The organism is Kitasatospora sp. NPDC101157 (assembly GCF_044768255.1).
GTDB lineage: Bacteria > Actinomycetota > Actinomycetes > Streptomycetales > Streptomycetaceae > Kitasatospora.
In genome coordinates, this window is record NZ_JBIWPL010000024.1 from 1 (window position 1) to 57,671 (window position 57,671).

The 57,671-nt window shown below is 69.9% G+C and carries 42 protein-coding genes and 3 pseudogenes; 30 read left to right on the forward strand and 15 right to left on the reverse strand.

Features of this window, described 5'->3' with window-relative positions; translation table 11 throughout:
* Positions 1-230 precede the first annotated feature (230 nt).
* A complete protein-coding gene (locus ACIRVF_RS33350; protein ID WP_402826334.1) occupies positions 231-737 on the forward strand; it encodes a hypothetical protein in 507 nt (168 codons plus the stop codon).
* A gap of 56 nt (positions 738-793) precedes the next feature.
* Here the strand turns inward: ACIRVF_RS33350 and ACIRVF_RS33355 are convergent, their stop codons facing one another.
* The gene (locus ACIRVF_RS33355) at positions 794-1,531 is read right to left on the reverse strand and encodes an NB-ARC domain-containing protein (RefSeq protein WP_402826337.1); all 738 of its coding nucleotides are present in this window, start codon (positions 1,529-1,531) and stop codon (positions 794-796) included.
* A gap of 15 nt (positions 1,532-1,546) precedes the next feature.
* Here ACIRVF_RS33355 and ACIRVF_RS33360 point away from each other — a divergent pair, with 15 nt between their 5' ends.
* The gene (locus ACIRVF_RS33360) at positions 1,547-4,015 is read left to right on the forward strand and encodes an amino acid adenylation domain-containing protein (protein WP_402826340.1); all 2,469 of its coding nucleotides are present in this window, start codon (positions 1,547-1,549) and stop codon (positions 4,013-4,015) included.
* Between the two features lie 292 nt (positions 4,016-4,307).
* On the opposite strand, the pseudogene ACIRVF_RS33365 reads toward ACIRVF_RS33360, so the two are convergent.
* A pseudogene (locus ACIRVF_RS33365) lies at positions 4,308-5,228 on the reverse strand (recombinase family protein); the annotation flags it as partial.
* Between the two features lie 921 nt (positions 5,229-6,149).
* Here ACIRVF_RS33365 and ACIRVF_RS33370 point away from each other — a divergent pair.
* The gene (locus ACIRVF_RS33370) at positions 6,150-6,326 is read left to right on the forward strand and encodes a hypothetical protein (RefSeq protein WP_402826343.1); all 177 of its coding nucleotides are present in this window, start codon (positions 6,150-6,152) and stop codon (positions 6,324-6,326) included.
* 585 nt (positions 6,327-6,911) lie between these two features.
* Here ACIRVF_RS33370 and ACIRVF_RS33375 read toward each other — a convergent pair.
* Positions 6,912-7,316, reverse strand: coding sequence for a hypothetical protein (locus tag ACIRVF_RS33375; protein WP_402826346.1), 405 nt, complete (start codon positions 7,314-7,316; stop codon positions 6,912-6,914).
* Positions 7,316-14,593, reverse strand: coding sequence for an RHS repeat-associated core domain-containing protein (locus tag ACIRVF_RS33380; protein WP_402826349.1), 7,278 nt, complete (start codon positions 14,591-14,593; stop codon positions 7,316-7,318). The genes ACIRVF_RS33375 and ACIRVF_RS33380 overlap by 1 nt, the downstream gene beginning before the upstream one ends.
* Before the next feature lie 634 nt (positions 14,594-15,227).
* Here ACIRVF_RS33380 and ACIRVF_RS33385 point away from each other — a divergent pair.
* On the forward strand, positions 15,228-18,749 hold the full coding sequence (locus ACIRVF_RS33385) for a ricin-type beta-trefoil lectin domain protein (protein ID WP_402826352.1): 3,522 nt from the start codon (positions 15,228-15,230) through the stop codon (positions 18,747-18,749).
* A gap of 413 nt (positions 18,750-19,162) precedes the next feature.
* Positions 19,163-22,120 (forward strand): AAA domain-containing protein, encoded by a 2,958-nt coding sequence (locus tag ACIRVF_RS33390; protein ID WP_402826355.1) that lies wholly within the window; start codon positions 19,163-19,165, stop codon positions 22,118-22,120.
* A 27-nt stretch (positions 22,121-22,147) separates the two neighbouring features.
* Here ACIRVF_RS33390 and ACIRVF_RS33395 read toward each other — a convergent pair whose 3' ends face one another.
* The 4 genes from ACIRVF_RS33395 to ACIRVF_RS33410 all read right to left on the reverse strand — a co-directional run bounded on the left by ACIRVF_RS33395 (position 22,148) and on the right by ACIRVF_RS33410 (position 24,321).
* A complete protein-coding gene (locus ACIRVF_RS33395; RefSeq protein WP_402826357.1) occupies positions 22,148-22,582 on the reverse strand; it encodes a hypothetical protein in 435 nt (144 codons plus the stop codon).
* Between the two features lie 257 nt (positions 22,583-22,839).
* Positions 22,840-23,250 (reverse strand): hypothetical protein, encoded by a 411-nt coding sequence (locus tag ACIRVF_RS33400; protein WP_402826360.1) that lies wholly within the window; start codon positions 23,248-23,250, stop codon positions 22,840-22,842.
* 220 nt (positions 23,251-23,470) lie between these two features.
* Positions 23,471-23,596, reverse strand: a complete 126-nt coding sequence (locus ACIRVF_RS33405; protein ID WP_402826363.1) for a hypothetical protein — start codon at positions 23,594-23,596, stop codon at positions 23,471-23,473.
* The gene (locus ACIRVF_RS33410; protein ID WP_402826366.1) at positions 23,554-24,321 is read right to left on the reverse strand and encodes an ISAs1 family transposase; all 768 of its coding nucleotides are present in this window, start codon (positions 24,319-24,321) and stop codon (positions 23,554-23,556) included. The genes ACIRVF_RS33405 and ACIRVF_RS33410 overlap by 43 nt, the downstream gene beginning before the upstream one ends.
* A gap of 526 nt (positions 24,322-24,847) precedes the next feature.
* On the opposite strand from ACIRVF_RS33410, the gene ACIRVF_RS33415 reads away from it, so the two are divergent.
* The 3 genes from ACIRVF_RS33415 to ACIRVF_RS33425 are packed head-to-tail and all read left to right on the forward strand — an operon-like array spanning position 24,848 to position 27,308.
* Complete coding sequence (locus ACIRVF_RS33415; RefSeq protein WP_402826369.1) at positions 24,848-25,651, forward strand: alpha/beta fold hydrolase; 804 nt, start codon at positions 24,848-24,850, stop codon at positions 25,649-25,651.
* A complete protein-coding gene (locus ACIRVF_RS33420; RefSeq protein WP_402826372.1) occupies positions 25,651-26,982 on the forward strand; it encodes a PP2C family protein-serine/threonine phosphatase in 1,332 nt (443 codons plus the stop codon). Before ACIRVF_RS33415 ends, ACIRVF_RS33420 begins: the two co-directional genes overlap by 1 nt.
* The gene (locus tag ACIRVF_RS33425) at positions 26,979-27,308 is read left to right on the forward strand and encodes an STAS domain-containing protein (protein ID WP_402826375.1); all 330 of its coding nucleotides are present in this window, start codon (positions 26,979-26,981) and stop codon (positions 27,306-27,308) included. Before ACIRVF_RS33420 ends, ACIRVF_RS33425 begins: the two co-directional genes overlap by 4 nt.
* A 674-nt stretch (positions 27,309-27,982) precedes the next feature.
* Here ACIRVF_RS33425 and ACIRVF_RS33430 read toward each other — a convergent pair.
* On the reverse strand, positions 27,983-28,246 hold the full coding sequence (locus ACIRVF_RS33430; protein WP_402826378.1) for a hypothetical protein: 264 nt from the start codon (positions 28,244-28,246) through the stop codon (positions 27,983-27,985).
* Positions 28,247-28,270: 24 nt separating this feature from the next.
* On the opposite strand from ACIRVF_RS33430, the gene ACIRVF_RS33435 reads away from it, so the two are divergent.
* The gene (locus ACIRVF_RS33435) at positions 28,271-28,624 is read left to right on the forward strand and encodes a hypothetical protein (RefSeq protein WP_402826381.1); all 354 of its coding nucleotides are present in this window, start codon (positions 28,271-28,273) and stop codon (positions 28,622-28,624) included.
* 604 nt (positions 28,625-29,228) lie between these two features.
* Here the strand turns inward: ACIRVF_RS33435 and ACIRVF_RS33440 are convergent.
* Positions 29,229-29,507, reverse strand: a complete 279-nt coding sequence (locus ACIRVF_RS33440) for a 4-oxalocrotonate tautomerase family protein (RefSeq protein WP_402826640.1) — start codon at positions 29,505-29,507, stop codon at positions 29,229-29,231.
* Between the two features lie 108 nt (positions 29,508-29,615).
* Here ACIRVF_RS33440 and ACIRVF_RS33445 point away from each other — a divergent pair, with 108 nt between their 5' ends.
* The 3 genes from ACIRVF_RS33445 to ACIRVF_RS33455 all read left to right on the forward strand — a co-directional run bounded on the left by ACIRVF_RS33445 (position 29,616) and on the right by ACIRVF_RS33455 (position 32,020).
* Entirely contained in the window at positions 29,616-30,593 is a 978-nt protein-coding gene (locus ACIRVF_RS33445; RefSeq protein ID WP_402826384.1) for a LysR family transcriptional regulator, read from the forward strand.
* 427 nt (positions 30,594-31,020) lie between these two features.
* A complete protein-coding gene (locus tag ACIRVF_RS33450; protein WP_402826387.1) occupies positions 31,021-31,191 on the forward strand; it encodes a hydrophobic protein in 171 nt (56 codons plus the stop codon).
* A gap of 97 nt (positions 31,192-31,288) precedes the next feature.
* Positions 31,289-32,020 (forward strand): hypothetical protein, encoded by a 732-nt coding sequence (locus ACIRVF_RS33455; RefSeq protein ID WP_402826390.1) that lies wholly within the window; start codon positions 31,289-31,291, stop codon positions 32,018-32,020.
* Here ACIRVF_RS33455 and ACIRVF_RS33460 read toward each other — a convergent pair.
* Positions 31,979-32,251: a hypothetical protein gene (locus ACIRVF_RS33460; RefSeq protein ID WP_402826393.1), complete on the reverse strand. Its 273-nt coding sequence runs from the start codon at positions 32,249-32,251 to the stop codon at positions 31,979-31,981. The genes ACIRVF_RS33455 and ACIRVF_RS33460 overlap by 42 nt on opposite strands.
* A 312-nt stretch (positions 32,252-32,563) precedes the next feature.
* On the opposite strand from ACIRVF_RS33460, the gene ACIRVF_RS33465 reads away from it, so the two are divergent.
* Both ACIRVF_RS33465 and ACIRVF_RS33470 read left to right on the forward strand, forming a co-directional pair.
* A complete protein-coding gene (locus ACIRVF_RS33465) occupies positions 32,564-33,484 on the forward strand; it encodes a hypothetical protein (RefSeq protein ID WP_402826396.1) in 921 nt (306 codons plus the stop codon).
* 360 nt (positions 33,485-33,844) lie between these two features.
* On the forward strand, positions 33,845-34,006 hold the full coding sequence (locus tag ACIRVF_RS33470; RefSeq protein ID WP_402826399.1) for a hypothetical protein: 162 nt from the start codon (positions 33,845-33,847) through the stop codon (positions 34,004-34,006).
* 253 nt (positions 34,007-34,259) lie between these two features.
* Here the strand turns inward: ACIRVF_RS33470 and ACIRVF_RS33475 are convergent, their stop codons facing one another.
* The 3 genes from ACIRVF_RS33475 to ACIRVF_RS33485 all read right to left on the reverse strand — a co-directional run bounded on the left by ACIRVF_RS33475 (position 34,260) and on the right by ACIRVF_RS33485 (position 36,443).
* Positions 34,260-34,430, reverse strand: a complete 171-nt coding sequence (locus ACIRVF_RS33475; protein WP_402826402.1) for a type IV toxin-antitoxin system AbiEi family antitoxin domain-containing protein — start codon at positions 34,428-34,430, stop codon at positions 34,260-34,262.
* Between the two features lie 146 nt (positions 34,431-34,576).
* Complete coding sequence (locus tag ACIRVF_RS33480; RefSeq protein ID WP_402826405.1) at positions 34,577-35,494, reverse strand: alpha/beta fold hydrolase; 918 nt, start codon at positions 35,492-35,494, stop codon at positions 34,577-34,579.
* 703 nt (positions 35,495-36,197) lie between these two features.
* Positions 36,198-36,443 carry a DUF4230 domain-containing protein gene (locus ACIRVF_RS33485; RefSeq protein ID WP_402826407.1) on the reverse strand — a complete coding sequence of 82 codons (246 nt, stop codon included), beginning with the start codon at positions 36,441-36,443 and terminating at the stop codon, positions 36,198-36,200.
* Between the two features lie 280 nt (positions 36,444-36,723).
* Here ACIRVF_RS33485 and ACIRVF_RS33490 point away from each other — a divergent pair, with 280 nt between their 5' ends.
* From ACIRVF_RS33490 to ACIRVF_RS33530, 9 genes and pseudogenes are all read left to right on the forward strand, one after another.
* Positions 36,724-37,323 carry a hypothetical protein gene (locus ACIRVF_RS33490; protein WP_402826409.1) on the forward strand — a complete coding sequence of 200 codons (600 nt, stop codon included), beginning with the start codon at positions 36,724-36,726 and terminating at the stop codon, positions 37,321-37,323.
* Positions 37,324-37,351: 28 nt separating this feature from the next.
* Positions 37,352-37,975 (forward strand): hypothetical protein, encoded by a 624-nt coding sequence (locus tag ACIRVF_RS33495; protein ID WP_402826412.1) that lies wholly within the window; start codon positions 37,352-37,354, stop codon positions 37,973-37,975.
* A gap of 144 nt (positions 37,976-38,119) precedes the next feature.
* Positions 38,120-38,302 (forward strand): annotated as a pseudogene (locus ACIRVF_RS33500) (transposase); the annotation flags it as partial.
* Positions 38,303-38,471: 169 nt separating this feature from the next.
* Positions 38,472-39,341, forward strand: coding sequence for an SDR family NAD(P)-dependent oxidoreductase (locus ACIRVF_RS33505; RefSeq protein ID WP_402826415.1), 870 nt, complete (start codon positions 38,472-38,474; stop codon positions 39,339-39,341).
* Between the two features lie 161 nt (positions 39,342-39,502).
* Complete coding sequence (locus tag ACIRVF_RS33510; protein WP_402826418.1) at positions 39,503-39,685, forward strand: hypothetical protein; 183 nt, start codon at positions 39,503-39,505, stop codon at positions 39,683-39,685.
* Positions 39,686-40,647: 962 nt separating this feature from the next.
* Complete coding sequence (locus tag ACIRVF_RS33515; protein WP_402826421.1) at positions 40,648-42,141, forward strand: hypothetical protein; 1,494 nt, start codon at positions 40,648-40,650, stop codon at positions 42,139-42,141.
* A 1,326-nt stretch (positions 42,142-43,467) separates the two neighbouring features.
* Positions 43,468-43,611: a LapA family protein gene (locus ACIRVF_RS33520; protein ID WP_402826424.1), complete on the forward strand. Its 144-nt coding sequence runs from the start codon at positions 43,468-43,470 to the stop codon at positions 43,609-43,611.
* A 62-nt stretch (positions 43,612-43,673) separates the two neighbouring features.
* Positions 43,674-45,569, forward strand: a complete 1,896-nt coding sequence (locus ACIRVF_RS33525; RefSeq protein WP_402826427.1) for an alkyl/aryl-sulfatase — start codon at positions 43,674-43,676, stop codon at positions 45,567-45,569.
* A 318-nt stretch (positions 45,570-45,887) separates the two neighbouring features.
* On the forward strand, positions 45,888-47,531 hold the full coding sequence (locus ACIRVF_RS33530) for a SulP family inorganic anion transporter (RefSeq protein ID WP_402826430.1): 1,644 nt from the start codon (positions 45,888-45,890) through the stop codon (positions 47,529-47,531).
* Between the two features lie 353 nt (positions 47,532-47,884).
* On the opposite strand, the gene ACIRVF_RS33535 is transcribed toward ACIRVF_RS33530, so the two are convergent.
* Positions 47,885-48,463 (reverse strand): TetR/AcrR family transcriptional regulator, encoded by a 579-nt coding sequence (locus tag ACIRVF_RS33535; protein ID WP_402826433.1) that lies wholly within the window; start codon positions 48,461-48,463, stop codon positions 47,885-47,887.
* A gap of 65 nt (positions 48,464-48,528) precedes the next feature.
* On the opposite strand from ACIRVF_RS33535, the gene ACIRVF_RS33540 reads away from it, so the two are divergent.
* The 7 genes and pseudogenes from ACIRVF_RS33540 (at position 48,529) to ACIRVF_RS33570 (ending at position 57,628) form a co-directional block, all read left to right on the forward strand.
* Positions 48,529-49,599 carry an epoxide hydrolase family protein gene (locus ACIRVF_RS33540; RefSeq protein WP_402826435.1) on the forward strand — a complete coding sequence of 357 codons (1,071 nt, stop codon included), beginning with the start codon at positions 48,529-48,531 and terminating at the stop codon, positions 49,597-49,599.
* Positions 49,600-50,114: 515 nt separating this feature from the next.
* Positions 50,115-50,480, forward strand: a pseudogene (locus ACIRVF_RS33545) (carboxylesterase family protein); the annotation flags it as partial.
* Positions 50,481-51,795: 1,315 nt separating this feature from the next.
* Positions 51,796-52,518 (forward strand): two-component system response regulator CseB, encoded by a 723-nt coding sequence (cseB, locus tag ACIRVF_RS33550; RefSeq protein WP_402826437.1) that lies wholly within the window; start codon positions 51,796-51,798, stop codon positions 52,516-52,518.
* A 2-nt stretch (positions 52,519-52,520) separates the two neighbouring features.
* Complete coding sequence (locus ACIRVF_RS33555) at positions 52,521-53,756, forward strand: sensor histidine kinase (RefSeq protein ID WP_402826440.1); 1,236 nt, start codon at positions 52,521-52,523, stop codon at positions 53,754-53,756.
* 127 nt (positions 53,757-53,883) lie between these two features.
* Positions 53,884-54,042 carry a hypothetical protein gene (locus tag ACIRVF_RS33560; protein WP_402826443.1) on the forward strand — a complete coding sequence of 53 codons (159 nt, stop codon included), beginning with the start codon at positions 53,884-53,886 and terminating at the stop codon, positions 54,040-54,042.
* Between the two features lie 277 nt (positions 54,043-54,319).
* Complete coding sequence (locus ACIRVF_RS33565; RefSeq protein ID WP_402826445.1) at positions 54,320-55,078, forward strand: ABC transporter ATP-binding protein; 759 nt, start codon at positions 54,320-54,322, stop codon at positions 55,076-55,078.
* 33 nt (positions 55,079-55,111) lie between these two features.
* Positions 55,112-57,628 (forward strand): ABC transporter permease, encoded by a 2,517-nt coding sequence (locus ACIRVF_RS33570; protein ID WP_402826448.1) that lies wholly within the window; start codon positions 55,112-55,114, stop codon positions 57,626-57,628.
* Positions 57,629-57,671 lie beyond the last annotated feature (43 nt).

Genomic DNA, 57,671 nt, shown 5'->3' on the forward strand with positions numbered 1-57,671 from the left:
CGTTGAACGCCTTCGAGATCGCCTTCGACGGCCGTCTCTCCGCTGGCCGTCGTTAACTCAACCCAACCGAGTTACACCGTTCGCTGGACAGACCCCTGACCGGTTGCACGGCGGGTGACCGCCACTCCGACACCCTGTCCTACGACGCGAGTGGCCCGGCGAACTCGCTGCGGGTCAAGAACCTCGGCGGCAGCATCGAGGTCGTCGCCGGCGAGGGAAGCACCATCAAGGTGACCGAGACCTACACCTACACGGACGGCAAGCCCAAGACCTCGCATTCCCTGCAGAACAACGAGTTGAAGCTCGAATCGACCGGCTGCGGGTCCGTCGGCATGGGCGGGAAGTGCGACGTGGCGTACAAGGTAGAGGTCCCCCGCAGCACCACGACCCACCTGGAGGGCGACGGCGGATCCATCTCCGTCACCGGCCTGTCCGGCGCCACCTACGCCCACATTGGTGGTGGCAGCGTCGAGGTGAAGAACTCCACGGCCAAGGACGTCAACGCACACTCCGGGGGCGGCAGCGTGGAGGTGCAGTTCAGTGAGGTGCCGGACAACGTCGAGGCGACCAACGGCGGCGGTTCGGTGACCGTCACGGTGCCCAAGGGCTCCTACGCGGTGGACACCGGGGACGCCAGCGGCCGGCTGCGCGACGTCACGGTGAACGTCGACGCCAACTCGCCCCACAAGATCAAAGCTACGACCGGCGGCGGCCCGATCTCGGTGGAGGCCGGCTGACGCTCCGCCGAGATCGGGCCGCCGATCCGTTCCGTTGACGGTGATGCGCACCGGTGTCAGGCCACCACGGGGTGGATCACCTGGACGTCCGGCCGCTCCTCCCTGCCCTGCTCCCAAGCCACCGCCCAGGTCAGCCGGTGGAACTGATAGCGGTCCGGCGCGTTCTCGGCCAAGGCCAACAGGTGGGCGTCGATCAGGATGTCGACCAGGTCCAGCGCCGCGTCGTCCGAGGTCTTGAACAGCATCGCCGCGTTGCGCAGCGAGAAGGGCCCGGGCCCGAGCTGAGCGAGCAGTTCCAGCGCCCGGCGTTGGCGGTTGGGGAGCTGGTTGTGGCTCACGGCCAATCTCCGGCGAACGCTGAGGTCGCCCAGCTCCAGTTCGTCGAGCAGGCTCCCGCTATCGGCGAGCCGCATGGCCAAGCGCCCCAAGGACCAGTGCGGGCGGCGCGCCAGCCTGGCGCCGCTGATCCGCACCGCGAGCGGCAGGTAGCCTCCGAGCGCGACGATCCGCGCAGCAGCCTGCGGCTCGTTCGCCACCCGCTCCGTGCCGATCAGGTGCGAGAGCAGTCGGACGGCCTCCTCAGAACTGAACGCCTCCAGCTGGACCTGGCGGGCCCCTTCCAGCGCTGCGAGGCTGCGTCGGCTGGTGATCAGCACGCCGGACTTGGCGCTGGCGGGCAACAACGGCCTGATCTGCTGCTCGTCCCTGGCGTCGTCGAGCAGGATGAGCAGTCGGCGCTCGGCTACCTGGCTACGGTAGATCCGGACCAACTCGGACAGCCGGACCCGCAGCACGCTCCGGGCACCGAGGTGACCCCGGACAACGCCGCGTACGTGATGTATACCTCCGGATCGACCGGGCGCCCCAAGGGCGTCGTGATCAGCCACACCGGCATCGCCAACATCACCCGCCGCACCGCCGAGGTGCACCGGATCACCACCGGTGACCGGGTACTGCAGAAGACCACGCTCACCTTCGACGCCTCCGCCCTGGAACTGTTCGCCCCGCTGATCGGTGGCGCAACCGTGGTGATGGCACCTCCCGGGGTGGAGCGGGACCCGGCCGCGATGGTCCGCGCCGTCGCGGAGAACGACATCACCGTCCTCCAGGTGGTCCCGTCGGTCCTGCGGCTGCTGGTCGAGGAGCCCGGCTGGCAGGACTGCACCTCGCTGCGCCTGCTGCTGTCGGCCGGCGAGCCGCTGCATGCCGAGCTGGCACAACGGGCCCGCCTGGAGACCGAGCTGGAGGTCTGGAACGGCTACGGCCCCACCGAGTGCTCGATCAACGCGACCGAGCACCTCTTCGACGGTTCACAGTCCTCGGGCCAGGTCCCGATCGGCCGACCCGTCAAAGGCACCCAGGTCCTGGTCCTCGACCCGACCTTCGTGCCGGTGCCGGTCGGCGTCGTCGGCGAGCTGTTCCTCGGAGGCGCGGGTGTCGCCCGCGGCTACCTGGGCCTGCCGAGCCTCACCGCCGAGCGGTTCGTCCCGGACCCGTACGGCAGGCCCGGCACCCGCCTCTACCGCACCGGCGACATGGTCCGCTGGCGCCCTGACGGCACGCTGGAGTACGTCGACCGCACCGACCACCAGGTCAAGATCAACGGTGTCCGGATCGAGCCCGGCGAGATCGAGAACGTGCTCGCCGCACACCCCGCGGTCCAGGCCGCGGTGGTCACCTCTTTCCGTGGCACCGCGGGTTACCTGCTCGCCGCCTACGTCCGAGGCGAGGACGACCTCTCCCACGACGAGTCGCGCGCGTTCCTGCGCGAGCGCCTCCCGGCCACCCACGTCCCCGCGGTCTTCCTCCGGGTCGCGGAGTTCCCGCTGACTGCCAACGGCAAGGTCGACCGGGCCGCCCTTCCCTCCCCCGACTCGGGAGCCGACACGGCCCAGAGGGAGCATGTCGCCCCGCGCACCGCGGCCGAGCGCCGGGTCGCCCGAGCGTGGGCCGCCGTCCTCGGCACCGAGCCGCTCAGCGTGCACGACGACATCTTCCGGCTCGGGGTCTCCTCTCTGCAGCTGACCATGCTGGCGAATCAGCTGCGCGCCGCCTCCGGTCAGGACATCCCGCTGCGCGCCCTGTTCGGCGCCGGCACAGTCGAGTCGCAGGCGCTGCTGCTCGCGCCCGGCGGCGCCCCGTCCGACCCGGTCCTGCCGATCGGCCGGGACGGCGCCCTCCCGCTCTCCTTCGGCCAGCGCCGGCTCTGGTTCCTGGACCAACTGGAACCGCGGAACCCCGAGTGGGTGACCGGTCTGTGGCTGCGCGTCCCTGAGGCCGCCGCCACCGAGGACGTGCAGCAGGCCGTCGACACCGTGGTCGACCGGCACGAGATCCTGCGTACCACGTACACCGCGATGGACGGCGAACCCGTCCAGATCCCGGCCGCCACCGCCACGGTGCCCGTCCGGATCCGGGAGACCCGCCGCGAGGAGCTCACCGCGCTACTGCGCGAGGAGCTGGTCCAGGGCTTCGACCTGACCAGCGGCCCGGTCATCCGCGCCGTGCTCGTCCGACTCCCTGACGAGCCCGCCGGCCTGCTGGTGACGGTCCACCACATCGCCTTCGACGGTTGGTCCGCCGGCATCCTGGAACGCGAGCTGCGCACCCTGCTGGCCGACCGCGCCGCCGGCCGCAGCTCGGAGCTGCCCGAGCTCACCGTCCAGTACGCCGACTTCGCGACCTGGGAGCAGGAGCAGCTCACCGATGCGGTCGTCGAGTACGAACTCGAATACTGGCACTCGGTGCTGGACGACCTGCCCGCCCTCGAACTGCCACTCGACCGGGGCCGCCCGGCCGTCCGCTCCGCCGCCGGCGATACCGTCCCCTTCGCCGTCCCCGCTCCCGTCGCCAAGACCCTCCTCGGCATCGGCCGACAGCAGGGCGCCACCCCGTTCATGACGCTGCTGACCGCCTTCGCCACCCTGCTCAGCCGCTACAGCGGCCAGTGGGACATCCCGGTCGGCACTCCGGTGACCTCCCGCAACCGCCCCGAGCTCGAAGGCGTGGTCGGCTTCTTCCTCAACAGCCTGGTGCTGCGCTGCCGACTGGAGGGCGACCTCAGCTACATCGAGGCCGTCACCCGGCTACGCGACACCTGCCGGGAGGCCTTCGCCCACGACCAGCTGCCGTTCGAGCGGCTGGTGGACGAGCTCACGATGGACCGTGACATGTCCCGCACCCCGCTCTACCAGGTCGCCTTCGACCTGCACGACGAGCTCTTCGGTGAGACCCCGCACGCCGAGGACGGCGCCGGCGACCTGACATCGCGTGGTTGAGCTGCTCGGTGTGGTCCTCGCCGGGGATGAACCTGCGCACCGTCATCGCCAACCCGGCCAGACGCCCCACCAGCGCCGTGATCGCGGCGGTGACGCGCTCGCCCTTAACGGACTGCCCCTTGCACGCGGGCTTGCCCGCGGTCTTCGCGCACCGGTAGTACTCGTAGATCTTGCCGTTCTTGGCCAGGTTCACCTGCCGGTAGAACCGGTCACCGCAGCGGTCGCAGTGCGGCACGCCCAGCCAGGGCGACGCACCGTTCGAGCGTTCCTTCGTGACCGACCGCTCATCCATCGCCGTCTGGATCTCAGCCCACACCTCGTCCGTGAACAACGGCTTCGCCATGCGGATCGGCAGACCCTTCGCGTCGCGGGCGATCTTGCGCGCCTTCACGGAGCGGCCGGTCAGCTTCAGGCCCATCGTCGCCGGCGACCGCAGGATCTTCCCCACGCTGGTCGGGTTCCAGTGGTTCGACGGCGGCGACTTGCGCTTGCTCGAGTAGCTGTCGCCCTGGTTCTTGTACGCGTGCACCGACGGGGTGTCGAAGTCGGCGGCTTCCAGGGCCGTGGTGATCATCCACTGACTCTGCCCCTCCAAGAGCAGCTTGCCCATGTACCGCACAGCCTCGGAGGTCAACGGGTCCGGCTCCAGAGTGCGGCCACCACCGGGCCGGTCCACGATCCGGTACCCGTACGGCGGCTGCCCGCCAGCCCAGCGGTCCGTCTTCCGCAAGTGCTTGTGCGCCGCGGTGACGCGGGCTTTGATCCGCTTGAGCTCCATCTCCGCGAAGATCGAGGCCAGCATCAGGAAGGTCTTGGCCAGCTCGTTCCCGAACGACGACTCCCGACCCTGCCGGTAGTCCAGGGTGATCCCGTCGTCGGTGAACACCAGGACCTTGTGGTTCTCCTCGGCCCAGTGCGCCACATCGGCGCAGTCCTTCGCGGACCGGAACGCCCGGTCGACCTTAGCCCACACCATCGCGTCCCACTCCCCCTGGCGCTCGGTCAGCCACGGCCCAAGGTCAGGGCGCTTCCACGGCGTAATCTGGGCCGAGACATCCAGGTCCTCGAACGACCCGACGATCTCCCACTCCTTCGAGACCGCGTGCCGCGTCGCCGACTCCGCCTGCACCAGGTGCGAGACCTTGCCCTCGTCCCCATGCGTGTCCGACACACGCGAACCCACCACCGCCCGAACCGGCGCCAACGCTGTCATCCTGCTCACAGGAGGTCCCCTACCGCCCAGGCCAGCAGGCACCCTCGAACAGGGCGTGCTCGAACGGGTGGACCTTTTTCGAAAAGGCGTCTATCCGCTGGAGGATCGACCTCATCGCGACAACTCCGGGCATTGCGGACAAAACCATCGCCGCCTATGTCGAGCGCGCGGCATCCCACGCGGAAAGGTGGTCCGACCACGCGCCCGTCACCGCCGAGTTCGACTTCGGCGACAACTGACCGATAGGCAGCCACAGTTGAGCAGAGGCCGGACGCCCCGGCCTGCAGCACCCCCCAGCTCAGGCCCACTCGCACCAGTAAACTAGGCCTGCGATTCCACCCAGCCGGCTTTTGACAAGTCGATTCGTTCGCACCGCCTCCCACCAGCGGCATCGCGACCGCTGACTGGCGGGAAGGCCTTGCAGCACCAGCACGGGATAGGGCCGAGATGGGTTTCCGTATCCCCCACTGGCATGCTCTCGCCTGCAAGGAGGCCCCAGGCGCGGTCGTGGATGCGGCAGCTGGGGGTACCCGCGAAGAGCGGGAGAGAGTTCCGCGGGCGACCAGGGCCTGCCGGAGGACCACACGGACTGAGCCGCGCCGGGCGAGGCTCAGGAGAACGTGTTGTTCTGCGTTTACCTTCGCATCGACGCGTCGCCTCCACGTTCCCGAGCTCGCCTTCCTGTCTCATCCTGTGGCCATGCCGCCACGCGCCCGTCCGCGGCGGCCCCAGTCACGTCCCCGCGCCCCGGTTCCCCGGAAAGCCCCTTTCCCCGTGATGCCTGCACGGCCGTCCAACCGCTCGCACCCTCACCGCCGCGGCCGTAACACCCGGCAGCCGACGGGGAGCGGTCAGCGGTCGCCTCACCGCCCGCCCGCACGATCCAGTGACCACGCCAACCGACTGTGCAAGGGGGAGACCATGCGTGCTGTGGTGTTCGACCTCGACGGTGTGCTGGTGAACAGCTTCGCCGTAATGCGCGAGGCGTTCGCGATCGCCTATGAAGTGAGAGCTGCTCTCTGCGGCGGGCTCGGACCACGGACATTCGATCATCCGCTCGATGGCGGCCGTGAGGGAGCTGGACGCCGGGCCCGCTGATCTCTTGCTGAAGATCAGCGCCTCGTGTGTCTGGCAGGAGTGGCCCCGACGCCGGGCACTCTCACGGTCTCGTTCCTTCCGCGGCGGCGGTTCGGCCGACGCCCGGGGCCAACTCTTTCTAAAAGGCTCAAGTCCCGGGTAAGTCGTATGACTGACCGGGCGGCAGGTGATCACCGCCGAGATGAAGCCGGCGGCCTCACTCTTTTCGAGGTCTCGCGGGACCGGGCAACGGGGCGCGATCCGCCGACTTCAGTCCCCATTAGGCAACGGGGCGTTGCCGCGCCCTGGGCCCGCGATCCAGATGGCGGGTGTCTGGCCCCTGCTACCGGTCACTGGGTGCCTGCTCCTGCAGCGCGGCTTCCCGCAGCGGGCGCATCGGCTGCGGGAGCACGTCGATGAGTACCCGTCCGGCCGCGGGGCAATCAGCTTCGAGCCGCAGTTGTTCGAGACACCGGCAAGTGAACCTCGAGAAAAGCGGCAAGATCTATGAGTACTACCGGCGCGCGAAGACGGCGAGTAAGCCGGCGCACAAACCGGCATGGCCAGAGCGGGAAGACTCCGGCCATGCCGATTGGCTAACGCGTCTCAGTCAGAAAAGCCAAATCGCGTGTAAACCTCCCAAATCTCGCAGTGCCTGGTCACCCCTACGACTCGCCCCACAAACGACGGTGGCTGAACATCAGCCGCAACCCGTTCGATGGCTTCGGCGGCACGGATCGAGACCTCCCCTGGCCTCCCGGGCCAGACAACCGACCTGTTCTCTGCGTCCTTGAACTCGTCCTCCAATGTGGACGCATCATCTGCCGGGATCGCAGAGAAGGCGTAGAGGCACTGGTCAACGTCGTCTGGGTCGAACCTAGTGGCAAGCGTCCGGAAGTACCACCAGAAGCCGCTCCTGGTCTCCAGTCGCGCGAAGCCTTCACGGGGTCCGTCAAGCCAGTCGAAGATTACGACCGGCCGCATTATCGGGTTGTCGTCACCCACAGCCATTAGCGTTTCCTCTTCACCCTTCCGAAGGTCTCATTGAGTGTCCTTTGAGCCTCCGCTTGAACCGGCTTGGGCAACACAAGCGTGTGATGCATGTTGTCTCTCGCGGTCGGTGTGTACCGCAGCTCGAAATGCGCCGCGATCTCACCCTTCGTGGCTGTCACCGAGTCCGAGGGGTTCCTCGACAGAGCCTCGTTGGACTCGGGAACGGTAACCGAAACCCCGTGTCCGAAGCGACCTGTCGCCTCGGCATCCGCTGCCATGCGCTCCAGTCGACCGGTACTCTCCCAACCCGTACCCTGCCGAACGAAGACCTGGTCCATCGTGCAGGTGCACGGCAAGTTCTGCCCGACCTTACCGCCTCCGCAGTTGTGGACAAGGACAGCAGCAGTGCTGAATACCACGAAGTACGCGTGGGTCTGCGTGACGCTCAGGTCGTACGTCCGCTGATGGTCGGTGAATTGGGTCAAAGCCGTCAACATGACGGTCCTGCCATCCGCCGAACGCAAGCTCATTCCGGGCTTGAGATCGGCCGCTTCCACCCAACGTTCTTGATCAGCGCTCCAGAACGGGTGGTTGTCAGTTGAGGTTAGATCCTCGGTGCGGTCACCGTCGGACACGGAGATCTTGACAAACGCCGTGTCAGTGTACGTCGTGATCAGTTCGGAAACCTTGGACGGGGTTGTCGCGTCGCTACCGTCCCCCGAGAGCACCTGGTCGCCCGGCTGTATTTCGGAGATCTTCTTCCTGGATCCATCGGCCATGACCACTTCGGTATCGGCAGGAAAGCTGTGGCAAACCGCCATCCCCCAGCCGTCCCCAAAGTCGATCACCAGCTCATTGGGTATCGGCCCACCCTGCTGCCCGGCGCCCTGGAACCCGTAGATCTTTCCTTCGGGCTCGTAAATGACAGCCTTGTTACCGTCACCACAGGCCGATTTGAAGGCGCATGCATTGATCATGACGCCGACACTGTGAACCGGAGGTCCGCCATACGACTGGGGCCCGACAACGTCACCAGCCCAGAGGCCCTCGATCATGTCGAGGATTTCATCGTTGCACGCCGGGCCGATCGCCTTGCAGGCCGAGTCCAGCGCTGCAATGTCATCGCGGGCTGTCATGAACTCGGGATGAGGGATCTTGGCTACCTGGTCCTGGTAGGCCTTGGCGAACTTCTGAACGAGGCCTGATCCGTCATCTTGGATGGAGAGACTGCTGTTGATGGCAGTGTATGTGGGGCTAGTGGTAGCGGCCCTACCGTTGCCCGTCGCTCCTCCGCCGCTGAAGCCCGTGCTACCGGAACCCGAAGTGTCATCGGGCTTGCCGGCGGGGTCGCCGTTGTCGCTGCGCGGGGTACCCCTGGAGTTGTAGTCGCTGCCGCAGAGGCCCCGGTAGCAGTCGTCGAGGATCAGGCCGCTGGGGTCGCTGTGGTTGACCGGGTCGTTGTTGCTGTAGGCGTAGGCGTTCCACTGTTGCGGGTTCGCCGGGTCGAGTACCGGGTCGGGGCTGATGAAGCGGCCGCTGGCCGGGTCGTACTGGCGGGCGCCCAGGAAGGTGAGGCCGGTGATGTCGTCCTTGAGGCCGCCGACGAAGCCCTTGGTGCCGGCCCAGTCGGAGGCCGCGGGCTGGGTGCCGCGGGGGTTGCCGAAGGGGTCGGTGAGGCGTCGGGTGACGGTCATGGCGGTGTCGGTGTTGATCTGGAGGCCGTTGGTTCCGTGCGGGTCGGCGGCCTGGATCAGGACGCTGCCGCCGCCGATCGGGGCGGTGACGCGAGTGAAGGTCAGACCGCCGGGAGCTCCGATCGAACGGGTGTTGGCGGTCGAACCGGTCGTCGTGTCCAGGGTCAACTCGTCGGTACCGACCAGGACGGTCGTCTTGCCGGGACTGTGCCGGACCAGCTGGTTGCCGTCGGCGTCGTAGACGTAGCTGGTGTTGCCGGCCGTGCCGGTCTTGGTGACGGTGTCGGGCTTTCCCCCGGTGTTCCAGGTCAGGCTGGTGGTTCCGGACGTGTCCGTGATCGCGGTGGTGTTGCCGGTCGCGTCGTACTGGTAGCGGGTGGTCTTGGTCCCGGACGGGCTGGTGACAGTGGAGCTCAGCAGCGCGTGCGGACCACCGGTACCGCCCCCCGTGTTGGGCGCGCTGGTCGGGGAGTTGAGGCTCTTCGCGGCTCCGAAGATCTGGGTGGTCGTGGTGTCCTTCAGGCTGTTGCCGCTGATGTCGTGCTGCACCAGACCGGTGCGGTTGCCCGCCGCGTCGTAGCTGTAGGTGTTCCAGTACGGCGCCGGGCCACCTACGGTGCGCCCGCCGGGGCTGACTGTGGCCGGGCCGTCCGCGTTGTCACAACCGCCCACGCCGGGCACGGTGCTGGAGCTTCCGGTGCCGTGCTTGACGCCGGTGGTGTCCGTCCAGTCCGCCGTGGTGTGGGTGCTCCCCGTGTCCGTCCAGGCGTTGGTCAGCCGGCCGAGCGGGTCGTAGGTGAAGCACTGCAGGTCCCGGTCGCGGGCGTCCTGGAGGTCGGTCACCGATGTGATGCGGCCGGCCGCGGTATAGGTGTACGAGGTCTGGTCCGCCGACACCGTCCCGTTCTGCCGGTCGACGAAGGAGTTGATGACCCGTCCGGTCGCCCCGTCGTACTGCTGGGTGGAGACCACCTGCCGGCCGTACTCGCCGACGGTGGTGCGCACCGGATGGGACGCGGCATCGTAAGTGATCCCGGCCACCACGGACTTCTTGAGGCTCTTGCTGGAGACCAGCAGCCCTGCATCGTTGTAGGTGTAGCCGATGGACTCCGAGGGAAGCCCGCCGGCCGCCGGCAGCGTGACGGTGTCCACCAGCCCGAGGACCGGCTCGTAGGTGGTGGTCGTGTTGTAGGTCCCCGCCAGCGCGCCTTCGGCGGACGGGATGGTCACCGCGGCGCCGGTGGGTCGGTATCCGACGTCGTAGCCGGTGACCGCGCTGACGTAGGCCGAGCCGCCAGCTCCCCCGACGTACCGGGTGGAGGAGGTCGGCTTGCCCTTCTCGAGCGTGTCATACGTCCAGGAGGCGAGCAGGTTCGCCGGGGCGACACTGCCGTTGTACTGCCCGGTCTTCCGGCCGATCAGGTCGTAGGTGTAGGCGAGCGTGCCGCCCTTCGCGTCGACGACATGGTCGACCCGGGAATTGGCGTCGTAGAACGTCCGAGTGGTACCGGCATCCGGATCGGTGACCGAGGTCTGCCTCCCCAACTGGTCGTACCCGTACGTCCAGGTGTTTCCGGTGGAGTCGGTGTGCGAGGCGGGCTGCCCGAGCGCGGTGTACGTGTAGGTGCTGATGTCGGCGTCGGCCGGATTGCCGGTCGCCGTCGCAGTGCGGTACTGCCAGGCCGCGACGGCACGGCCGCGAGCGTCCGTGACGACACTGCTCGGTGGGCTGCCCGCCGGCGGGGTCACGTCGACGCGGTCGACACCGGGGTAGGCCGTCGTGGTGGCCCACTGCAGGTTGGCGTTGGACCGGAACTCGGAGCGCACCTGGCGGCCAAGGCCGTCGTACGTCGTCCAGGTCTGCGCCGGCACCTGCGAGTCCTGCGGCAGGAAGAGCGCGGTGCTGGGAGCGGTGGTGGCCTCGTAGTACGGGGCCGAGGACTTGATCACCCAGCCGTGCGAATCGTAGACGGTGTCGGTGATCAGCCGGCCGGTGGCGCGCGCGTCGCTGGTCTGCTGGACCTGCCGCTGGCGGCCGAGGCCGTCGAAGAGTTCGCGTCGGCCCGAGTAGGTTCCGCCATTGCGCTGGAGCCACTCGCTGGTGATCACCGACGGACCCCACGTGCCGTTGACGGCGTAACTGAACCGTTGGTTGGGCAGCTTGTCGGTTCCGCGACCGGGCACCCAGACGGCCGTCCGACGTCCGAGACCGTCGTACTCCTGGGTGGTGGTCCGCTGGTTGGCGTCGGTCTCGTTGAGCGGCAGGCCGCGACCGGGCTCCTGGTTGACCACGACCGTCCAGCCGGCACCCATCGGGCCGGTTGTGGTCACGGTGGTCGGATACGCACCCGTGGCCGGGATGCGCGCGGTGCTGGTGGTGGCCGGGGTCGTGGTGGCGGTGCTCAGCTGGACGCCGCTGCCGTCATACGTCGAGCCGTCCGGGGTGGAGCTGGTGACGGTGCGGCCGTAGACGTCAAAGGTGCTGCTGCCGCCATGGACGTACACCGGCTCCCCGGATCCGTCGTAGTGGTCGAGCACCTGCACGCTGGTCGCGTCGCCGGTGGTGCCGGCCTTGCCGAACGGACGTCCGTCGTAGAGCGTACGGCTGGCACCGACGGTGTTCGCGCCGGTCGCCGTCGTCCCGCACGGACCCTGCACGGTGATCCGGCGGGAGGGCAGGATCAACAGAGCGGAGGTGTCACTCGTCGCGTAGTCGATCGAGGTGCACAACTCCGGGGTGGCGGCGGTGCCGTCGCCCTTGTCGGATATCTGGATGACCCGGTTCCCGTTCGCCGGATCCGTGGTGGCGACGGATGTCGTGGTGCGCCAACCTCCCGCCGTTAGCTTGGACTTGCCGATCGAGGTGACCTGCGAGTCCGGGTAGCGGGCGTAGATCGTCGGCGCGCCCGCGCTCTGGACGTGCTTCGCGGTCTCCTTCTGACCGCTCCTTACGCTGCCGGAGACGGACTGCACGGTGCCGCCGGTCTGGTCGAAGACCTCGGTCGCGACGGCGGTGCCGGCCAGCCAATCGCTGTCCTTCACGGTGCCGCCGAGCGGGCTGGCCACGTCGACACTGCGCTGGGTCTTACCGTCGGCGAGGTAGTCGCCGTCCATGCCGCGCAGGTAGGTGACCTTCTTCTGGGTTTTCGGCGCCTCACCGGGGAAGGCGCTGCCGGTCGTGGTGGTGACCGACTCATAGCCTCGGAAGTAGTCCCACGTACGGGTCTTGGGGTCGGTGAACTCGGCGTCGTCCCGGTGCCAGGCGGCAGGCCCGTTGTAGGTGTACTCGGTCGTCCGCGTCACGGACGGGCTGGTGACCAGGTCCTGCTCGGTCACCGTCTTGACCATCGGCTTGTTGAACCAGTCGTTCACCGGGTCCGGCGAGGACCGGCCCGGCAGGTACCAGTTCACCGGCATGCAGGCCATGGTGTTGGTGTCGGCGGACGCCGGCATGCGGTTGTTGACGCGGGAGCATTCGCCGTCGCTGTAGACGACGTTGATCCGGCCGCCGGTCTCGGTGGTGATCTCCCGGATGCGCGGTCGCATGAACATCGGCGAGGCCGGCACCAGCCCGTCAACCCGGTTCGGGATCATCTTGTAGGCGAAGGTGACGGCAGGCAGCGCCACCTCGGGGCGACCGTTGCTGCCGGTGCGCTTGATGGAGTCCAGCCACAGCGTCCGTTTGGTACCGTCGCCCGGATCCACGAGGGACTGACCGAGGGCCCAGGTGTCGACAGTGACGGGCCCGGCACCGGTCGACACCTTGGTGGTGATCGAGGTGAGGCGCTTGGTGGAAAAGAAGGCCGGCGCGTAGTTGGTGCAGGTTCCGGTGGGTGCACACAGTTGGTCGATCGGCACGTCCGGCCAGGCATCCGCATTGGCGGCGGTCCGCTGGCTCTCGGCGCAGGTGACGGCACCGCTCGGGTTACAGCGCTCGGCGGTCGCATCGAAGACCACCAGCGCGCCCGGAGTGAGCGAGCCCTTCGCGGCCTTCTGCTCGTCGTAGCGCTGGTTGTAGCCGATCTGCACCAGCGTGACGGCGCGCTCGTAGGAGCTGAGGGTGCCGTTGCCGTTGTTCTGCCCGCCGCCCCGGCTGTAGGAGTTGGTCTCGGGCGCGTAGCGGTAGCTGATCAGGTTCTTGTGGGCGTCGACGACGTAGTCCAGCTGCCAGCGCCAGCCCATCTGGCACCAGGAGCCCTTGCCCGTGGTGGAGTTGTAGCAGGGGTCACCGGGGTTGGGCGAGTAGACCGGGCTGGTGAGTACGGACTGTGCGGCCGGGTCGGTCCCGTCGCCGCTGGGGAGGTGGTTGCTGCCGAAGTAGTACTCGGTGCCGTCCGGCGTGGTGATCCGCCAGTACTCGGAGTCCCGGTACTCCCGGTCACCGGCGCCCTTCGGGGCACCGGTCAGCTGCTCGACCTTGGAACCGTCGTCACTCTGCAGGTGCCAGACGCCCGTGGCGTCGTCGCGGACCAGGGTGCCGGAGCGGCCGGCCAGCGAGAGGGTCGCGTTCTGACCGCCCCAGCAACGGTCCCCCGAACCCTTGATGCCGGAGGCGCCCGCCTTGTCACAGGTGCGGTAGGTGCGCTCGATGTAGCCGGGCTCGTAGCTCCAGCCGTCACCGATCCAGGAGGACTGGGAGTTGGTCGCGGATGTGCGGCCGTCGACGGCGGAGGAGTTGTAGTCCAGGACGACCGACGGGGCCAGACCACCCAGGGTCGGCGGCAGCTGGATCGTGTAGTTGTAGGTGAAGCTGCCGACGTTGGAACCGGCACTCCACTCCATCGACGGCGCCAGCGGTGTCGCCGCGTAGCTGCCGCCGGCGCCGGACGGGGCAGGCTCGGCCGCGAGGACCGCCGGAGCAACTGAGGCGCCCCGACCGTCCGGTACGGCCTGCAACGACGCCTTGCCCGGATGCGTGCTCCCGGCGGACGGCAGGGTCACGTCGGCGGAGAGCTTGCCGCTCGCATCGACGGAGGATTCCACCGGAGTCTTGGTGCGGCACTCCGCCCGCTCAGGGGTGGTCAGCGCGCACCCGGGCAGTGTCACGAGCCTTGCCCGGTCGGCCCAGCCGCTGGCCTGAAGCCCCTTCAGATCCAGCACGACCCGGGTCCGGCGCCCCTCGGCCGACGGCTCGGTGTCAGCATCGGCCAGCGCGATCAGGGCACTGCCCGCACCCGCCGCCCGTCCCTTGGCGGTGTCCGTCACCTCGACCGAAACAGAGGTGGCAGGAACCGTACCGTCGCCGACGGGCGCCAGCAGCACCGGGAGCGTCCCGGCCCGACTGGGCGCGGCTCCGCCCGAGGCCGGGGAGGCCCCGCCGGTCGCGGCCCGGGCCGCCTTGGCTTCGGGCCCGTCGATGCCGAGGTGAACCGTGGCCTTTCCGGGCACCACCGGTTGTGCCACGACCGGCGTCCAAGCTGCCGGGCTAGGCGCCGACCGCCCGCCGCCCTTGCCGTTCGGCACATGGTCATGACCGGAGATCGACGGCGTGTCAGTGCCGAGAGGTGTCTGTGGCGGAGACCAGATCTGATCGTCCGGTTCGGGGGTGGCCCAGGCCACCCCCGGCGGCACCACCACACCCGTCAACGTCAACGCGAGCAAGGCAGCCAGACCTGGAGACCAGCGGCCGCGCCTCCTCGCTCTCCTGTCCCACCCCAGGACTTGCCGAAGCTCCACCTCAGTCCCCTCCCGTAAGACGGCATGCCGTGGCGTCGACGACTCTCGCCCCCTCCGCATGCCGATCGCGCACGGACCTTAGTGATCGTCATGATTGCTGCGCCACCACGAATCAGACGTTTCGGAATTGATTTATCTGTTCGTTACCACGACTTGGGTAAGCAATGGGGCACACAAAGACAAAGCGGGAATCTGGTTTGACCAAGTACCGGGACAGCAAGCATCGTTCGTTCCCGCACGCCCCGCCCAGCCGGGCGGGCTCCACGGGAGGGGACCAATGTCGTTCATCAGAACCGTACAATCACCACCGAATCGACCATCTCGCACGACCGGTCGCCGTTCACTGAACCGGGTGCTCGCCGCACTCGGCATCAGTCTCGCGCTCGGCCTCGGCGTACTCAGCGCCCCTTCCGCGGGGGCCGCACCAGGGTCGCCCGGGGGTACCTCGGCACCCGTCGTCCCGGTGGGCCCGGCTCCGGCCCGCGCCCCTGAGCAGCAGGCTATGCTCGACGCCCTGATCACGGCGAAGTCGACCGGCAGGCCTGCTGTGGTCGGAACGATGACCACCGAAGCCTCGAGGACCGTCGCCAACCCGAACGGCACCCTCACCACGACGGACAACAGTCAACCCGTCCGAACCAAGCGCCCTGATGGCTGGAGCGACCTCGACGCCACTCTTCGGGCCAACTCGGACGGTACGGTGACCCCGACCGTCGCCTCCACCGCAGTCACCTTCTCGGGCGGAGGCAGCGGCCCGATGGCCACGGTCGTCACCCAGGACGGGAAGAAACTCTCGGTCGAGGCTCCGTTCCTCCTCCCTAGGCCGACCCTGAGCGGTGCCACCGCCACCTACTCGGACGTCCTGCCCGGGGTCGACATCCAGCTCACCGCCCTGACGGTCGGCGGTTGGCGCGACGTCATAGTCGTGCGTTCGGCGGACGCCGCCACCAACCCGGCATTGAAGACCCTCCGCTTCCCACTCAAGGGAGAGGGACTGATCACCTCAGCCACCGATGCCGGTGTGGTCGAGGTCAAGGACGACCGCGGAGGCGTCCGTTTCCGGTCCCCCGCTCCGCTCCAATGGGACTCCGCCCGGCCCACGGCCACTGCCCAGCCGGCCAAGGCTGCCACAGCGGCACGCAACGATCCGGGCGCACCTCCCGCTCCTCCGGCTTCCACCTCCGAAGCACCCGGCGAGGGCGCCAACGTGGCGGCGATCTCGGCGAAGGTGGTGGACAACGCACTGGAACTCACACCGGACCAGGGCGCGCTGCGCTCGGGCACCGGCCCCTGGTACCTCGACCCGACCCTGACCGCGGTGACTAGCTACACCGAGGGTTCGGTCCAAGTCCAGGAGAACTACAAGACAGCAGAGAACTACAATAAGAAGTCCGACCTCTCAACCGGCTACTGCGGCTACCACAGCAGCAACCCGGCTCTCAACTGTGCCGTCGAGGGCCGCGAGCGCGCCTACTTCCAGTTCCGGGTCAACGCGGCCATCTACACCAAGCCCGCCGGCGCCGAGTTCACTCCCACGGTGTTCAGCTCGACGCTCAACGGCCAGGTCAGCGAGGCCTCCAGCATGGGCACGCCTACGGATCTCGGCGTCTACTCGGCCCCGCAAGGCAAGACCATCCACGAGCACAGCAACTGGAACGATCAGCCGTGCGGCACCAACGGCAATCTGGCGATGAACGACTGTGCGTTCGTCGGAGGGCAGCGGATCACCGGCACCGGTCCGCTGGCCGTGGACGTCACCGACGCCATGAAGCAAGCCGCTGCCGGGCAATGGTCCGTCTGGACCGTAGGCATCGCCCCTCAGACGAACGAGTGGGACAGGCTCTTCCGGCACAAGATCGCCAGCAACCCCAGTGTCACCACGACCTACGACATCAATCCCACCGTGTGGTACCCGCGCACCAGCCCGGTTCCCGGGTTCGCCGGCAACCGCAGCACTGCCGAGTGCACCAGTGGCGGCGCCCGGCCGTGGGACAACCCGGGCTGGGTGGGCAACAACCAGAACATCCTCCTGACCGTCAACAGCTGGTCCCCTACCGGTCAGAGCCTCTACACCGGCTTCCACATGTGGGACGACAATGACCCCAACTTCTCCTACCGGGAAGGCGGTTGGAGCGGAAGCTACAACAACCCCGGATACACCGTATCCGTCGGATCACTGTCGGATGGCCACCAGTACGGCTGGTACGGCCAGGCCGGAGACGGCGCCCTCGACTCACCTGGAAGCGCCTGGTGCTACTTCCGGGTCGACCGCACCAACCCGCGCGTCAGCATCAGCTCCCCCGACTTTCCCCCGTCCGGTACGCCGAACGACCACCCGACCCGGTACGCGAACGACACCGAACCCGGCACGTTCCTGATCAACGCCGAGGATCCGGCCCCCGGCCCCGACCTGCGGGCCTCCGGCGTCGCCTGCGTCCGGTTCAGCACCGACCAGAGCCCGGTCACCGGCTGGCAGTGCGGCCAGCCCGGTACGTATTCTCCGGGAACACCGGTCAAATTCCGGCCGACCACCTGGGGCACCAACACCGTCTACGCCTGGGCCATGGACAACGCGGGCAATTACAGCCAGCGCGCCGACTACTCCTTCTACGCGCCCTGGAAGCCCGGCTCCGTCCCCGTGTTCGGCGACACCGACGGCGACCAACTGGCGGACATCATCGTGCCGGACGCCACCGGCAACCTGCGGACGATCGGCGGCGACGCCGACCCGGCTCGGGCTGTCACCGCTTCCGCGGCGAGCGCCCCGCGCAAGGACGTCACGGACACGACCACCACCTGGACCGACTACCAGCTGAGCCATCGCGGCACACTGAACGAGACCGGCGCACTCGACCAGATCGTCGCGCACAACACCAAGGACGCCAGCCTCAAGCGATTTCTGTTCCTGATCGACAACGACGGCACCGGCAGGTACGACACCTACTCCAAGATCTCCCTGGACCGGCCGACCACCACGACCTGTGCGGCGGTCCCGACCGCCGGCCTGGCCTGCCCGACCAACCGGCCGTTCGCCGGTGACTGGTCCGAGGTCAGTCAGCTGCTCTCGCTCGGCACCCCCGACGGGGAACTGACGAGCACGACAGCAGCCACGCCGACCAGCCCGGTGAAGACCTCCATCATCAGCCAGACCTCCCTGCTCACCGTCGAAGGCGGCCGCCTCTGGCTCCACAACGTGAGCGGCGCCAAGTGGAACCAGGTCGACGCCACAGCCCTGCTCATTCCCACGGCACCCAACAGCGGCACCTGGGACGACTACGAGCTGCTCAACCCCGGACCGGCGAACGGAACCACGGTTACGCCCGGACAGCCCGACGCCCGACAGGCAACCCTCTGGGCCCGCCACCGCACCAACGGCAATATCTACGCCTACCCGATCACCCGAAGCCCCGACGGCCGCAGCGACTTCAGCGCGCTCACCCGACCCAACGGAGGCGCCCTGATCCTCAACAATGCCAACTGGACCACCGCAGCACAGCCGCGGATCGGCGCCGCCGACCTCAACGGCGACGGCATCCCCGACCTCTGGGCCATCAACACCAAGAACGCCATCACCGTATTCCCCGGAAAGAGCAGCCCCGGCAGCCAGGGCAAGGTCGACGGCTTCGACACCTGGCAGCTCCTCGGCTACTCCGACTCCAGTGTCTCCCTCCACCCCAACCTGGTCGCCTGGCAGTGCATGGACGCCTGGGGAGGCCCCCGGGACGGCGCACCACTGGCCATCGGCAGCTGCTGGAACACCGCGAACCAGCGGTTCAACCTCAGCATCGACGGCACCATCCGAGCCGGCGCCTACTGCGTCTCCACCCTCGGCGGCGCCAACACCAATGGAACCCAGCTCAGCCTTGCCACCTGCGACGGCAGGCCCACCCAGAAGTGGTCCGTCCGTCCGGACGGCCGCATCATCAACCAGACCACCATCACCGGAGGCGACCCGAACACCGGCCGCTGCATCGAACTGAACAACTGGCACACCGAACAGGGCACCCGACTCGACATCTGGGACTGCCCAGGCCTCGCCGACAACAGCCGCTGGACCGTCCAGCCCGAGAGAAACCCGTGACCGGCAGTCCCTGTGGATGAAGTGACATGACGCTCGTGGGGCGGGGCTCCGAACACCCGGAGCCCCGCCCCGCACCCGTCACGCTCTGCGGCCACCGCCCAGCGGGCCCGCGCTCACTAGCGGGCCCGCTGGGCGGCGATCATGTCGCGGTACCAGGCGCAGGAGGCCTTCGGGGTGCGCTTCAGCGTGGCGAAGTAGACGTGGACGGGGCATCTACTGGCCGCACTGCTGATCGCGCCCGCGCTCTAACTCCTCGTCCGCGCCGGAATCCAGATCGGACACTGCCAGGCGTACCTGAGCGGCACGGTGATCTGTATAACAGGCGCACACACGGAGTGACCGGCGTGAGATGATTTCCGAAGGTGGCGTTGTCGTGTCCAGGTGGGCCAGGTGGGGGAACGTTGGCGCAGTGGATGGAACAGCTGGTCCGGGCAGTGGACGAGGTGCTGGCCTGTGAGGGCCGCGCTGGTGGCCGCGCGGAGTCAACGCGACACACGAAGATCGGGGACGTCCACTACCTGGAGGACGGCTGGTACGGGCTGCCCACCTATGCGAGCCGGATCGATCCCGACGACCTCCAGGACATGCGATTGGCCACTGGGGCCGGACCCGATGATCAGCGAGGCCGGTCCTTCACCGTGCTCGGTTGGCGGGTCGAGTCGGAGCGGGTCCGCCTCCAGGCGGCGGCCCACGCACCTCGGAGCGGAATGTCACTGCGGGCGGTGCGGCGACCGCCGGATTTCCTGTTTCGCTCGCTGCGCGAGGCATTGGCGGCCCTGCCGGACAACGGACTCACGGAGCGGCTGGTCGGCGGCCGGATCGACGCGGTCGCACCCTCGGAGACCTCGGCCTGCGGCGGCGTCCTGAAGGGCGGCCAGGCACAGGCCTACCTGGCCTGCACCTCGCCGGGCCTGCGGCTGGTCTGGGGACCGCCGGGTACCGGGAAGACGACCGTGCTGACCAGGGCGTTGAGTGACCTGGCCCTGCGGGGTAAGCGGGTCCTGCTGGTCTCCGGCACCAACGTGGCGGTGGACAACGCACTGGAGGGGGTGCTCAAGGACCGCTCTTCGCTGCCACCCGGGCTGATGGTCCGGGTCGGTTCTCCCGCGCTCCGCCACGTGGCCGAGGACCCGCGGGTCTCGCTGGTGCGGGCCAAGGTGGCGGAAGCCGAGCAAGCGGTGGAAGGCGTCGCCGAGCAACTCGCCACCCTGGCGTGCGAACCGGAGCCGACCGAACTGCGCGAAACGGAGGCCCGACTCGTCGGTTTCGATCCCGACACCTACGAGCGGGCCAAGGGAAGCCTTGCCCACGGCCGCCTCGTGGAGCGACTCGAGGCTGAACTGGAGGCGGCCGAAGTAGGCCAGGCAGACGCCCAGTCCAGGGCCGAGCAGGCTGCCCACGAGCATCAAAAGGCGCTGGGGCGCTGGGAAAGTTGGGCACCTCAGCGGGCTCTGCTGGAGCGAGTGGCACAGTGGCGAGCCGAGATCGGGAAGGGCGAGCAGAGTCATCAGCAGTTGCGGGCCGCGCTGCTCGACGCCGAGGCGGCTCTGGCCGCTCTAGACACGGAGCAACGCGAACTCGACGGGCGGGGTCGCCTGCGGGCCCGGCGGCGGCGCGGCGAGATCCAGCGCGAACGAGCTGAGCAGAGCCGACGCCGTGATGCCCTCCACCAGCAGGTCACCCAAGCCGCCGAGATCTACGCCGCCCACCACGAGGTACTGCGCCGGCACATCGCCGAGGCACGGGTGGCGGCCCATCCCGTCGATGACACCGCGCTGCGCCTGCAGCTGGCGTTGGTCGATTCGACCGCTTCCGACCAGGCCAAGGTGGACCAGGACCTCGCCCTCGCCCGGCAGACGGCGCGGACCGCCGGACACCGGCTGCGTGCGGCCCAGCAGGATCACCATCCTCAGCCCGGGGATGCCGATCTGGTGGCCGCATCCGACAACGCTGGCCTTCCCCAACTGGCGCGCCGGGTTCGGGAACTGAGGGTCTCCTGCGTCGGACTGCTGGCCAGACAAAGCGAGTTGGAGCGCGAACACGAGCGGCTCGTGCGGGAGCTGGCGCGCCGGCGCTCTCAGGCTGAGCCCGAGCTGATCCGCGGGGCGAGCGTAGTGGCCACCACGCTCGCCCGGCTGCGGCTCAACCGGACTGTGGCCGAAGGGACTTATGACGTCGTCCTGGCAGACGAGGCCGGGGCCGCGCTGCTACCCGAACTGATCGTCGCAGTCGCCAAGGCCAAGGAGACCGTCGTCCTGTTCGGCGACTTCTGCCAGCTCGGCCCAGTCATGCCCAAGCGTGTGCCGAAGCAGCCAAAGCTGGAGCGGTGGATCCGCACGGACTGCTTCGAGTTGGTGGGCATCCGTACACCCGCCGACGCGCTGGCGCACCCCGGCTGCGCGGCGCTGCTCACCACGCACCGGTTCGGACCCGATACCACCGATCTGGTCAACCGGATCGTCTACGGCGGCATGCTCAGGTCGGCCCGCCCGGGACGAAACCGGGTTCTCGACCCGGAGATCATTCTGGTTACGACCGACGGGCTCGGCGAGGGAGACGACGGAATCGCTTCCGCAAGGCGGGTGCCGGGAGAGAAGGGCCGCTGGTGGGTGGCCGGCAGTCTGCTGGCCACCGCACTGGCTGAGCGCCACCACGACGAGGGCGAGAGCGTCGGCATCGTCACGCCGTACAAGCTGCAGGCCCAGGTGACGCACGACTGGCTCCACGACCAGGGCCGCCTCTTCCGAACCCCCGAGGTGGAGGTGGGCACGGCGCACCGGTTCCAGGGACGGGAGTTCGACGTGGTCATCCTGGATCTGGTGGAGGACGGTGTACTTTCGGGGTGGGCTGCTGTCGGCGACTTCAAGGACGCGCGGTCGTACCCCAGGGACGGGGCCAGGCTATTCAACGTGGGTGCGACGCGGGCCCGCCAGCGTGTCTATGTACTCGCGGCCTGGGACGCTGTTGCCAGAGCGGCGAGCGGAACGGTCCTGGCCCAGTTGCGGGACATGGCGAGAGCGGAGCCCGAGGCACTGGTGCGCGGCGTCCGTTCCGATCACCTCCTTGGCCTGCCGGATGCTGAGTCGCCGGGGCTGAACCCGTTGCAGCAGGAGATCTGGCGGGCCTTCGAAGGCCAGGTCCGGTACACCGCCATCCACGACGAGGACACCTACTTCCCAGACGCCCTCGACGCCATCGACCAGGCCCGCCACAGCATCTGGCTCTGGTCACCCTGGTACACCAAGCGCATGTGGGAGGTGCTCCCGCGGCTTCGCAACGCGCGGCGTCGCGGTGTGCGGATCCACCTCTTCGTCACCAACGAGAGCGACAGCCTGCTGCAGGGCCAGCTGGCGAAGCCGCTCGCGGCCTAATCGAACCGACCACGTGCTGCAACGATCCTAGAAACTTGCATCTTTCCTGGCAACCGGCATGATGATCGCCGCAAAGAGAATCTGCACCACCACCTGGATGGCGATCATCACCCATGTGCCGACCGGGAAGAGCCCTAGCACCGGGATGACAAGGAGCGCTGCGGCAAATGCCCTGAACTCATCAGGCGCAGAGGTTCCTCTTCTCCTGGAAATCAGCGCCAACAATATCAGGGACGGGACTCCAATCATCAGGAACATCCCTGGAGCCCCTTCCATGTATCCCAGGAAAGATCCCCACAAATTCTTTCGGGCGCCGTAACCATCAGCCCGGTCTGACATCCTGGGAGCCGTCAGCGAAATTGCCATCCAGCCGACCGTGAAGACCATAGCATAGCGAACGGCGCAGGTAGCAATCCATCGAAAGGTGGACCCGTTAACCGAACGACAGTTCGCCTCAGCCATAGCTAGCAACCTTCCGTGCACTTTCCGGAGACCCAAGTGCTATCCATCTTGGGCCACAATGGAGCTGCTGGGAGACCCGTCTCCGATGACATTGGATCATAGGCGAGCATCGACGGATGCTGCCCGTGCCTTTACTTGACCACCTCCATGTCAGGATAGGAATCGCCGCGCCGCCGCACAGAAACGTCACCATTACCCCTGAATTCAATGTCCACTTCATCGTCACCGGCGAAAATTCGGAGCTCACTGTCTCCTCATCAGGGACGGGCCGGCCGGGGGACGATCAGCAGGCGCGGTGAGGGCAGCAGGAAGGCGGCGCAGCCGATCTGGAACAGAATGCCGATCAGCGCCCACCCGCTGACGAGCAGCACGGACATCGGCGGTCCGCACCACAGGACGGTGACGACGGGCCGATGGAGTTCGCTCTCCCTCTTCGGCGCGGAGAGGAGGAGCAGCAGCAGCGACGGCACGCCGACCCACCCGAACAGGAGCAACCCCAGGTCGATGAAGCCGGTCAGGAACTCCGATCCGGAGAGCCCGGTAGGTGCCAGCCAGAGCGCGCAACCACCGGCCGTGGCACTCCACCCACAGCCGAGGGCGAGCAGATAGCGGACGGCGGCCCGAATGAACCACGCCAGGGCGCTCTCGGTTCTCAGCACGGCACCCATGGCCGCTCCACCCCTTCGGCAGCTCCAACAGGAGCATCATCCTCGCAGCATATTTGAACGCGTTCAATAGCTTCCCTGGGTGGCCCCTGTTCGAGTGAAGGGAAGGTTGACTCATGAGCCACCCCAGCCATCTGAACCGGCATCAACCTGGACAGATCCTCTGAACGACGCCGCCCTGGGGACACCAGGCGGTGTGGTTCTGACGATGTGTCCGGTTTGATCACGTGATGCCCAGGGTGGCGAGCGGGCGGTCGGCGTCCCGGGCGTGGTGGCGGAGGCCTGCGGCGATGTTGTCGTGGCCGGTCAGTCGCAGCGCACCGATGGCGAGGTTGCGCAGGGTGGCCATGCACGGGGCGCGGTGCCGGTGCGGACGCGGGAGGCGTCCTCGGCGTACGCAGTGTCACGCACATGATGGATCTTGTTCTCGATACCCCAGTGCTCTCGGACGCGCTGCGCGATCTCCACCGGACCGGCCTGCGCGGGCGTGAGGCTGGTGACGCCATAGACGCGTTCGAGGGTGACCTTGCCGGTGGTGATGATCCGGCGGCGGCGCACGATCTGGACGGCCTGGACGGCGTGGGGAAAGTCCAGGCCTGCGGTGACCGTGCAGGTCTTGACCCGTCGGATCTCGTCGCGGCCGTGAGCGGTGGCCCGGGTCTTGCCCTGCAGCGGCACGTCCCGCCAGGGCAGCTCCTTCAAGTAGTGGTGCAGAGTGGGGTGATTGGCCTTGATCAGCGCGATGTAGTGGGCGCCCTTGCCCTCGACCAGGAAGCGGGCGTGACCGGTCTGCGAGTGCAGAGCGTCGAAGGTGACGATGGTCTTGTGCAGGTCGAGTGGAGCGAGCAGGGGCTGGAAGACGGTGATCTCGTTGGTCCTGCCGTCGACTTCGCGCTGGGCGATGACCTGGCCGGTGCCGGTCATCGCCGCGAGCAGGTGAACCTGTGTGCCGTCGAGCCGGTAGGCACCGCGCACGGTCTTGCCATCCACCGCGAGCGAGGGGCGGGGCTGATCGGCGTCGCGGACGGGGTGGTCGTCTCGGCCGCGGTCGGCGAGCCAGGCACCGACCGCCATGTCCAGGGCGTCGCCGTCGATGCGCTGCAGGACGCGGCGGACGGTGGCCTGGGGGGCGCTCGCCTGGTGCGGTGGCGGCCAGGCTTTTCAGAGCGGCCGCGTGTCACCCAGCCACGCGGCCTCGACGGCGGCCAGGACGTGCGCTGGACAGGGGAGCACTGGATGGAACGACTCACCGGCCGGGAACTGCTCGCACTGCGCCGGACGCTGCGTGACCGCGCCGTCGGCGGGGCCGCACGGTGGGAGGCCGCGCGCCGGATCGGAGCCACGACCGGGACACAGCGAAGCGCCCTGGCGGCAGCACGACGGCGCTCAGTAGGTCGGGACGGCGGCGCGGCAGCGGCAGCGGCTTGGACAGTCGGCAGCAGGCTGCGGGCGGCGGCGGACGGTCCAGCGCTGCCCAGAAGACGGGGGCGGCCCAACGGCGGGCGGCGGCGAGAACGTCCCCCAACCCCGCAGCCACAGCAGCTGAAGCGAGCGACTCCCGGTTCCGGGCGGGGACGGGCCGGATGGGAGGATGGCCGTCATGGATGTCCTACGCAGGAACAACGTGACGCTGCTCGGGCCGGGCAACGGGCCGACAGTCGTACTGGCCCACGGTTTCGGCTGCGACCAGAACATGTGGCGCCTTGTTGTGCCCGCCCTGGTGGACCGCTACCGGGTGGTGCTGTTCGACTACGTGGGCTGCGGCGGGTCGGAGCTGGCGGCGTGGAGCGAGCAGCGGTACTCCTCGCTGCACGGTTACGCGCAGGACGTGGTGGAGGTGTGCCAGGAGCTGGACCTGCACGAGGCGGTGTTCGTGGGGCACTCGGTGAGCGCGATGGTGGGCGTGCTGGCGGCCGAGGCCGCGCCGGAGCGGATCGGTGCGCTGGTGATGGTGGCACCCTCGCCGTGCTACGTGGACGACGAAGGGTACCGGGGTGGGTTCAGCACCGAGGACATCGAGGAACTCCTGGCCACTCTGGAGTCGAACTACCTGGGCTGGTCCGCCGCAATGGCACCGGTGATCATGGGCAACGCGGACCGGCCGGACCTGGGCCAGGAACTGACCAACACCTTCTGCGCCACAGATCCCGACATCGCCAGGGTCTTCGCCCGTACGACGTTCCTGTCCGACAGCCGTGAGGATCTGAAGAAGGTGACGGTCCCCACCCTGGTGCTGGAGTGCACCCAGGACGTGATCGCGCCCCGCGAGGTGGGCGCCTACGTGCACGCCGCGATCCCAGCCTCCCGGCTGATCACCCTGGACGCCACCGGCCACTGCCCACAGCTGAGCGCACCCGAGGCAACCGCCCAGGCCCTCGTCGCCTTCTTGGACGGCCTGCGGTGATGTGCAAAGTCGGTGAGGAGCCCGGCTCCTCCGACGACCAAGCGACCACCGACGCGGCGTTCACCGCGCTGCTCGAGGACAGCGCCGAGGACCTCTACGAGCAGGCACCCTGCGGCTACCTGTCGACGCTGATGGACGGCACCATAGCCAGGGCCAACGCCACCTTGCTGGGCTGGCTCGGGCTGAAACGCGCCGACATGGTGGGCCGGATGCGCTTTACCGACCTGCTCACCGTCGGCGGGAAGCTGTACCACGAAACGCACTTCGCGCCGCTGCTGCGCATGCAGGGCGAGGTGCACGGCATCGCCCTGGAGATGCGGACCGCGGGCCGAGGCCGGCTTCCGACCCTGGTGTCCTCCGTGGTCAAGCGCGGCAGCGACGGCGAGGCGCTGCTGATTCGCACCACCGTCTTCGACGCCTCCGACCGACGCGCCTACGAGGCGGAACTCCTACGCCGCCGCCAGGAAGCCGAGCAGGCCCGCGCCGAGGCCGAACGCGCGCATGCACAGGCCCAGGCCGCCCTGCGCCAGGCGGAGGCGGACCGCCAGCGGCTGACCGAAGCGCTCAGCGCCCTGCAGAAGTCCCTCGTTCCCTCCTCATTGCCCGCCGTCCCCGGGATACAGACGGCCGTCTACTACCACACCGCCTCCCCCGACCGGCTCGGCGGCGACTTCTACGACCTCTTCCCCGTCAGCGGCAACCGGTGGGCGTTCTTCCTCGGCGACGTGTGCGGCAAGGGTCCCCAAGCAGCCTCCCTCACCTCCCTGACCCGCTACACCCTGCGCGCCGCGGCCCTGCACGACCCGGAGCCGACCACCGCGCTGCGCACGCTCAACGCGGTCCTGCACGAGCACTACACCGCCGCTGGCGACCCGAGGTACTGCACCGTCGTGTTCGGCCTGCTGGAGGAGACCGAAGACGGCCGCGTCACCGTCGAGGTCGCCTCCGGCGGCCACCCCCCGAGCCTGATCCTGCGCGCCAACGGCCGCTGCGAGTTCCTGTCCACCCCGGGCGGCCTCCTCGTCGGAATCCTGCCCGAGGCCTCCTCCACCACCGCGACGACCATCCTCGCCCCCGGCGACACGCTACTGCTCTACACCGACGGACTCACCGAAGCCCGCACCGGCCCGACCCGCGAAAGCCTCTTCGGCGACGAGGCGCTGCTCGACTTCGCCACCGACCAGGCGCCCACCACACCCCACGACCTCATCGAAGCCCTCACCGTCCTCCTCCAAGGCTTCGGCGACGGCTTGGACGACGACACCGCCCTCCTCGCCCTCGGCGTCAAAGCCACCCACCCGACCACCGACCCCACCACGAACACCGCATGAGCCTGACCATCGAACAACGCGACACCCCCACCGGCCCCGTCCTGCACCTGCTCGGCGACCTCGACTACGACCAGGCACCCCACCTGCGCCGCCACCTGGACACCCTCCTGCTCCGCTCCGACCACTGCCTGCTCATGAATCTGTCCGGGTTGGAGTTCTGCGACTCCAGCGGCATCACCGCCCTCCTCGCCGCCTACCGCCATGCCCGAGCCGCCGACGCCGACTTCGCCCTCACCGCCGTCCCGCCCCGCACACTCCGCCTCCTCACCCTCGTCGGCCTCGACCAGGTCCTCACCATCCACCCGCACACCGACGCCCACCCATGACCGGTCACCCGTGACCGGCCGGGGCGGCGGCAGCACAGCGGCGGCCGGACGGCAGCCGGGCCGGACGGGCGGGCGGAACCGCAGAGCGTCCAGGTGCTCGACCCCGGTTGAGCGAGGGCAGCAGCGCAACGGGCCGGAGGCGGCAGCACAACAGCCGACGGGCGGCGGCCGGGAGGCAACACGGACGGCGGGCCGGCGACCCTACAGTGCCCAGACCAAGACGGCACACAGCCGGAACGGCAACCGCCCAACGGCCAGCAGCGGCAGCAGCGGCAGCAGCCGGGACAGCAGGCCGTGAACGGCGTGACGGCCCAGCACCGCCCGGACCGGACAGCACAATGCGGCCGGGACGCGGCCGGACAGCGGCGGCACAACGGTCGGAGACAGCGGCCGACGGCCGCGCCGGCCGGACGCGGCCGTTGCCGTGCTGCGCGTGCGGTCGGGCCTGCCGCTGCGTCGCTGCAGTTCCGTCCGCCGCCGCTGCGTCCGGCTGCCTCCGGCCGTCGTGTCACAAACGGCAGACGGCCGGGACGGGCAGCAGGCCCGACGACGGCCGTACAGCGGCCGGGGCGGCGGACGGAACTGCAGCGAGCCGTCAGGACCCGGCCGCAGTCATCATGCCGAGCCGACCATGTCCCTGCCGCCGGCGGGCGACAGGCCACCGGCTGCGGCGGTCAGGACGTCGTGGTCAGGCGGGGGTCGTTGGCGTAGACGGGGTTCGGCTCGCGTTCGTACTGCGACAGGGCCAGGCCCACGCAGAAGAACGTCGGCGCCCACTCCCCGACGAAGATGCCCCACCGGTCGGCCCGGTCCAGCCCGGCCTGCTCGGCTTTCACCGACACCATCCACGACGCGAACGACAACCCGATCGACGCCATCCCCGCCAGGTAGGCATGCTCGGACTTCACACCGGCATCGTGCAGCTTCTTGATGATCATGACGAACCTCCTGGGAAGGCAGCCGTGTTCTCTCGGCAGCCCCGGCGGCTGCCCAGCCACCCGCCTCCCCACACCTCCACCGCCGAGCCCGGTTCCAACTCCGGCACGCCCGTCGACCGGGCCGTCGCGCCCCACCCCTCCACCTGGCCGATCCGACGGGCGGGCGCGCTGACCGGCCTCAGCGCGCAGGGCCAGGGCAACATGGCCGGCGGCATCAGTCTCATGGCGTTCGAGGGCACCAATCAGGTCTTCGCGATCCGCGACGTGCAGTATGACGCTCTGCGAGCGCCAGCAGCCTGCCCCGCCCTTCCCTACGTCCGCTCCTTCACCCGCCGCGACCCGCCCGCCGAGCCGTCCAGCAGGTTGGTCACTTCATGACAGCAGCAACCAGCGAGACCATCAAGCAGATGCCCAGCCCAGCAGTCCCCTGCCCTTGGCAAGCCCGTTGCCGCCCAACCCGCTGACACCAACCCACCCACTCACACGCGGGGCGCCCTTGAAACGCACGTGAATGTCACCGGTGCCCGGTCTTCGGATGTCACCGAACAGGCGTACGGGAAACAGACTGGAAGACCACCCTGTATCCGGCCGGCAGTCGTCCGAAATTTCCGCCTTTAATGCCACGACAAGCATCATTCGCTGCCCGCTCCTACCGGCCGATAACGACCCGCCCGAACCGTCCCGAACATCACGAAGCCCCCACACCGGAAAGACGACTCGAAAGGGATCCAGAACCACGCAGGCCTTCGGCTGCTGGGGGCCGGGGCCTGACGGCTTCCCTCGAAAAGGGGCTGTGGATGTCGCCTGCGGCGCCACCGGGAAAAGGAGCGGCACGGTATGCGGGATGGGGCCTGGCGGCCCTGGGTCTGGGGTGTCCGGGCAGCGCCTGCGGCGCCACCGGGCAGGCGGTGGAGCCGAGGTCGGTGCCGTAGGACCGGGCCAGGCGCGCCGAGAGTCGCCAGCACCTCCCCGGCTGGAGTCCTCATGCCTCGACGGGGCCGTCGGACTGCAGCCGGCCGCCGATCGCCCAGTTGTCCGTAGACACATCGCGCAGCACAATCCAGACGCCGTCCGGCGGGCAGTCGCAGGTCTCGACGAAGGCCTCGGTGAGGCGCTGGACGAGTGCCCGCTTCTGCTCCACGGTGCGGCCTTCGCGCATGTCCACGGTGATCATCGGCATGGTGGTCCTCCTTTGGGTGCGAGCGGCCGGCGCATGCCGCTGGGTGTGTTGACGGTGTGCGTCGCGGGTCTGCGTCGCCAGCGTGGACCGCTGGTGTGCGCCGGGACGCCCCCGAGTCTTCCGGCCAGACCGTTAAACGTCCATGTAGGCTTTCTAGCCGAATTGCTAAGGTTCACTTTCGTGATGGAGATGCGCAGGCTCCGCCTGCTCCACAACCTCGCCCGCTACGGCACGGTCTCGGCCACCGCCGAGGCGCTGCAGTTGACGGCTCCGGCAGTCTCCCAGCAACTCACCGCGCTGGAACGGGAAGTTGGCACCCGCCTCCTCGAACGGGACGGCCGCAAACTGCGGCTGACCGAGGCCGGCCGGGTACTGGTGGCCCACGCCGAGGTGATGCTGGACCAGATGGCAGCCGCCGAGGCAGACCTCGTCGCACTGCGGACCGAGGTCTCCGGTACGGTCCGGATCGCTGCCTTCCCATCCGCGATGGCCGCCCTGCTCCCACCGGCCTGGACCCGGCTCACCGCGCGCCACGGCACCCGCCTGCGCCTGCGCCTGACCGAGATGGATCCGTCGGACGGCCTGACCGCGCTGCGCCGCGGTGAGGTGGAGCTCACCATCGCCCACGCCTACGACTTCCTGCCCGCGGCACTGCCCCCGGGGTGCGAGCGTCACGAGCTCGCCACCGACCCGGTGGTGGTCGCCCTGCCCGGTGCGACCGTGCCCCACGAAGGCGCGGACGCCGTCGAACCGGTGGACCTCGCCGCCCTCGCCGACCACGCCTGGATCAGTGCCCCGCATCGCACGACCTGCTTCGAGATGTCCCAACGGGTCTGCGGCAACGCGGGGTTCGTCCCGCGGATCATCGCCGAGTGCGGGGACTTCCCGGCGGTCCTGGCCATGGTGGCGGCCGGGATGGGCGTCTCGCTCATCCCCCGGATGGCGATTCACCACATCCCTCCGGGCGTGGTGCTTCACCCGCTCGCGGTACCCGTGACCCGCTCGGTCTTCGCCGTGACCCGTCGCAGCGGCACCCAGCACCCGGCCGTCCGGGTCGTCCTGGACGAGCTGTTGGCCACCACAGCCACAGCCACAGCCACAGCCACAGCCACAGCCACAGCCGAGTCGAGCTCATCTCGGCGGGCCGAACATAACAGCCAGGGCTGAGACACCCCGCAGCAGGCCACGCAGCACAACGACGGCGGGACCCGACCAACGGCACAGCGAATACCAAGGTCGACGCCGAGGCCGACGCAGGACAGCCGGCTCCTGGCCGACCACCACGACCAGGGCCAGCGACCCGAGCGACCCGCACAACCGACGAGAACCGGCGGCGGCCCGCACGCCACTTGATGACCCGCGCGAGCCACCTCCAACTAATCCCACAACATGGCCCCGACGGTGCCCAGGCGGACGTCCACGGACGGCGCGGACAACGGCCCGGGACGGCAGCGCGGACTCGCGGCTGCTTTTGCGCGCACAGACCACCTGCGGCCTCGCAGTGTCAGCGACCGGTCGGCGCGGCGCAGGAGGAGGCATGCAACCGAACCGGCCGGGCAGACGAGCTGCGAACCCGACACGAAGGAGGCACACTGTGGTCCCGCTTCTTCTGGTCCTGCTGCTCGCCCTGCTGCTGTTCGGCCTGGGGTTCGCAGTGAAGGTCCTCTGGTGGGTGGCGATCTTCGTCTTCGTCGTGTGGCTGATCGGCTTCATCGCCCGTGGCACGAGCGCGGCCGGCAGCCGCGGCCGGTGGTACCGCTGGTAGTCGTTCGCGGGGCTTCGCTGGTGCCGGTGAAGCCCCGTCCCCGTCCCACTGCCCGGTGCCAGCACGGCTCGGCCCTGACCGAGGAGGTATCGGTTCGATGACCGCGCATCATCCGAACAGTTCGCGCCCGGGCCTGCCGAAGCGTCATCCCCGTCATGAGCGGCGCGGCGAAGCCCGGCTGCCCGGGGTGGTCGCCACCGTCGTCGCCGCGCTGCTGTACCTCGCGCTCCCCGAGAGCCTGCTCGTGGGACCGCGCTACGTCCTGCCCGCGCTGGAAGTCCTGCTGCTGATCCCGCTGATCGCCGTCAACCCGCGCCGCCTCACACGGCAGAACCGCTTCTCCCGGACCGTGTCGCTGGTGCTGGTCGCCGTCATCGGCATCAGCAACCTCATCGTGCTCGGCCTGCTGGTCCGGGCCCTCGTGTCCACCGATGTCAAGGACGGCGGCGCGCTGCTGCTGGCGGCCCTGCAGGTGTGGGCGACCGACATCATCGTCTTCGGCCTCGCCTTCTGGGAACTCGACCGGGGCGGCCCGGTCGTACGGACCCAGGCGCCCCGCTCCCAGCTGCCGCTCGCGGACTTCCGGTTCTCCCAGGACGAGAACCACGACACCGTCGAGGAGGTCTCCGACGGCGCGAGCCGCTCCAGCGACTGGACTCCCGCACTGATCGACTACATGTACGTGTCGGTGACCAACTCCACGGCGTTCAGCCCGACCGACACCATGCCGCTCACCACCCGCGCAAAGGTCCTGATGAGCATCGAGAGCATCGCCGCGCTGATCACCTCACTGCTCGTCATCGCCCGTGCCGTCGGAGCCCTGCAGTAGGACCCCGGCGGTCTGTTCGCACTCCGTGCGCTCCAGCCGGTTCGGGCCGGCCTTCTCCCGCAGCTCCAGCTTCGAACCCTCCTGGCCGCCGATCGAGCCGGGTCGCCTCCCTGCAGGTCGCGGCTCGGGACTTTGCTTGCCGTGCCAGGGCCGGGCTCGGGTCTGGCCGGTGACCAGGACGGGCGGCGGGTAGATCGTCGCGCTGGAGAAGGCACAGGAAGGGGCCGTCACCGTGTCCTTGGGTTCTGGGTGGCGGCCTCTTCGGTCCAGCCGTCAGGCCGAGAACTCACCTGAACTCGCCCTGGGACAGGTTTTCGGGGGGCAGGGGGACGCCCATTCAGCTTCTTGAGCTGTCTCGGCTGAACGAGAGTACGGCTGTCTCTCTGCCTCGTTCACACCCTGGGGCCCGGGGCTGTCGGGCCATCGGGTACGGTCACGGTTTCATGTCCGCTCAATTCCGGTGACGGTCCTTTGGGATCGCCAACGCGGGAGCGGTGATGAGTCCCCCGAACCGTGAACAACCCCTAGCTAGGGAGCTTCCTCGTGCACCAACTCCTGCGCCGGAGCCTTCCGGCTCTCGCCGCCCTCGGCATAGCCGTCGGCGCTCCGCTGCTCACCGCCGGCACCGCCCAGGCCCAGGCCGAGCACGGATGCGGCACCGTCGGCGTCCAGTTCTCCGTCGACGGCGGCAAGGGCTGGGTCTCCGACGGCCGGATGTCCCAGCCGCATGGCACCATCCAGGTCCGCCTGGTCGGCGACGTCGTGGAAGGCTGCGACTACCGGGTCTCGCTGGCCTCCTACGAGACCGAGGGCCCCTCCTGGGCCACCTCGGGCAAGCAGACCTTCCTCGGCTGGGCGACCACGACGCTGCGCAGCGGGAACCGCCAGGCGACCCTGGACGTGTCCGCCCACCTGCCGAAGTGCTTCGGCCAGATCGACCTGTACAACGGCGACAAGAAGTTCGACGGCGTCGCCAACCCGGCGCCGAGGTACCCGGACGGCGTCTTCACGGACAACCTGATCTCGGCCTGGAACGGCGGCAAGGCCTGCGTGCCGACCCCGAGCGGCACGCCGACCGTCCCGGTGCCGACCTCCTCGGCGTCGCCCACGTCCACCGCGACCCCGCACCCGACCGGGACGCCCACAGCAACGGCGACGCCTTCGGGCACCGCCACTGCGTCGGCCACCGCCTCGCCTTCCGCCACCGCCAAGCCGTCGGCGCCGGCCACCACCGGGACGCCGGCCGGCAGCACCCCGTCGACCGCCCCGGCCGTGCCTGCGGACACGAGCGGCCCGGTCGGCAAGCCGACCGTCAATCCGGTCTCGACCACGCCGGCCAGCACCCTGGCCAGCACGGGTGGCAACAGCAGCCAGATGATCGTCTACGGCGCTGGTGGGGCCGCGCTGCTCGCCGTCGGCGGGGGCGCGCTGGTGATCGCCCGCCGTCGGGGCGCCCGCCGCTGACGCGGCACCGCTGAGGTACCCGGACGCCCGCGCTCCCCGGACCACGGGCGTCCGTCAGCCGCGTCCCCGCACAGTTCGGAACCTGCGCCGGTACTCGTCATGGTCAGGGGTGTCCGATCCCGTCGCCAACGTCTTCCTCGCCCTGGTCGCCGCCCACGGCTGGACCCTCGGCGGTGGCGGAAGGGTGGCCGCGAGAACCCGTTGCCGGCCCCGGCTCGGGGCGCAGCAGTCAGCAGCGAGGGGGAACGTACGTGAGCGAGCAGGACCCGGACGCTGGCAGACCGGTCTTCGAAGTGCTCCACCATCTGCGTGCCTCGCTGGGGCGTGTAAAGCTCGTAAGTACTTTGCGGCAAAGGAGAATTGTCGCGCGAACGTTCGAAGCACCCGCTGCCCACCATCGGGCAGTTCCTGATGGCGCCCCTCATGATGCGCCGCATGTCCGTCTGGATGCTCGACCACGACCTGATCTTCGAGGAGGCCCTGGACTGGGAGGCGGCGCGCCGCGGCCAGGGGCAGGCGTGAACCTCGGCGCCGACCGCCCGAGGCCGGCCGGTCACCGGCCCGCCCCCAGGCGATGCCCGGGGGCGGCGGTAGGCTGCCGGGGCCCCGAGAAGGCACAGGAGGCCACCACCCGCAGGTGGCCTTCCGGCATCTCGGACAGGGATGGCCACGACACGGTAGTGCGGGTGCCGTCCCTGGCGATGTCGCTCAACCGGCCGGCGGTGCAACGGGGGGCAGCGTCGCGAACCGGCCGCCGTCAGGGCCGGCCCGCGGGTCAGCCTTCCAGCTGCGCGTACAGGCCACGGCCCGGGCGCTGCGCCCGGCCGGCCTTCGTCAGGCGTTCCAGCGCGGTGCGCACCGCGTTCACGTTGTCCGCCGATTCCTCGTTCCCCACCCGGGCGGTCACCTCCCGGGCCCGCAGCGGCCCCTGGGCGTCGGCCAGCACGCCCAGCACGCTGTCGGGGGTGGCACCGGTCGTTCGCCGCCCGGGGGCGGGCGCAGCCGTTTCGCTCTTCTCGGGGGCCGGCTCGGCGGACGGCGGGCGGGTACCCGGCGTACCCCCCCGCCGGACGTTCGACCCGGCCGTGACGGTCAGTCCACGCGGCGCAGCCAGCCGGCCGCGATGTGACCGATGAGCAGGTAGGCGAGCGCCGGGATGCCGTAGTTCAGCAGGGTGCGCAGCCAGTCCTGCGAGGGGGTGAAGAGGTCGCGCGCCCAGGTGGACAGCCAGTCGGCAACCTCGTGAACGGCGTGGGCCAGGTCGTTGGACGGGTTGGCGCCCAGGAGGGAGAGGGCGATCCAGAGCCCCAGGACGCCCGCGAGGACGTCGGCGACGAGCATGACTGCGCGGGCCGCGCCCGCTCCTCGGTATCTGCCGCTCATGTCCGCCGTATAGCCCGCATCGGCCACGACAAACCGATTGAACGCCAACTCGACTCTCGCGGGAGTGACTTGACGGCCTCCTGGCCACATGGCGACCCACACGACGATCAACGAAAATGTCGAAGTTGCCCAGGAGAGGAAAGCCGCCGCCAGAGAGCCCCAGCTGCGGATGTCCGCCAGGTCACGGGAGCCGTGGAGCCGGGCGGCGGGCATCAGATCCGCCAGGGCCTCAGCGGTTTCGGCAGGGTGGGACGGGTCGCCCTCCCAGGCCAGGATCAGGGCGGGGTGAGGCAGGGCACGCAGGACCGCCGGGTCCGGCAGGTCACTCGCGGCTGCCGCGCGCAGGACAGTCGGCAGCAGGGGCTCCGGCACGTCGAACTCCGGCGGGAAGTCCTCGACTCCCGCCAGCACGGACGGCGGGCCGACTTGCCGCATCTCGGCGACGAGAGCCGCCCCGCCCTCCCGTTCGACGAGGTCCGCCGCCGCCTCCAGGCCCGACCGGCGCTCGGCCCGCGCTTGCCAGGCGGGGCCCGGGATGACCAGCACCAGACGATCGGAGCGCTGCGGCGCCTTCACCGCCGCCCGGAGGACGGTCGCCGCGCCCATCGAGGAGCCCAGGGCAGCCATCGGGCTCCCCGGGGCGACATGATCGCAGAGGGCCCAGCAGGTCCTCCCCGAGCGCCGGGTACGTGGAGTCGGCCTCGACCGCCCGTCCGGTGGACCCGCCGTGCCCGCGAGCGTCGTACTCGACCAAGCGGCGGCCGGACGCAGCCACGGGCGACCAGTCCATGAAGCCATCCGGCCTTCGTGGTCGCGACTGGAGAGGGCGCCGTGGGCGTAGACGGCCACCGCCCCCTCCCCCGTTGCGTGGTAGGCGAGTCGAGCGTTCGGACGGTCGAGTACGTGCGACGCGGGCATGGGCACGACTCCCGCTCATCAAGGCTGTCGCGATGATCAGCACATCGACGACCACGGCGACTTGACGTTCGACGACGCCGGGTCGATGCGCCGGCCGGGCGGCTGCCCACCGGTGACGGCTTCCTCCTGGCCACCGGGCCCCTGGACGGAACGCGCGGCATGGGCGTCACCGTCGAACCCGCGGGCGGCTCCGCCTACTCCACCCCACTCATGCTCCTGTCCTTCACCTGAGCCGAACGGACGGCTTGGGCGGCGGGTCGGCGTAGCCGAGAGCGGCGATCACCCGGTGAGCACCGTGCAGATTGCCGCGTCGCGCCACGGCTGGGGGCGCGGGGCTCTCGTGGACTCGTGCCAAGGCGTCGGTGCTCGCGCCGAGACCAGGCGGCCGGGGCGCCCCGTCCGAACGCTTCGGTCAGCCGACGCGCTCGTCCACCGTGGTGAAACCGAGCGAGCTCAGCAGTTGTCGGAGCGCGTCCCTGGTGTTCTGCTCCGCGTGCTGCAGCGGGCCCGAGGACTGCGCGGCGTTCTGGATCCGCTGGGAGGCCGGCTGCTCCACCTGCTGCTGGTTGCCCGGATTGCCGGAGAAGAAGTCGCCGAACCGGTCGAACAGACCGCGCTCCTGGGAGTAGATGTGAAACTGCTTCGGGTCCAGCGCCACCTGCCCCGGAGCCGGCGGCCGGCGGCCACGGGTGCGGGTGCTTGGGTGTCCGGATTGACTCTCCGGCTGGGGTGGCGGAACACGGCGATCTCCTCCTTGGAATGAACTCTGCCTGCCTGCACGTCGCATGAGTGTCGGTCAGGCCGCCGAAGGCGGGTTCCCCGAACCCGGGCGGCCAACGCTTCTCCGGGACTGGCTGTTTGGAATCGCCTGAGCGGGAACCCGAATGAGGGACCGGACCCACCACTCCGGGCCGTGGCCAAACCGAAGGAGGAGCGGTATGAACATCTGGATCGTTCTGGTGGTGGTCGTGCTGGCAGCCGCGGCGGCCCTGGCCGTGCTGCTGCCACGGCTGAACACCCGTCGGCTGCGACAGCGTTTCGGTCCGGAGTACGACCGGACCGTGCGGGCGCACGGCGGCCGCACCAGGGAGGCCGAGCACGAGCTGGCCGGCCGGCTGCGACAGGCCCGGCAGCTGGCGCTCACCCGGCTGCCGCAGCGCCGCGCCGAGGAGGTCGGCAACCGGCTCGCCGCCCTCCAGGAGCTGTTTGTCGACGACCCCGCCCGCTCGCTGGACGAGGCCATGACCCTTCTCGACGGCACGCTCGAGGAGATCGGCTTCCCGGCCGAGGACCGGCTCGCCGTGCTCTCGGTCGACCACGCCGCCCTGGTGCCCGGCTACCGGTCCGCGCGGCGGGTGCTGGAGCGCAGCAGGTCGGAGCGGGTGGGCACCGAGGAACTGCGGACGGCGCTGCTGGCCGTGCGCGACCTGTGCCTCGAGGTGGCCCGCTCCGGCAGCGACGAGGAGGGGAGGACGGCCCCTGCCGGCAACTCCACCGGTGCCATCCGCCACTCCGGCCCGCGCCACGCCACCCGATGACGCCGACGACACGAAGGAGAGGATGACCATGTCCCAGTACGGTTCCGCAGCCCGGAACAATCCCGACGACGCGCCGGCCCCGGACCCCCGCAGCGGTCGGGCGAACCTGGCCAAGCCGGACACCGCCCGCCGGTACGGCGCCTACCCGGACGCCGCTCGCGCCGGCACGGCCCACCCGGACCCGGCCGGCCCGGAGGCCGGCCGCCCGGCAGCTTCGCCCGAACGACGCGCTGCCGGAGGTCGGTTCGCCGTCGTACCGGGAGGCGACCGGGCCGCAGAACGGCCGTCCGAGCCGGTCCAGCCCGCCCGCCCCCTGCCCGGCCCCCGGCTCGGTGACCCGGAACCGGCATTGCCGGCACCTGCGGTGAGCGGATCGGGCGGTTGGCTCGGCGTTGAGCGGACGCAGCGACTGCGGGCCGAATGGCACTCCGTCCAGGCGGGATTCGTCGACGATCCCCGTCAGGCCGTGCAGCAGGCCGACGCCCTGATCGAGAAGTCGGTCGGCCTGCTGGCCGAGGCCGTCACCGAGCGGCGCCACCGGCTTCGGGGCGCCGAAGCAGCACCGGACGGCGCACCGGCTGCCAGCACGGAGGACCTGCGCCTCACCCTGCGCGAGTACCGGTCACTGCTGGACCGCCTCCTCGGCACCTGAACCACCAGCGCACCCGGAGCCGGAGGGGACGTCCGGGTGGCCCCTCCGGCCGGCACCCAGGATGCGCTCAGGGTCCTCGCCACGGCCCGCCGCCAGGCCGCCACCGACCCCAACTGGCACGCCGAATAATGGCGCTGGAGACCACCGGTCGAACGCGCCGTCGCATGGATCGTCCACCGAGGCAACCGCCGACTCCGCTACCGCGGCACCATCAAGAACAACACCTGGCTCCACACCCGAGCCGCCGCCCTCAACCTCCGCCGCCTGACCAACCTCGGACTCACCCGAACCAACGGCACCTGGCACCTCACCTCGGCCGCCGCATAGCCGAAAGGGCCGCCCGGCCCACGGCCAGGACAGCGCCTCAGCAAGATCTTCATGAGCCTTCCAGGCCCAGGAGCCCAAAGGCCCTGGTCGCCCATATGATCGATGATCAACAGTCTTGCCACCATCGGTCCTGGTGCTGGTGCCCCGGACCCGACACCGGAGTTGCGTCATGAAGAGCCTGCACCACAAGGTTGCCGTCGTCACCGGGGCGACAAGCGGCATCGGAGCACGCATAGCGGAGGTGTTCGCCGGCGAGGGCGCCTACGTCGTCCTCGCCGGACGCCGCGAGCGGGAGGGACACGAGCGGGCCGCGGCCCTGGGCGAGCAGGCGACCTTCGTGCGCTGCGACGTGTCGGTGGAGGCGGACGTCGAGGCGCTGGTCGGCCACGCCGTGGATCGCTACGGGCGGCTGGACATCATGGTCAACAATGCGGGCGGCCCCGGGAACATGGCATCGGTCACCGACTTCGACACGGAGGTGTTCGCACGGACGATGGCGGTCCACGTCGCTGGCGTCATGCTGGGCATCAAGCACGCCGCACGCCAGATGGTCGTCCAACGCTCGGGAAGCATCATCAACGTGGCGAGCCTGGCAGGCAAGATCGCCGGCTGGTCCGGCCTGGACTACTCCACTGCCAAGGCCGCGGTACTCCACCTCACCCGGTGCACGGCGGTGGATCTGGGCGAGTACCAAGTGCGCGTGAACAGTGTGTCCCCGGGTTTCGTGCCCACGGGCATCTTCGCCAAGGGCGCCGGAGCCGACGCCTCGGTCGCCGACGCGGCGGCTCCCTCCGCAGCCGCGATGTTCAAGCCGCTGCTGGACAGTAACCAACCGCTCCCCGGCACTGTCGCGACCGACGATGTGGCCGCGGCGGCACTGTGGCTCGCCGGCGACGCCAGCCGCCTGGTCACCGGGCAGGATCTCGCCGTCGACGGCGGCATGACGGCCGGACGGCCCGCCGCGGTCTCCCGTGCCGAACGGACCCGCATGCGCGACCACCTGTCCGAGGACGTGCGCGCCACCGAAGTGCGACCGTAGAGCCGCACTCGACGGGCGGAGCCGCACCCCCCGTCAGGTCCTCGACATCCCGTAGGGCGCGCCGTCCATGTGCCGGCCCGCTGTTGCCGGCCCGAGCCGACCGTGCCCCCTCGCCACGAGGGCCCGGGGGGCACGGTCGGCCGGCTGATCAGATCGGCTACTTGAGCCCGAAGGTGCAGCAGCTGGTGGTGCTGGAGCAGGTAGAGCCGTTCAGCACGTCGTTGGCGGTCGACTTCGCGCTGCGCGGCGACCAGGCCGGTCCCGGTCATAGCGGCGAGCAGATGGACCTGGGTGCCATCGGGGCGACGGGCGCTCCGAACGGTCCTCCCGTCCACGGCCAGTGAGCGGCGGAGGCATTCGCCCGGCCCCTGATCCGGCGGCGGGCCGCCGGTGTCGCGGGCGGCGAGCCACGCGCCGATCGCCGCATCGAGGGCGTCGCCGTCGACGCACTGCAGGACCCGGCGCACGGTGGCCTCCGCCGTGGCTCTGGAGCCGGGCGGTCGGCTCCGCACACCGCTCCCCGCCCGCTGCGGGCCCGCTGCCAGGAACCGCGCAGCCCGCAGCCGGGTGGCAGAGGCCGTCGGTCGGCGCCGCCGCCGGCGCCCACACGTTGCGGCCGGCGTCTTCCAGGCAGCGTGGGCAGTTGCGCGACCTTCGGCACGCTGTCCGCCCCCCGGCTGGACGGACGCATCATGACCGGTTCGGGCCAAGGCGGCGACGAAGGCCGCCAGATCGCCCCGCAGCAGGCGATGGCGACCGGCGATGGCCGCGGGGCGGCATGAGCACACCGCTCCTGGCAGGAAAAGTCCAGGTCAAAGCGATTTCCGGCGCATCCGGCGCAAGAGGACGTACTCCGGTCGGCCCAGCTCTCGTCTTTATGCCGTCATCGGCCCGCATACGCTCGTCCTGCGTATGGCACTGGCTGTGACAGCTGGTGACGGACACACACGAAGGCGCGATCCTGCGCGTCGTGATTCGTCCACCGGGCATGAAGACGGGCCGACGAGGTATCCAGAGGCCGCCATGCCGTCGAACGGTGACCACCCACTCGGGGATCCCACGTGCCCCCAGGGCCGTAGATGTGTCGGGCGCTGCTGATCGCCCTTCACCCCACCCCGCCCGCGGGGCGACCTGGAGGAAAGAAATGAAGGTAGGCATACGACGCACACGCCTGGTCGGGGCGCTGACGTGCCTGGGTGTAGCCGCCGGCTGCGGCCTCCCGGCAACCAGCGCCGCTGGTGAGCCGGAAGGACCGCCCAGTCCGACCGCGATCGCGTCGTCTTCCCCGGATCCCCAGAATCCGTCCATGGGCAACCCGCCCATCGGCACGGCGGCCATCGCCCAGCAGGAAGCCGCCTGTGCGGCCGGGCAGCAGAACCCGCCCTGGTACCGCACGCTCGTACCGTTCGAGCACTACGACTCCGCACGCACCAGCCTGCACCCGTGCGCGCAGTTCCCCGGCTCGATGACCGGGCCCAACGTGGTCGAGGCCCACGCGACCACGGACAACGTCTACTACTCGCAGTTCGACATCGCCACGCGCGGCACGAACGACATGTACGTCTATTTCGGCGGCAACGGCGACATGAACCCGCCCGCGCTGCAGACTTTCATCGCCAAGGTCCAGCCCGGCACGATGAGGCAGATCTGGCGCACCCCCCTGTCGGACGCCCGGAAGAACAACGAACTGCACGTCTCCGGCGCGGTCGACGTCATGGCCGACGGCAACCTCGTGGCCATCTCCGACCACACCCTGCACAAACTCGACGGCACCACCGGCAAGATCCTGCTCAAACAGGACATGCCCACCGGCAGCAGCCCCGTCAACGACAGCGCCTTCAACGGCATAGACGCCTTCTCCGACGGCACGATCGTCATCAGGTCGATGAACCGGCCCGCCGGCTGCCCGCTCAACGGATACAGCGCTGCCGCGTACAAATGCCCCGGCGCCCCGAGCTCGGCCAAACCGTCGATCATCGGCACCGTCGACCCGAAGACCTTCAAGGTGCTCAGTTGGCTGGAACTGAAGGGCAACGTTCTGGGCCGGGTGACCACCAGCCACTACAAGGGGCACGACTACGCCTACGTCACCACCCCTACCCAGATCTACCGCTACGTCTGGAACGGGCACACCATCAAGCAGGACACCACCTGGGGACCGGTCACCTACACCAAGCCCGGCCAGACCCCGGCCGGCGCTCCGGTCATCATGGGTGACTGGGTGGTCTTCTCCAACAACGGCACACCCTCCAACGTACCCATGAGCGTGTACGCCATCCACCAGGGCAACTCCACACGCATGACACACCTGGACCCCACCCCGACCATGAAACCCGGTCAGGTGAGCTACTACTACGCCAAGGTCTCCGCGGACGCGGCCAACAACCGCGTCTACGTCATGGACTTCGGCCTCGGCACTGCCTCCGCCATCGACTTCCGCGACGGCCGCATGTCCCTGGCGTGGAAGGTCAATCAGCGCAGCAACAGCTACATCACCCTCATCGGCCCGGCCGACAAACGGGTGTTCGTCAACGCCAACGCCCACTCGAGCACCGAGACAGACCCCACCAAGTACAACTACGGGCCCGTCGGCGCCAACTACATGGACCAGATCCAGTGGCGCGACACCCGTACCGGCAAGCTCCTGGCCGCCTCCGACTTCTACCCGCCCGCCAACCCGGCCGGCACCGTACCCCCCGGCTACGGCGGCCTCATCTACGACATCCTCGGCAACGGTCACGCCGTCGTCATGGCCGTCCGGCCGGCCAACAAGAACGAGGGGACCTCCCCCGGCAAATAGCCGGTCGACGGACCGCGCCGACCGCCCTGAAACAAGCACCGAGCGCCCGCCGCCCGCTCGGGTCCGGCGGCCCAACGGCCTGGCCACCCCGTCCACCGACAGCTGACCACCGACCACAAGGCGTCGGCCGGGACAGCGAACCGTCCCGGCCGACGTCTTGGAAGTCATGAGACCGGCCAGGTCCTGGCCCTGGTCTCCACCCCGTCGTACGACCCGGCACCTTCGCCGGCTTCGCCCCGGGCGCCCAGCCCTGGGGCCGATAAAGAGCGGCCTGCACCCTCCCGAACTGACACCCACACCGAAAAGACCCCTAGCGCCGCTTCCTGCCCGACAAGCCTTCGGGGGAGAGACGTGAATTCACTCAGCCGCAATGAGGCGAATTCACTGCTAAAAAAGGAGTGGCCCCTTATCGGGAAGTTCGACGGTGGTGGGAACACCCCCGCAAAACCAGCCAGGAAAACACCGAAAATCCCACAGGGAAACTAATCCAGGAACCCGCCGCAAAACACGCCGACCCCCACCCACCGACACCCCACCAAGAATCGCATGGCACGCCCACGGCGAACACACGCAGCAACCAAAACTCACCCCACCCCAACCATCCGAACCCCGGAACACCGCACCGGAGCCACGCCAACAACGGCCCCTGAACAACCCCCAAAATTCCCAAAACCAACAAACCACCCCACCCAGGCGCCCGCAGGTCACACCCCCGTTTGCTGCCGTGTGCGAGGCCTGCACCTGCCCCCGCCGACGATCGGGGCATGGGAAGCGCGCTGGACGGGTGGCGGGGCCACCGCCGCGGTCGTCACCAACGACATGCCGTTCCTGGTGGACGCCGGAGCCTCGAACACGGCGTCTCCGAGCGAATCCGCACCGGCCGGGCCACCAACATGGAAGCCGTGCCCTGACCTGGCGCGACGAGCACGAAGGGGACGGCGGCCGTCCCGGGTGTCGAACCAACAGGAGCACAAGGAGGCGGCGTTGCGCCCCCGCCCCTACCCCGCGAGCGCCGCGGCGATGTCGACGCTGCCAGCGCAGCGTGGCATGCCAGAGCAGGAATTTGGGGCTGTCGCCGGGGCTGAGGGCCATCAGTCCTGTGCCAGTTCGACCAGGGCGGCCATGGTCTCGGGCCAGTCCGCGGTGACGGCCGGACCGATCAGCGGGCCGAGCTGGTCGGCGCTGCCGAGCGGTGTATGACGGGGCGGAGCAAGATGGTCCTTATGGCAGACACAAGGGTCCCGACGGCGCCTTCGTGCAAAGGTTCCCCTTCTCCGAGCTGCAGTCGCGGTACTGCTCGCGGCGATCACCATCTGGTTCGTTGCCGTGAACACCACCGAAGTGAGTGTCCGCTTGTGGTTCTCCACGGTCATGGCACCGCTGTGGCTCATTTTGGTGGTCACGTCGCCTGTCGGCGCGGTCATCGGCTGGCCGATGAACCGGCGCGAGTCCAGGCACCTGCGTAACTGAGAGAAACCGTCGTCTTTCCCGGAACGGCGGGCGCGTCGTCGATCCGCAGGGAGGAATGAGCGATGGATACGACGCCCAAGCCGACAACCGAGCCGGTCCTCGTGGCGCACGAGGAACTGCTGAAGTCGCTGCCCATGGGGGACGATCAGGACTTCGCCGACGCCCATCGGGGATTCCTCGGCGCGCTGGAGCCAGCGATCGTGAAGGACGCCGCGGGCCGAGTGGTCTGGGACAACGACTCCTACGCGTTCCTCACCGGTGACGCCCCGGCAACGGTGAACCCGAGCCTGTGGCGCCAGTCGACCCTGACGGCAATCCACGGCCTCTTCGAGGTCATCCCCGGGATCTACCAGGTCCGAGGCCTGGACCTGTCCAACGTGAGCTTCATCGAGGGCGAGCGCGGCGTCATCGTGATGGACCCGCTGATCTCCGCGGAGACGGCCGGCGCCGCGCTCGGCCTGTACCGCCGCCACCGCGGCGATCGCCCGGTGACCGGGGTGGTCTACACCCACAGCCACGCCGACCACTTCGGCGGTGTCCGCGGCGTGGTGTCGCAGGAGGACGTCGCCGCCGGGCGCGTGCCGGTCGTGGCGCCGGAAGGGTTCATCGAGCACGCGGTGAGCGAGAACGTCTTCGCGGGCACCGCGATGGCCCGCCGGGCCGGGTACATGTACGGAGCCGCACTTCCGCGCGGACCGCAGGGGCAGGTCGGGACGGGGCTCGGCCAGACCACTTCCACCGGCACCTTCACCGTCATCCCGCCGACGCTCTCCGTCTCAACGACCGGGCAGGAGGAGGTCGTCGACGGCGTACGGATGGTGTTCCAGATGGCACCGGACAGCGAGGCCCCGGCCGAGATGCACGTCTACTTCCCGGACCTGCGTGCGCTGTGCACCGCCGAGAACGCGACCCACGTGCTGCACAACATCCTCACCATCCGCGGCGCTCCGGTCCGCGACCCGCACGTCTGGGCCGGCTACCTGACCGCGGCGATCGGTCTGTTCGGCGCGGATCTCGACGTCGTGTTCGCCTCCCACCACTGGCCGACCTGGGGCCGGGAGCGGACCGTGGAATTCCTGGCACTGCAACGCGACCTCTACGCCTACCTGCACGACCAGACACTGCGGATGATCAACCAGGGCATGACCGGCCCCGAGATCGCGGAGGCGATCGAACTGCCGCCCGCCCTCCGGGACGCCTGGCACGCCCACGGCTACTACGGATCGGTGAGCCACAACGTCAAGGCGATCTACCAGCGCTACATGGGCTGGTACGACGGCAACCCCGCCCACCTGTGGCCCCACCCGCCGGTCGAGGCGGCCCACCGGTACCTGGAGTACATGGGCGGAGCCGACGCGGTCCTCGACAAGGCGAGAACCTCCTACGCCGCCGGCGACTTCCGCTGGGTCGCCGAAGTGCTCAACCACGTACTGTTCGCACAACCGGACCACGCCGCCGCCAGAGAACTGCTCGCCGACACCTACGAGCAGCTCGGCTACGGCGCCGAGAACGGCACCTGGCGCTGCGCCTACCTCTCCGGAGCGTACGAGCTGCGCCACGGCGGCTTCGGCACCCCCGTCTCCCCCGTCACCCCCGAGGTACTCGCCCAGCTCACACCGGAACAGGTGATGGACGCCCTCGCGGTCCGCGTGAACGGCCCCCGGTGCTGGAACGAACAGCTCACAGTCGACCTCGACCTGACCGACACCGGCGCCCGCTACCGCCTGGTGCTGCGCAACGGCGTACTCACCTACACCACCGCGCCGCAGAACACCCCCGCCGACGCCGTCATCGCCGTACCGGCCGCAGCGCTTCCCGCCATCGCCACCGCCACCGCCGGCACGGATCCCGCCGCTCTCGCCGCCGGCATCGCCGTGGACGGCGACCGGAACGCGATCGGGCGCCTGCTCGCGTCCCTCGACGCCCCGGCCCCGGACTTCGCCATCGTCACGCCGTGACCAAGGGCAGTGCGCCGTGGAGTCAGCAGCGGTCGTCTTCGCCGTACTCGTACCGGGATACGCCGCCACGGCAACGCTCCTCGGCCGCGCGCACATGGCGGCGCCACTGGCTTACCTCGTCACCGGTGCCGTATTCGGTTTCGCCGCGCACTCCACCGCCGCCGGGGAGCTCCTGTGGGTCAAGGCCGCCGGCGAGACGGCGCTGGCGCTGACCCTCTTCCACGACGCCGCGCGGGTGCGAAAGACACGCCCGGCCGTAGGGACTGCTACGGCCCTCGAACCGCGGCCGCGGGGGCCCCTCCCGCGCGGGGCCCGGCAGTGAAGTGGCCCGGCCGCCGCACGGCCCGCCACGACGCGACCGCCGGCACCGTGCTGGGCCTCGTCAGCGTCCCCGACGGGCTCGCCGCGGGCCTGCTCGCCGGGCTGAACCCGCTGGCGGGGCTCTACGGATACCTCGTCGGCACCTTCACCGGCGCGCTGACGACCGGTTCCTCCTACATGTGCGTCCAGGGCACCGGCGCGATGGCCGTCCTGATCGCCGACATCCCCCGGGTACGCGCACCACACGACTCCGCTGCCGCCCTGACCACACTCGGACTGCTCACCGGCGCCGTCATGATGCTGGCCGGCCTCCTCAAACTGGGACGACTGGTCCGCTTCGTGCCCCACGCGGTCCTCACCGGCTTCATCAACGCCATCGCCGTGAACATCGTGCTGGGCCAGCTCCCCAACTTCACCGGCTACCGCAGCCACCACGGCGCCCGCGTCGCGCGCCTGGGCGACACGCTCCTGCACGTCCCCGACTGGAACCTGACCGTACTCCTCACCGCCCTGGTGACGCTGGTGCTGGTGCTGGCGCTGGAACGCACCCGGCTCGGCCCACTGGCTCTCCTCGTCGCGGTCGTTCCGGCCTCGGTCCTCGTCTGGGCCGCCGGCTGGAGCGACGTCCCCCAGGTCCGCACCATCGCCGAGATCCCACGGGCACTGCCCGGCCTTCAGGCGCCCTCCCTGTCGCTCGCGGCGCCGCTCGCCGTCCCCGCGCTCGCGCTCGCCTTCGTCGGCCTCGTCCAGGGCGCGGCGATCAGCCAGTCGGTGCCCAACCCGGACGGCACCTACCCCGACACGTCCAAGGACTTCCGGGGCCAGGGCATCAGCAACATCGCGGCGGGGCTGCTCCGGGGCATGCCGGTCGCGGGTTCCATGTCGGCGACCGCACTGGTGCGCACGGCAGGTGCCCGCAGCCGCACGGCGAACATCGTCGCGGCGGCGGTGATGGCCATCGTCGTCCTGACACTGGCCGACGTCGTCGGCTACATCGCGATGCCGTCCCTGGCCGCCATCTTGGTGCTGGTCGGCGTGCGCACCTTCAAACCGGACCAGGTCCGCATGGTCTGGCGCACCGGAGCCACGCAAGCAACGGTCATGGCGACGACGTTCGCGCTGACCCTGGTGATCCCCCTGCAGTACGCCGTGCTGGCGGGTGTCGCGATCTCCGTCGTGCTCTTCGTCGTCAACCAGTCGAACAAGGTGACCCTCATTCGCTGGACCTTCGACGAGGAGTCCCCCTACCCCCTCGAGCAGCCCGTCCCGGACATCCTGCCCGGTGGGGAAGTCGTGGTGCTCACGGCATACGGAAGCCTGTTCTTCGCGTCCGCGCAGGTCGTCGAGGATCAGCTGCCCCGAACGGCGCCCGAGTCAGCCGGTGCCGTCGTCGTCGTGCGCCTGCGTGGCAAGGAGGACCTGGGCAGCACCTTCATCCACACGCTCCTGCGTTACCACGCGGAACTCGAAGACGCCGGATGCGCCCTGATACTCGCCGGCGTCGGCAAACGCGTGTACGACCAGCTGGAGCGCACCGGCGCACTCGCCGAGCTCGGCCCGGACAACGTCTTCCCCGCGACCGGCCGCGTCGGATCGTCCCTGGCATCGGCCCTGGACCGCGCCCGCCACCTGCCCCGGTGACACAGCCGGACGGCGCCCTCAAATTCCGGAGCCCGCGAAAAGGGCGTACGACCTGACCAGGAACAGCGCACCCACCACCAAAACCCACCCGGGGACCTTCGAAATCCTGCTGCCGCTCCAGGACCCGGAACTGCGCCTGCTGGTCTACCGTGCCGCCGACGAGGAGGGCCGCGCGGCCCTGGACCGGCTGTGCGCCCGGTGACGGTCGGCTCTGGGAGCCGGGCCGGGACGCCTCCGGCCATGTGTCCGGGGCCGCCGAGCGCACCCCGCACGCTCCGGCAGCGGGGGCGTAGCGATGGGGCAACGGGGCGATGACGCGGGCGGGGCGGGCGGGGCGGGCTGGGCGGGCGGCTCTAGGGTGCGTCGACGAGCCGTTGGATGGTGCCGGCGATCCAGTGTTCCAGTGCCGCGCTGTCGCCGAGGTCGTCACGCAGCACCCGCAGGCGGGCGGAGATGCCGAGGACGAAGGCGTCGATCGCCCGGGCGCGCGCGAGGGCTTCCTCCTCCGTCATCCCGTAGCCGAGCAGTTGTCGGCGCAAGGGCTCAAGTGATTCCCGGTCGAGGAACGTCGCCAGCGTCTCGGCTGCCTCGCCACGTTCGCCGGCGGCGCGCAGCAGGACGAGGAGCGGGTCCTCGCCTTCCATGCCGGTCCACCGGTCGACGATGCCGTGGGCCATCCGCCGTCCCAGGGAGTGCCGCGGGCCGTCGAACATGCGGTCGAGGGCGAGGTGGACTTCGGTGGCGGCGACGAAGAGGCCGTCCTTGCCACCGAAGTAGCGGGTGATCAGGTTCGGGGAGACCTGGGCGGCGGTGGCGATGGCGCGGACCGTCGTGCGGGCGAACCCGGCGCGGGCGAACTCGCGCCGTGCGGCCACGAGGATCCGTTCACGGGTCCGCGAAGCGTCTTTGGGCTGGGGCGTCGCGGTTTCCATTCCGTCAGGATATCGGCGGCCCGAGCATGTGTACCGCGATACACATCATGTGTATGGTTGTACACATGCCTCTTCCGTTCACCCCCGTGACCGATTCCGAACTGGACGACCTGCGCCGTCGCCTGGCCGCGACTCGACGGCCGCCCCTGGCCAGCGGACTCGGATGGAAACGGGGTACGGACGCGGACTTCCTCGCCCACCTGCTCGACTCGTGGCGCGAGCGCTTCGACTGGCGGGCCCATGAGGCCCGCATCCTCTCCCTGCCATGGGACAGCGCCGGCCCCGGCAACCGCACGCTCAACCTCGTGCACCAGCGCGCGAACGCCGACGCCCCGGCGGTGGTCCTGCTGCACGGCTGGCCCGACTCGGTACTCCGCTTCGAGCGGCTGCTCCCCCTGCTCACGGACCTGAACGTCGTCGTCCCCGCCCTCCCGGGCTTCCCCTTCTCGGACGGTCGGGCCCGGCCCGGGATGACGACCGCCGCGATGGCGTCGCTGGTGGCCGACGCGGTCAAGGCGCTCGGATACCAGCGCTACGTCGTCTCCGGCGGCGATGTCGGCGCGGACGTCGCCGAACACCTCGCCGCGACGCACCCGGACCGGGTCCCGGCCCTGCACCTGACGAACATCTCGCCGCTCCACACGGTCTTCGCGGACCGGTCGTCCCTGGGCGCCGAGGAGCTCGCCTACCTCGACACCGCAGCAGCGTGGCAGCGCGCCGAAGGGGGGTACATCGCCGAGCAGTCCACCAAACCGCACACCCTCGCACCGGCGCTGGCGGATTCCCCGGCAGGGCTGGCGGCCTGGATCGTCGAGAAGCTGCACAGCTGGTCCCACGTCCCGTTCGAGGAGGAGGACCTGCTCACCTGGACCAGCGCCTACTGGTTCACGAACACGATCGGAACGTCGTTCGCGCCGTACTCCGAACTCGCGCCGCCGGCACCGTACGTGGCGACGCCGACCGTCGTGAGCGCCTTCGCCCACGACACCAAGCCCGCACCTCGCAGCTTCGTGTCCCGGTTCGTCAACGTGCACGAGTTCGTCGAGCACCAGGACGGCGGTCACTTCGCGGCCTGGGAGCAGCCGCTGCGCTACGTCCAAGACCTCCGCCGGGCCGTCGCACTCGCGAACCAGTAGAGGTTCTCGACGACACCCAGAAGCGCACAGCCGTCCCCCAGGGACAACCCGCCCCGCCGAAGCCTTCCAACCCGTTCCCCCGGATCCTGGCCCTCCAGCCCCACCATCTCGACCGAAACAGGGGTGCGGCCACCTGAACCGCCCTGGGTTCAGTGGAGACTCGATTTCGTGTAAGGATGTGATGCGGGCGCGTGCTGCGGCGGTGGCGGCCAGTAGGTCGGCCGCCTCCTAGTGGTGGCGGGGTCACCGAGGACCAAGGCCGGTACGTCGTGTCCGTCGCACCTCTCGAGCCTGCCCGGAACCGGCTGGGCGGCGATTGCGGACCTGGCCTCGCTCTCCGCCTCCTGCAGACGGCCCCTGCATGCGGAGCGCCTGCGCCAGAAGGGTGCGTGAAGATCAGACCAGCGAGCCCGCCCCGTCCGTAGCGACCTCCCGGATAGCGCGAAGCTCCCGCTCGGCGTCCACCCACCGCAGCTGCTTGTACAGGTACCCAGCCGCCTCCAGCCGGCGGTTCGGCGGGTAGCAGGGCCCTTGCCGACGCCCACGCCACGCAGCCCGGATCCACCACCTTCGCCTACGAGTTCGCCTGGCGCTCGCACGCCCTGAACGGAGAACTCGGCGCCACGCATGCGGTCGAACTGCCCTTCGTCTTCGATCTGGCGCATCTCCCGCAACTGCGGGGCCCCGCCGCCATGCTCGGCCCCGACGAGCCCCCCACGGACCTCGCGGCCCGCATGCACGGGACCTGGGTCCGGTTCGCCTCCACCGGTGATCCCGGCTGGGACCGGTACGACACCGAACGCCGGGCCACGATGCGCATCAACGCCGAATGGTCCCAGGTCGACGACCCCCGCAGCCAGGAGCGACAGGTCTGGAGCTGACACCCGCCCGGCCCGGCCGAGTACGGACTCGGCCTCGCCCGGGTTGGTCCCGGCTGCCGCACGCATACCAGGACGTCGCGAGGGTGCGGATGCCGTCATCGACGCCCCAGCGCAGCCACACCGCCCCGGGCACCAGCGGGAAGTCGAGGATGGGGCGGCCCAGGTCCCGGTCTACGGGCGCGGGCCGGCTGCGGCGCGGAGCCAGCTCCAGCCGCCCGGGCGCGGTGGGGTTCGGGTCGGGGCAGGTGATGTCGGTCAGCGCGCGAGGCCTCCGGGAGTCGGGGACGGCAAGCGGGGTCATCAGCCGGCGGGACTTGGGCGGCGGGTTCGTCGGCCGCGAGGTAGGCGACGGGCAACTCGGCCAGTTAACGGGCGAGTTCGTTCGCTCGTGCACGGACCGGCGCCAGGCGGCCGGGCGTCCCACCGATGACCCGAGGAGGGAACGCCCCGATCCCAAGCCGGGACGGCGTCACAGCGGGGCACGGCACCGGGCGGCGCGGGCAGGCGGCGGGGAACCGCCGAGGCCGGTGAATCGGCCCGAACCAGTGCAACACGGCACTGCAACAACCCACCCCCGGCTTCCAGCCGCATAACGCCTGCTCACGCTCGGCACGGCCGAGCGCCGCACCCGGCAGGAAAGACGCCCGGCCACCCCCTGACGGCAGGCGCAAGAGGCGCGAGGCGGTCCTGCCACGCGGCGGCCGCGTGTTCAGCAACGGGCCCGGGCATGCCGCGGCCGGTGGACGTCCTTCCCGGCCCGGCCCGTGGCAGGGCGCCGGCGTCGACTGTGGTGGGCAGATGAGGGAGCGGTCGCGGCGACGGGGTTGACTCATGAGCCTCCCAGCCATCTGAACCGGCATCAACCGGGACAGATCCTCTGTACGACGCTGCCGTGGCCGGTAGCTGACGTGCGCCCAGGCGGCCGGTGGCCTGGAGGGTCGGCAGGGCGGTCGGACCGGTGTCCTCGGTGATTCCCTCCTCGGTGAGCAGCGGGGTGATCTCTCGCCACATCTCGTCGGCCAGACCGGTGTGCTGCCGGATGGCGATCAAGGCGGGAGGGTAGCCGGGCAAGCCGGCTCGTTGGATGGTGAACCAGGCATCCGGCTGATGGAGACGTTGGCCCACCCACCACAGGCGAGGGTTGCGGTTGCGGGAGGCGTAGGTGATTGGACCTGGGCATTCAGTGGTGAAAGGGCTGTCAGACATCTAGGAGCGGCGGGCGGGGGTCGTGTTCGAGGTCTGTCGTATTGTTTAAAGCGGGTCACCGGTTGTGCCCGCAGCCGGGCCCCGGCAGTCGAACAGGAGTCGTCCGTCCTTGTCCTCCCCCACCTCGCCCGAGGCATCCCCGCACCCCGTCCGTGTGCTGCTGGTGGAGGACGACGACCTGATGCGCGGCTCCTTCACCGTTGCGCTGGGGCGCTACGGCTACGAGATGACGGCAGCGGCGGACGGCCTCACCGGGCTGGAGCTGTTCCGGGACGAGGTGTTCGACCTGCTGATCCTGGACGTGATGCTGCCCGGCCTGGACGGGATCGGCCTGTGCCGCAGGGTCCGGGAGAGCAGCCTGGTGCCGGTGCTGATGATGTCCGCGCGCGGCGACGGGCTCGATGTCGTCGCCGGGCTGGAGGCCGGGGCGGATGACTACGTGGTCAAGCCGGTGGACACCTACGTGCTGGTGGCCCGCATCCGCTCCCTGCTGCGGCGGGCGACGTACGCGCCCGCTCCGGCGCCCTCGTCCGGGGCGCCGGAGGGGGGCGTTCTGGTGTTCGGGGACCTGGCCGTCGACACCGCCGGCATGGTCGTGTCCGTCGGCGGGGAGCCGGTGGCGCTGACGCCGACCGAGCTGAAGCTGCTGCTGGAGTTTGCCGCCCACCCGGGTGTGGTGCTGGAGCGGCACACCCTGCTGCGTAACGTCTGGGAGTACGGCTGGGACGGCGACAGCCGGGTCGTCGATCTGTGTGTGCAGCGGCTGCGTCGCAAGCTTGGCCGGGACCGGATCGAGACCGTGCGCGGCTTCGGCTACAAGCTCAGGCGCTGAGCGTGCGCGACTTCTGGCGGCGCCGGGCATCGCTGCGCTGGAAGATCGCCGCGCTGGCCGCCGCCACTGCCTGCCTGGTCGCGGCGGCGGTCGGGGTGATGGTGCACCTGTGGACCGCGCAGGACGTCCGGGGCCGGGCCGAGGCACGGGCCTTCAACGCGGTGTACTCGGCGATGGACGTCTACCGGCGCACCGGCGCGCTGGTGGAAGGCGCCGAGCTGGACCCGGCGGAGCTGCCCGCCGGACTGCGGCACCCGGCCGACGGCGACCGGCACACCGCGTACGACGGGCGGGTGGCGGGCAACGTCGGCCCGAGCTACTGGGCAGCGCAGCGGACCGGTGGGCCGGGCAGCCCGGTGCTGGCCGTCCAGGTCAACATGGGCCCGGAGCTGTCCAACCTGCCCAGACTGGACGTTGCAATGGCGGTCGCCTCGCTGCTCGCCCTCGCGGTCGCCGCACCACTGGCCGGCTACGGGGCCTCCCTGCTCGCCCGCCGGCTGGGGCGGGTCGCCGAGACGGCGGGGCGGATCTCCTCCGGGGACCTCGACGCCCGCACCGGGCCGACCAAGGGGCGCGACGAGGTGGCGGAGATCGCGGCAACGGTGGATGCAATGGCTGACAGCCTCGGCCAACGGCTACGTACCGAACGGCAGTTCACGGCGGACGTGGCGCATGAGCTGCGCACCCCGGTGGGCGGGCTGCTGGCGGCCGTCGACCTGTTGCCGGACGGGGAGATGGAGGACCTGATCCGGGCGCGGGTGCGGGACCTGCGAGGGCTGGTCGAGGACCTGTTGGAGATCTCGCGGTTGGACGCCGGGGCGGAGCAGCCCCTGCGGGCCCGGGTGCCGCTGGGGGAGGTCGTCCGGGAGGCGGTGGCGTGTACCGGCTTCGAGGCCGAGGTCTGGGTGAAGGATGCGGAATCGGTGGAGACCGATCCGCGGCGGCTGGAGCGGATCGTCGGGAACCTCGTGGTGAACGCCCACCGGCACGGGGCCGCTCCGGTGCTGGTCCGTGTCGAGGGCCGTACGGTCGTCGTGCGCGACCACGGCCCCGGCTTCCCCGCGGAGCTTTTGCGGGAGGGCCCGCGCCGGTTCCGGACGGGTGCCGCCGAGCGGGGCACCGGGCATGGTCTGGGGCTGACCATCGCGGTGGGGCAGGCGCGGGTGCTGGGCGCGGAGTTGAGCTTCGGCAATGCGGAGGACGGCGGGGCGGTGGCCACCTTGCGGCTGCCGGGCTGAGCGCCCGACTGCTACCGGGCTGCTGCGAAGCGGAGCGGGCGTTGATACGCGCTGGCGACGGCGACCGGTACGTTGCCCGGGCACCCTTCGAAGTGCAGTCGATTCGCACCCAGAAGAGGAGACAACCGTGAGCAGCTCCGACACCGCAGCTGCTGTTCGACCGAGCCGGGGCGAGGCCGCCCCGGTCAGGGGAGCGTGGGGCTTCGGCACGCTCGCCGTGGTCACGTCCGTGCTGCTGATCGTCGGTGCCTTCGCCGCGAACTCGGCGGCGGGGGAGACGGGGTAGCCCGCCGGGGTGCTCGGCGTGATCGGGCTGTTCATCGACGGGACGATCCTGGCGGTCGGCATGCTGGCCCGGTCGGTGGTGGCGAGGTCCGGGCGCCGGTGGACGCACGACGGAACAGGCCCCCTCGGCGATGCTGCGGCCGAGGGGGCCTGTCGTAGGCGCTACAGAACTGCTGCACAACGGAGCGAGCACTGATACACGCCGGGCCGGGGAGCTGATACGTGGGTTGGACACCCTTCGAAGTGCAGTGATTCGCACGTCGGACAGGAGCCCCCACATGATCGCCAACCTCCTCGCCCAGCAGACGGCTCCCGGGATCGCCGCCGCCACCGCCGACCTGACGAAGGTCTACGGCAGCGGCGACACCCGGGTGACGGCGCTGGACCGGGTCAGCGTCTCCTTCCGGGAGGGAGAGTTCACCGCGATCATGGGCCCGTCCGGATGCGGCAAGTCCACCCTGATGCACTGCGCGGCCGGGCTGGACACCCCCACCTCGGGGTCCGTACGGATCGGGACGACGGAGCTGGGCGGCCTGGGTGACCGGCAGCTCACCCGACTGCGGCGGGACCGGATCGGCTTCATCTTCCAGGCCTTCAACCTGCTGCCGACGCTGACCGCGCTGGAGAACATCACACTCCCGCTGTCGCTGGCCGGGCGCAAGCCCGATCGGCAGTGGCTGGACCGGGTGGTGTCGATGGTCGGCCTCACCCAACGCCTCGGCCACCGTCCGGCCGAGCTGTCCGGCGGGCAACAGCAGCGCGTCGCGGTCGCCCGGGCGCTGGTCGCCCGCCCCGCGATCGTGTTCGGTGACGAGCCGACCGGCAACCTCGACTCCCGCGCCGGGGGCGAGGTACTCGGCTTCCTGCGGGACTCCGTACGGGAGCTGGGGCAGACGGTGGTCATGGTCACCCACGACCCTATGGCCGCCGGGTACGCGGACCGGGTGGTGTTCCTTGCCGATGGGCAGTTGGTCGGCGAGATGGCGCACCCCACGCCGGACCGGGTGCTGGACGTCATGAAGTCCTTCGCCGGCTGAATCCGTCTCTTCTCCTACTTCCGAAAGCTGTTCATGCTGACCACAGCCCTGCGCAACGTGCTGGCGCACAAGGCGCGCCTGCTGATGACCGTCCTCGCGGTCTGCCTCGGTGTCGCATTCGTCTCCGGCACCCTCGTCTTCGCGGACTCCACCGCCGCGGCCCAGCGGGCCGCCGCGTCGAGGAACTTCACCGATGTCGCGGTGAGCGTCTCCGCGAAGGAGTCACCCTCCGCCCCTGGCCGGCCGAGCGTGCTGACGGACGCGCTCGCGCGCCGGCTCGCCGGTGTGCCCGGGGTGGCGGCGGTACGGCCGTCTGTCGACGGCAGCGCGGTGCTGAACGCGGCAGACGGCACGCCGCTGCGAGCAAAGCAGGGGATGAACCTCGCGGCCTCGTTCGACCCGGCGCGCTACCCCTTGGCCGAGGGCCACGCTCCGGCCGCCGAGGGCGAGATCGCCGTCGACCGGGGCACGGCGGCGGCCGGCGGTTTCCACCTGGGCGACACGGTCACCCTGGCCACGGACGGTCCCGCGCTCACCGCGCGCCTGGTCGGCATCGTGACGACCCAGGACACCCGGGTCACGGCCGGTGGCACGCTCACTCTCTTCGACCGGGCGGCAGCTCAGAAGCTGTTCGCGACTGCCGGGCACTACACCAGCATTGACGTGTCCGCCGGGCCGGGGACCAGTCAGTACGAGCTGGCCCAGCGGATTGAAGGAATGCTCCCGGCCGACCAGGCCGAGGCCACCACCGGGCAGGCACAGGCCGACCAGCAGGCCATCTACGTCGGCACGTTGACCCGCAGCTACCAGAAGATGCCGATGGTCTTCGCGGGGGTGTCGCTGTTCATCGGCTCGTTCCTGGTGGTCAACACCTTCACCATGCTGGTGTCCCGGCGCACCCGGGAGATCGCGCTGCTGCGGGCGGTCGGCGCGACCCGGCGCCAGGTGGTGCGCTCGCTGCTGGCCGAAGCCGTAGTGGTTGGTGTCGTGGCGTCGGTGCTGGGGTTTGCGCTCGGGCTTGGCATCGCCTCCGTCCTGCCGGACCTGCTGAGCGGCGGCGGGAACCAGTTGCCGCGGGGCCCGCTGGTGATCGGAGCCCGGCCGGTGGCCGCGGCACTGTTCGTCGGGGTGGGGGTGACGGTGCTGGCCGCCTGGCTGCCGTCGCGCCGGGCTGCGCGGATCGCGCCGATCGAGGCGCTACGTTCGGCGACCCGGCCCGCTGTGCGCTCGCGGCTGCGGACGGGAACCGGGGTGGGGCTGCTGCTGCTCGGCGTGGGCCTGCTGGCCTCGCTCGCGGGCTCGGCGAAGGACGCCTCGGAGGAGAACCTGCACAGCGCGATGCTCGGCTGCGGTGTCCTGGTGGCGGCCCTGATCCTGCTGGCGCCGGTGGTCGCGCCGCCGGTGATCCGGCTGACCGGGTGCCTCACCCGCCGCTTCGGCATCGCCGGCCGCCTCGCCCAGCAGAACGCGCTGCGCGACCCAAGGCGTACGGCGGCGACCGCCGCGACGCTGCTGATCAGCACGGCGCTGGTCAGCGGGCTCGCCACGATCGGCAGCTCGACCGGGCAGGCGCTGGACCGGCAGGCAGCGGACGGGCTCGGGGCCGACTACGTGATCAGCACCGGCAACACCATGACGGGCATCGACCCGGCGGCCGTCCAGCGGGTAGCCGGTACACCCGGCGTGCGGACGGCGAGCGCGGTCGCGGACTCCACGGCGGTCATCGGCGGCAAGGTGCGGGAGATCTCCGGCGTCGATCGGGCCTCCGTCGATCAGACCATGAAGCTCGACTTCCTGAGCGGCTCGCTCAAGGAACTCGGGCCCGGCCGGATCGCAATCTCCAGCAACGTCGCCCGGGAGACCGGGGTCGGCGCGGGCGGCCAGGTCAACGCCCGGATGGGCCGGGGCGAGGGGTTCACCAAGTACACCGTTGTGGGCGTCTACCAGGACAACCCCACCGCTCGCGACGCGGTCGGCGCCCGCGACGAGGTCCAGCGAAACAGCTTCAAGCCGGACTCCGTCCAGCGGATTCTGGTGCGGGGAGACAGTGTTTCCGAAGGCGCGCTGCGGACGGCGGTGGGCAACAACCCGCTGCTGAAGGTACAGGACCGCACCGCGCTGGTTCGCGAGGCCGCGGGGACGATGAGCGATTTGCTGACCCTGATGTACGGGCTCCTCTCCATCGGCGTCGTGATCTCGGCACTCGGCATCGTGAACACCCTGGCCATGTCGGTCACCGAGCGAACGCGTGAGATCGGCGCGCTGCGGGCCCTCGGCATGGACCGCCCCGGCGTCCGCCAGATGATCCGCCTGGAGGCCGTGACGGTCGCCGCATTCGGCACGCTGCTGGGCCTGGCGGGCGGACTGTTCGGCGCCTGGGCGGTCGGGGCACTGACAGGTGGCGCGATGAAGCAGTACACCCTCGTGCTGCCCTGGGGAACGCTAGCCCTCGTCTGCCTGGCCTCCCTGGTGATTGGCGCGGTCGCGGCCGCCGTTCCCGCACGCCGGGCAGCCTCCCTCAGCCCACTCGAAGCCGTCGCCGAGGGGTAAACACCAGACACGGGCGGACACCCCTCGACAACCTCGCCGGGCA

Coding starts and splice junctions, on each gene's coding strand:
- ACIRVF_RS33370 (WP_402826343.1), top strand. CDS start 6,150: ATGCGTGCTGTGGTGTTCGACCTCGACGGTGTGCTGGTGAACAGCTTC.
- ACIRVF_RS33375 (WP_402826346.1), bottom strand. CDS start 7,316: ATGGCTGTGGGTGACGACAACCCGATAATGCGGCCGGTCGTAATCTTC.
- ACIRVF_RS33385 (WP_402826352.1), top strand. CDS start 15,228: ATGACCACCGAAGCCTCGAGGACCGTCGCCAACCCGAACGGCACCCTC.
- ACIRVF_RS33390 (WP_402826355.1), top strand. CDS start 19,163: ATGGAACAGCTGGTCCGGGCAGTGGACGAGGTGCTGGCCTGTGAGGGC.
- ACIRVF_RS33395 (WP_402826357.1), bottom strand. CDS start 22,582: ATGGCTGAGGCGAACTGTCGTTCGGTTAACGGGTCCACCTTTCGATGG.
- ACIRVF_RS33400 (WP_402826360.1), bottom strand. CDS start 23,250: ATGGGTGCCGTGCTGAGAACCGAGAGCGCCCTGGCGTGGTTCATTCGG.
- ACIRVF_RS33405 (WP_402826363.1), bottom strand. CDS start 23,596: ATGGCCACCCTGCGCAACCTCGCCATCGGTGCGCTGCGACTGACCGGC.
- ACIRVF_RS33410 (WP_402826366.1), bottom strand. CDS start 24,321: ATGGCGGTCGGTGCCTGGCTCGCCGACCGCGGCCGAGACGACCACCCC.
- ACIRVF_RS33415 (WP_402826369.1), top strand. CDS start 24,848: ATGGATGTCCTACGCAGGAACAACGTGACGCTGCTCGGGCCGGGCAAC.
- ACIRVF_RS33420 (WP_402826372.1), top strand. CDS start 25,651: ATGTGCAAAGTCGGTGAGGAGCCCGGCTCCTCCGACGACCAAGCGACC.
- ACIRVF_RS33425 (WP_402826375.1), top strand. CDS start 26,979: ATGAGCCTGACCATCGAACAACGCGACACCCCCACCGGCCCCGTCCTG.
- ACIRVF_RS33430 (WP_402826378.1), bottom strand. CDS start 28,246: ATGATCATCAAGAAGCTGCACGATGCCGGTGTGAAGTCCGAGCATGCC.
- ACIRVF_RS33445 (WP_402826384.1), top strand. CDS start 29,616: ATGCGCAGGCTCCGCCTGCTCCACAACCTCGCCCGCTACGGCACGGTC.
- ACIRVF_RS33455 (WP_402826390.1), top strand. CDS start 31,289: ATGACCGCGCATCATCCGAACAGTTCGCGCCCGGGCCTGCCGAAGCGT.
- ACIRVF_RS33480 (WP_402826405.1), bottom strand. CDS start 35,494: ATGGCTGCCCTGGGCTCCTCGATGGGCGCGGCGACCGTCCTCCGGGCG.
- ACIRVF_RS33490 (WP_402826409.1), top strand. CDS start 36,724: ATGAACATCTGGATCGTTCTGGTGGTGGTCGTGCTGGCAGCCGCGGCG.
- ACIRVF_RS33495 (WP_402826412.1), top strand. CDS start 37,352: ATGTCCCAGTACGGTTCCGCAGCCCGGAACAATCCCGACGACGCGCCG.
- ACIRVF_RS33505 (WP_402826415.1), top strand. CDS start 38,472: ATGAAGAGCCTGCACCACAAGGTTGCCGTCGTCACCGGGGCGACAAGC.
- ACIRVF_RS33515 (WP_402826421.1), top strand. CDS start 40,648: ATGGGCAACCCGCCCATCGGCACGGCGGCCATCGCCCAGCAGGAAGCC.
- ACIRVF_RS33525 (WP_402826427.1), top strand. CDS start 43,674: ATGGATACGACGCCCAAGCCGACAACCGAGCCGGTCCTCGTGGCGCAC.
- ACIRVF_RS33535 (WP_402826433.1), bottom strand. CDS start 48,463: ATGGAAACCGCGACGCCCCAGCCCAAAGACGCTTCGCGGACCCGTGAA.
- ACIRVF_RS33540 (WP_402826435.1), top strand. CDS start 48,529: ATGCCTCTTCCGTTCACCCCCGTGACCGATTCCGAACTGGACGACCTG.
- ACIRVF_RS33565 (WP_402826445.1), top strand. CDS start 54,320: ATGATCGCCAACCTCCTCGCCCAGCAGACGGCTCCCGGGATCGCCGCC.
- ACIRVF_RS33570 (WP_402826448.1), top strand. CDS start 55,112: ATGCTGACCACAGCCCTGCGCAACGTGCTGGCGCACAAGGCGCGCCTG.